This is a genomic window from Leptospiraceae bacterium (assembly GCA_025059995.1).
Lineage (GTDB): Bacteria > Spirochaetota > Leptospiria > Leptospirales > Leptonemataceae > SKYB61.
On sequence record JANXCF010000002.1, the window covers coordinates 1 to 57,671 of the forward strand.

51 protein-coding genes and 2 tRNA genes (1 of these 53 running past the window's edge) are annotated in these 57,671 nt (G+C 34.5%); 23 read left to right on the forward strand and 30 right to left on the reverse strand.

What is annotated here, in order from left to right:
- Positions 1-119 precede the first annotated feature (119 nt).
- Entirely contained in the window at positions 120-605 is a 486-nt protein-coding gene (locus NZ853_02265) for a cytochrome c (protein ID MCS7204502.1), read from the forward strand.
- 9 nt (positions 606-614) lie between these two features.
- Here the strand turns inward: NZ853_02265 and NZ853_02270 are convergent, their stop codons facing one another.
- From NZ853_02270 to ispG, 4 genes are all read right to left on the reverse strand, one after another.
- Entirely contained in the window at positions 615-2,597 is a 1,983-nt protein-coding gene (locus tag NZ853_02270) for a DHH family phosphoesterase (protein MCS7204503.1), read from the reverse strand.
- Between the two features lie 69 nt (positions 2,598-2,666).
- Positions 2,667-2,740 (reverse strand) — tRNA-Met (locus NZ853_02275).
- Between the two features lie 12 nt (positions 2,741-2,752).
- Positions 2,753-2,824: transfer RNA gene (locus tag NZ853_02280), tRNA-Met, on the reverse strand.
- Positions 2,825-2,915: 91 nt separating this feature from the next.
- Complete coding sequence (gene ispG / locus NZ853_02285) at positions 2,916-4,970, reverse strand: (E)-4-hydroxy-3-methylbut-2-enyl-diphosphate synthase (GenBank protein MCS7204504.1); 2,055 nt, start codon at positions 4,968-4,970, stop codon at positions 2,916-2,918.
- A 54-nt stretch (positions 4,971-5,024) separates the two neighbouring features.
- Here ispG and NZ853_02290 point away from each other — a divergent pair, with 54 nt between their 5' ends.
- The gene (locus NZ853_02290; GenBank protein ID MCS7204505.1) at positions 5,025-6,905 is read left to right on the forward strand and encodes an acyl-CoA dehydrogenase family protein; all 1,881 of its coding nucleotides are present in this window, start codon (positions 5,025-5,027) and stop codon (positions 6,903-6,905) included.
- On the opposite strand, the gene NZ853_02295 is transcribed toward NZ853_02290, so the two are convergent.
- From NZ853_02295 to NZ853_02305, 3 genes are read right to left on the reverse strand one after another with little or no spacing between them, the layout of a single operon-like run.
- Complete coding sequence (locus NZ853_02295) at positions 6,902-7,369, reverse strand: hypothetical protein (protein MCS7204506.1); 468 nt, start codon at positions 7,367-7,369, stop codon at positions 6,902-6,904. The genes NZ853_02290 and NZ853_02295 overlap by 4 nt on opposite strands.
- 8 nt (positions 7,370-7,377) lie before the next feature.
- Positions 7,378-7,998: a ribonuclease D gene (locus NZ853_02300; protein MCS7204507.1), complete on the reverse strand. Its 621-nt coding sequence runs from the start codon at positions 7,996-7,998 to the stop codon at positions 7,378-7,380.
- A gap of 17 nt (positions 7,999-8,015) precedes the next feature.
- Positions 8,016-9,494 (reverse strand): M14 family zinc carboxypeptidase, encoded by a 1,479-nt coding sequence (locus NZ853_02305; protein MCS7204508.1) that lies wholly within the window; start codon positions 9,492-9,494, stop codon positions 8,016-8,018.
- Between the two features lie 111 nt (positions 9,495-9,605).
- Between NZ853_02305 and NZ853_02310 the strand changes: the two genes are divergently transcribed.
- The 5 genes from NZ853_02310 to NZ853_02330 all read left to right on the forward strand — a co-directional run bounded on the left by NZ853_02310 (position 9,606) and on the right by NZ853_02330 (position 13,228).
- Entirely contained in the window at positions 9,606-10,496 is an 891-nt protein-coding gene (locus tag NZ853_02310) for an undecaprenyl-diphosphatase (protein MCS7204509.1), read from the forward strand.
- Between the two features lie 90 nt (positions 10,497-10,586).
- Positions 10,587-11,009, forward strand: a complete 423-nt coding sequence (gene fliS / locus NZ853_02315) for a flagellar export chaperone FliS (protein MCS7204510.1) — start codon at positions 10,587-10,589, stop codon at positions 11,007-11,009.
- Entirely contained in the window at positions 10,969-11,352 is a 384-nt protein-coding gene (locus NZ853_02320; protein MCS7204511.1) for a hypothetical protein, read from the forward strand. The genes fliS and NZ853_02320 overlap by 41 nt, the downstream gene beginning before the upstream one ends.
- A gap of 44 nt (positions 11,353-11,396) precedes the next feature.
- Positions 11,397-13,037 carry a caspase family protein gene (locus NZ853_02325; GenBank protein ID MCS7204512.1) on the forward strand — a complete coding sequence of 547 codons (1,641 nt, stop codon included), beginning with the start codon at positions 11,397-11,399 and terminating at the stop codon, positions 13,035-13,037.
- A 2-nt stretch (positions 13,038-13,039) separates the two neighbouring features.
- Positions 13,040-13,228: a hypothetical protein gene (locus NZ853_02330; GenBank protein ID MCS7204513.1), complete on the forward strand. Its 189-nt coding sequence runs from the start codon at positions 13,040-13,042 to the stop codon at positions 13,226-13,228.
- Here the strand turns inward: NZ853_02330 and NZ853_02335 are convergent.
- The 6 genes from NZ853_02335 to NZ853_02360 all read right to left on the reverse strand — a co-directional run bounded on the left by NZ853_02335 (position 13,225) and on the right by NZ853_02360 (position 18,527).
- Complete coding sequence (locus NZ853_02335) at positions 13,225-13,767, reverse strand: TIGR00730 family Rossman fold protein (protein MCS7204514.1); 543 nt, start codon at positions 13,765-13,767, stop codon at positions 13,225-13,227. The two genes, NZ853_02330 and NZ853_02335, sit on opposite strands and share 4 nt — an antisense overlap.
- 10 nt (positions 13,768-13,777) lie before the next feature.
- The gene (locus NZ853_02340) at positions 13,778-14,923 is read right to left on the reverse strand and encodes a hypothetical protein (GenBank protein MCS7204515.1); all 1,146 of its coding nucleotides are present in this window, start codon (positions 14,921-14,923) and stop codon (positions 13,778-13,780) included.
- Between the two features lie 9 nt (positions 14,924-14,932).
- Positions 14,933-15,496 carry an elongation factor P gene (gene efp / locus NZ853_02345; protein MCS7204516.1) on the reverse strand — a complete coding sequence of 188 codons (564 nt, stop codon included), beginning with the start codon at positions 15,494-15,496 and terminating at the stop codon, positions 14,933-14,935.
- Between the two features lie 61 nt (positions 15,497-15,557).
- Positions 15,558-16,172 carry a hypothetical protein gene (locus NZ853_02350; protein MCS7204517.1) on the reverse strand — a complete coding sequence of 205 codons (615 nt, stop codon included), beginning with the start codon at positions 16,170-16,172 and terminating at the stop codon, positions 15,558-15,560.
- Between the two features lie 9 nt (positions 16,173-16,181).
- Entirely contained in the window at positions 16,182-17,615 is a 1,434-nt protein-coding gene (gene argH, locus NZ853_02355) for an argininosuccinate lyase (protein ID MCS7204518.1), read from the reverse strand.
- A 72-nt stretch (positions 17,616-17,687) separates the two neighbouring features.
- Positions 17,688-18,527, reverse strand: a complete 840-nt coding sequence (locus NZ853_02360; protein ID MCS7204519.1) for a hypothetical protein — start codon at positions 18,525-18,527, stop codon at positions 17,688-17,690.
- Between the two features lie 101 nt (positions 18,528-18,628).
- Here NZ853_02360 and NZ853_02365 point away from each other — a divergent pair, with 101 nt between their 5' ends.
- From NZ853_02365 to trpD, 6 genes are all read left to right on the forward strand, one after another.
- Positions 18,629-21,529 (forward strand): DNA translocase FtsK, encoded by a 2,901-nt coding sequence (locus tag NZ853_02365; protein MCS7204520.1) that lies wholly within the window; start codon positions 18,629-18,631, stop codon positions 21,527-21,529.
- 82 nt (positions 21,530-21,611) lie between these two features.
- Positions 21,612-22,295, forward strand: a complete 684-nt coding sequence (locus tag NZ853_02370) for an outer membrane lipoprotein carrier protein LolA (protein MCS7204521.1) — start codon at positions 21,612-21,614, stop codon at positions 22,293-22,295.
- Positions 22,296-22,298: 3 nt separating this feature from the next.
- Complete coding sequence (locus NZ853_02375) at positions 22,299-23,375, forward strand: helix-turn-helix domain-containing protein (protein ID MCS7204522.1); 1,077 nt, start codon at positions 22,299-22,301, stop codon at positions 23,373-23,375.
- Between the two features lies 1 nt (position 23,376).
- The gene (locus NZ853_02380; protein MCS7204523.1) at positions 23,377-24,735 is read left to right on the forward strand and encodes a MiaB/RimO family radical SAM methylthiotransferase; all 1,359 of its coding nucleotides are present in this window, start codon (positions 23,377-23,379) and stop codon (positions 24,733-24,735) included.
- Positions 24,732-25,430 (forward strand): CDP-diacylglycerol--glycerol-3-phosphate 3-phosphatidyltransferase, encoded by a 699-nt coding sequence (pgsA, locus tag NZ853_02385; protein ID MCS7204524.1) that lies wholly within the window; start codon positions 24,732-24,734, stop codon positions 25,428-25,430. Before NZ853_02380 ends, pgsA begins: the two co-directional genes overlap by 4 nt.
- Positions 25,431-25,451: 21 nt before the next feature.
- A complete protein-coding gene (gene trpD / locus NZ853_02390) occupies positions 25,452-26,489 on the forward strand; it encodes an anthranilate phosphoribosyltransferase (GenBank protein ID MCS7204525.1) in 1,038 nt (345 codons plus the stop codon).
- On the opposite strand, the gene NZ853_02395 is transcribed toward trpD, so the two are convergent.
- Positions 26,475-27,470, reverse strand: coding sequence for a hypothetical protein (locus NZ853_02395; protein ID MCS7204526.1), 996 nt, complete (start codon positions 27,468-27,470; stop codon positions 26,475-26,477). The two genes, trpD and NZ853_02395, sit on opposite strands and share 15 nt — an antisense overlap.
- A gap of 84 nt (positions 27,471-27,554) precedes the next feature.
- On the opposite strand from NZ853_02395, the gene NZ853_02400 reads away from it, so the two are divergent.
- Positions 27,555-28,433 carry a hypothetical protein gene (locus NZ853_02400; GenBank protein MCS7204527.1) on the forward strand — a complete coding sequence of 293 codons (879 nt, stop codon included), beginning with the start codon at positions 27,555-27,557 and terminating at the stop codon, positions 28,431-28,433.
- A 53-nt stretch (positions 28,434-28,486) separates the two neighbouring features.
- On the opposite strand, the gene NZ853_02405 is transcribed toward NZ853_02400, so the two are convergent.
- Complete coding sequence (locus NZ853_02405) at positions 28,487-29,026, reverse strand: hypothetical protein (GenBank protein ID MCS7204528.1); 540 nt, start codon at positions 29,024-29,026, stop codon at positions 28,487-28,489.
- Between the two features lie 55 nt (positions 29,027-29,081).
- On the opposite strand from NZ853_02405, the gene NZ853_02410 reads away from it, so the two are divergent.
- Genes NZ853_02410 through rdgB form a run of 3 tightly spaced genes read left to right on the forward strand, consistent with a single transcriptional unit; the run spans position 29,082 to position 30,734 of the window.
- Entirely contained in the window at positions 29,082-29,792 is a 711-nt protein-coding gene (locus NZ853_02410) for a phosphoribosyltransferase family protein (GenBank protein ID MCS7204529.1), read from the forward strand.
- Positions 29,770-30,117: an STAS domain-containing protein gene (locus tag NZ853_02415; GenBank protein ID MCS7204530.1), complete on the forward strand. Its 348-nt coding sequence runs from the start codon at positions 29,770-29,772 to the stop codon at positions 30,115-30,117. Before NZ853_02410 ends, NZ853_02415 begins: the two co-directional genes overlap by 23 nt.
- Positions 30,117-30,734: an RdgB/HAM1 family non-canonical purine NTP pyrophosphatase gene (gene rdgB / locus NZ853_02420; protein MCS7204531.1), complete on the forward strand. Its 618-nt coding sequence runs from the start codon at positions 30,117-30,119 to the stop codon at positions 30,732-30,734. The genes NZ853_02415 and rdgB overlap by 1 nt, the downstream gene beginning before the upstream one ends.
- A gap of 95 nt (positions 30,735-30,829) precedes the next feature.
- On the opposite strand, the gene mutL is transcribed toward rdgB, so the two are convergent.
- The 5 genes from mutL to NZ853_02445 form a co-directional block, all read right to left on the reverse strand.
- Positions 30,830-32,554, reverse strand: a complete 1,725-nt coding sequence (mutL, locus tag NZ853_02425) for a DNA mismatch repair endonuclease MutL (protein ID MCS7204532.1) — start codon at positions 32,552-32,554, stop codon at positions 30,830-30,832.
- Between the two features lie 306 nt (positions 32,555-32,860).
- Positions 32,861-33,652 (reverse strand): peroxide stress protein YaaA, encoded by a 792-nt coding sequence (yaaA, locus tag NZ853_02430; protein ID MCS7204533.1) that lies wholly within the window; start codon positions 33,650-33,652, stop codon positions 32,861-32,863.
- Positions 33,653-34,285 (reverse strand): TetR/AcrR family transcriptional regulator, encoded by a 633-nt coding sequence (locus tag NZ853_02435; protein ID MCS7204534.1) that lies wholly within the window; start codon positions 34,283-34,285, stop codon positions 33,653-33,655.
- 194 nt (positions 34,286-34,479) lie between these two features.
- On the reverse strand, positions 34,480-36,447 hold the full coding sequence (locus NZ853_02440) for an AMP-binding protein (protein ID MCS7204535.1): 1,968 nt from the start codon (positions 36,445-36,447) through the stop codon (positions 34,480-34,482).
- A 76-nt stretch (positions 36,448-36,523) separates the two neighbouring features.
- A complete protein-coding gene (locus tag NZ853_02445) occupies positions 36,524-37,207 on the reverse strand; it encodes a lysophospholipid acyltransferase family protein (GenBank protein ID MCS7204536.1) in 684 nt (227 codons plus the stop codon).
- Positions 37,208-37,268: 61 nt separating this feature from the next.
- On the opposite strand from NZ853_02445, the gene NZ853_02450 reads away from it, so the two are divergent.
- Entirely contained in the window at positions 37,269-37,895 is a 627-nt protein-coding gene (locus tag NZ853_02450) for a MarC family protein (protein ID MCS7204537.1), read from the forward strand.
- On the opposite strand, the gene NZ853_02455 is transcribed toward NZ853_02450, so the two are convergent.
- Genes NZ853_02455 through NZ853_02465 form a run of 3 tightly spaced genes read right to left on the reverse strand, consistent with a single transcriptional unit; the run spans position 37,876 to position 42,090 of the window.
- The gene (locus NZ853_02455) at positions 37,876-39,945 is read right to left on the reverse strand and encodes a thioredoxin domain-containing protein (protein ID MCS7204538.1); all 2,070 of its coding nucleotides are present in this window, start codon (positions 39,943-39,945) and stop codon (positions 37,876-37,878) included. The genes NZ853_02450 and NZ853_02455 overlap by 20 nt on opposite strands.
- Before the next feature lie 32 nt (positions 39,946-39,977).
- Positions 39,978-40,373 (reverse strand): hypothetical protein, encoded by a 396-nt coding sequence (locus tag NZ853_02460; protein ID MCS7204539.1) that lies wholly within the window; start codon positions 40,371-40,373, stop codon positions 39,978-39,980.
- Between the two features lie 4 nt (positions 40,374-40,377).
- Complete coding sequence (locus NZ853_02465; protein MCS7204540.1) at positions 40,378-42,090, reverse strand: hypothetical protein; 1,713 nt, start codon at positions 42,088-42,090, stop codon at positions 40,378-40,380.
- Positions 42,091-42,191: 101 nt separating this feature from the next.
- On the opposite strand from NZ853_02465, the gene mfd reads away from it, so the two are divergent.
- From mfd to NZ853_02485, 4 genes are read left to right on the forward strand one after another with little or no spacing between them, the layout of a single operon-like run.
- Complete coding sequence (gene mfd, locus NZ853_02470; GenBank protein ID MCS7204541.1) at positions 42,192-45,764, forward strand: transcription-repair coupling factor; 3,573 nt, start codon at positions 42,192-42,194, stop codon at positions 45,762-45,764.
- Between the two features lie 35 nt (positions 45,765-45,799).
- A complete protein-coding gene (locus NZ853_02475) occupies positions 45,800-46,504 on the forward strand; it encodes a hypothetical protein (protein ID MCS7204542.1) in 705 nt (234 codons plus the stop codon).
- 22 nt (positions 46,505-46,526) lie between these two features.
- The gene (locus NZ853_02480) at positions 46,527-47,513 is read left to right on the forward strand and encodes an RluA family pseudouridine synthase (GenBank protein MCS7204543.1); all 987 of its coding nucleotides are present in this window, start codon (positions 46,527-46,529) and stop codon (positions 47,511-47,513) included.
- Positions 47,498-48,310 carry a prepilin peptidase gene (locus tag NZ853_02485; GenBank protein ID MCS7204544.1) on the forward strand — a complete coding sequence of 271 codons (813 nt, stop codon included), beginning with the start codon at positions 47,498-47,500 and terminating at the stop codon, positions 48,308-48,310. The genes NZ853_02480 and NZ853_02485 overlap by 16 nt, the downstream gene beginning before the upstream one ends.
- Positions 48,311-48,324: 14 nt before the next feature.
- On the opposite strand, the gene hisS is transcribed toward NZ853_02485, so the two are convergent.
- Genes hisS through truD form a run of 6 tightly spaced genes read right to left on the reverse strand, consistent with a single transcriptional unit; the run spans position 48,325 to position 56,369 of the window.
- Positions 48,325-49,638 (reverse strand): histidine--tRNA ligase, encoded by a 1,314-nt coding sequence (gene hisS / locus NZ853_02490; protein MCS7204545.1) that lies wholly within the window; start codon positions 49,636-49,638, stop codon positions 48,325-48,327.
- 2 nt (positions 49,639-49,640) lie between these two features.
- On the reverse strand, positions 49,641-50,711 hold the full coding sequence (locus NZ853_02495; GenBank protein ID MCS7204546.1) for a DUF1577 domain-containing protein: 1,071 nt from the start codon (positions 50,709-50,711) through the stop codon (positions 49,641-49,643).
- Between the two features lie 21 nt (positions 50,712-50,732).
- Positions 50,733-52,709 carry an OmpA family protein gene (locus tag NZ853_02500; protein MCS7204547.1) on the reverse strand — a complete coding sequence of 659 codons (1,977 nt, stop codon included), beginning with the start codon at positions 52,707-52,709 and terminating at the stop codon, positions 50,733-50,735.
- The gene (locus NZ853_02505) at positions 52,678-53,805 is read right to left on the reverse strand and encodes a radical SAM protein (GenBank protein ID MCS7204548.1); all 1,128 of its coding nucleotides are present in this window, start codon (positions 53,803-53,805) and stop codon (positions 52,678-52,680) included. Before NZ853_02505 ends, NZ853_02500 begins: the two co-directional genes overlap by 32 nt.
- 42 nt (positions 53,806-53,847) lie before the next feature.
- Positions 53,848-55,164, reverse strand: a complete 1,317-nt coding sequence (locus NZ853_02510; protein MCS7204549.1) for an adenylate/guanylate cyclase domain-containing protein — start codon at positions 55,162-55,164, stop codon at positions 53,848-53,850.
- Positions 55,161-56,369 carry a tRNA pseudouridine(13) synthase TruD gene (gene truD / locus NZ853_02515; GenBank protein ID MCS7204550.1) on the reverse strand — a complete coding sequence of 403 codons (1,209 nt, stop codon included), beginning with the start codon at positions 56,367-56,369 and terminating at the stop codon, positions 55,161-55,163. The genes NZ853_02510 and truD overlap by 4 nt, the downstream gene beginning before the upstream one ends.
- A gap of 29 nt (positions 56,370-56,398) precedes the next feature.
- On the opposite strand from truD, the gene nth reads away from it, so the two are divergent.
- Complete coding sequence (nth, locus tag NZ853_02520; protein ID MCS7204551.1) at positions 56,399-57,139, forward strand: endonuclease III; 741 nt, start codon at positions 56,399-56,401, stop codon at positions 57,137-57,139.
- Here the strand turns inward: nth and NZ853_02525 are convergent.
- A protein-coding gene (locus NZ853_02525; protein MCS7204552.1) for an alpha/beta fold hydrolase crosses the window boundary here: on the reverse strand, positions 57,108-57,671 show its 3' portion. Its footprint extends 216 nt past the window's final position; 564 of the gene's 780 nt are visible here — the last part of the coding sequence; its start codon lies off the right edge, out of view; it ends in the stop codon at positions 57,108-57,110. The genes nth and NZ853_02525 overlap by 32 nt on opposite strands.

The window sequence follows — 57,671 nt, forward strand, 5'->3', positions numbered from 1 at the left end:
GAGCGAACGAAAGGAGAGGCTTTGGTTGAGTTTTTATCTTATCTTGGTAAGAGAAAAATGGATTTCGAAGGAAAATTTTATCGCTAAAATATATATAAAATATATATAGGAGATAATCAATGAAAGATAACAAAACTTTTTCCATTCCAGAATGGATCATTTATCCTGCTGTGGGTATTTTTGTTTTCGGTTTGATCGTAGGTGCATTTGGCACACTTTTTTCAAGCAAAGATGTATCTTTGAAATATAAAGAGGAAGCTGGTGTTTATATCGTGAAAGCCAAGTTTGATATGGTTGTTCCTCAACGAACGGAAGCTGTCATTGCGCAAGGGAAAATTCTCTATGAGCAAGCCTGCGCTGCATGTCATTTGGCAGACATGAAAGGAGCTGTCGGACCTAATTTGATTGATAATGAATGGAGAAATCCACCTGCTAAAGAAACCCATCTATTCAAATTAGTCTGGAATGGTATACCCAATGGAAATCCCCCCATGCCTGCAAAAGGAGGACGATTGGATTTTACATCAGAACAAATTTGGAGTATTCTGTATTACATTTCTTCTAAAAATCCAAAGATTGAAAGAGATGCAGTCCCCACTCAATAAGGGGACCTTTTATTTTAATATAGCATCCAAAACACTATCAACACTTTCTTTTTTTATCAACGATTTAACGTAAAAACGAAAAGCACAATTGGAATAAGTAGGGAAATAGATGTTTCTTTCAAACATTCCTGTAATATCCCAGCGAAATTTAGAAAACTCATCTAAGTTATTTTCAAAGATGATAGGGAAGGCATTCCATAAAATAAACTCAATCGAATCAGATGCATTAAATACTTTGAACTTCAAGTGTTTATGACTAAAAATTTCAGGATTATTGATTCGAACGCTTTTCAAAACAAAATAAAGCTCAGGATTACCATTACCAAAAGGTTCTAAAAGACGAATATCGTTTAATAGTTCCTCTCCTAATTGGTCTGGTCTGATACTAAGTTCAAAGTAGTTTTTATAACCTTGCTTTTTTTCTAAATGAAGTCCAGGATAATAATTTTGAGTTAACGTTTTTAGCCGTTCTTTTAACTTTGGGATGTTTTCATAGGTGATGGTAAAACCCACGGCATCGGCATGACCACCAATGTCAACAAACAAATTCTTAAGGGGTAGAAGCATTTCTAAAACATTCACACCATTCCATGATCGAACTGAACCTTTTGCGAATTCTCCATCAGGATTGATCCAAATCGCTGGTTTTTTATATTTTTCTGCCAGTCGAGTCGCCAAGATACCCGAGACACCTGGTTCTAATTCGTGATGATAGAATAAAACAAAACCGACTTCTTCTTGGAGTTCATTATGAGAATTCTCTAAAATCTCTAAATTTTTCTTCGTTCTTTCTTTTCTTTGTTGATTGAATTGAATGAGAACTTGTGTTTTTTCTAATGCCGACAATATATTTTTTTCTAAAAGAATTTCAACGGCTTTTTCGGTTTCTCCTATTCTTCCTGCTGCGTTGAGAACCGGCACAATACTCCAATTCATATCTTTTGATGACAGTGCTTCTAGGTTGATTCCTAATCCTTGAGCTAATCCTACGAGTCCTTCTAAAAAGGTTGGTTTGTAATCAAGTAATCCCAAGCCGGCTTTTACGATGGTTCGGTTTTCTCCGATGAGGGGAACTTGATCGGCAATCATCCCAATCGCTGCTAAAGTTGAATATTTCAAAAAGACATTTAAGATTTCTTTTCGTAGCTCGATGGATAAACAAGTGAGGTATTTTCCGAACTCAAGGGGTTTATCGAAAAATAGGTCTTCTAAGTCATCACGAAGAACTTCGGGAAAATATTGAGAAATCTCAGAAATTCTATATTTAGTGTATTTTTTGATGGGTTGATGATGAAAATCTTTGATTTCATTTAGGCTTGAGAACTTCCCTAAAAAGAATCCATTTTGATAGGCATGAAAGAAGTTTTTATACTGGAAAACAAGAATCCTTTCGAGAGCTGATGCCTTGTATAACTCAAAAAATAAAATGAACTTTAAGCTTAGACCAGAAGTGGAAATCTTATTTTCGTTTTCTAAAACTACTTTTGAAAGATGGGGATTAATAAAAGCAATCTGTTCTAAGACCTTATCAGGAACTGTGATTTGTGGAATATGATGATCAATAATGATTACATCAATATGATTTTCGATCAGCTTTTGGACTACATGTAAGTGAGAACTCCCCATGTCCAAAAAAATCACCAAATCAGGTTTGAATTCTTCAATCAGAGAAATCGTTTTTACGGAGATGCCATAAACATCACTATCTTTTGAATTCTTATAGACAATATCTAAATGTGGATACTGTGATTTAAGATAGTCATAAATCATGGCTGTCGAAGTCACGCCGTCAACGTCCCGATCCCCAAAAATGAAAATTTTTTTATTATGCGAAATTGCGTGATTTAGCTTTATGAATCCTTTTTCGATGTCTGGTAAGTACAAAGGACTATATATCAAAAGTCTTTGGGAAAAAAAATCATGGCTATGTAGGTGCTGATACTCAGGAATCAGAAATAAATCTTTTAGTATCTTGAGTTTTGCAAAGGACATATTCCTTAATAAATTTCTGAAGAGATGTTGAAAAGAAAAAATCTATGAAAATAAGAATTTTTGTATTTTTAGCGGCGCAGGGATTCGAACCCCGGACACGCGGATTATGATTCCGCTGCTCTAACCAACTGAGCTACGCCGCCCAGTAAAAAAAATGGCGCGGGTAGGAATTGAACCTACGACCTTCGGGTTATGAGCCCGACGAGCTACCACTGCTCTACCGCGCGATCTTAGTTAAGACATAAAATCGATCATTCGAATCCTGTCAACTCAAAATTTCATTTATTCACATTCAGAATTAAAGATTAATTTATAAATTCATGAAGGATCAATCCACTTGCCTGATTCTTGAATCAATCTTACTAATTCGAGTGGAGCTTCTTCTTCTGGGACGTTTCTTTTGATCAGCTCTTTTCCCCGGTATAAATTTACTTTTCCCGGAGATGCTCCAACATAACCGAAATCAGCGTCTGCCATTTCTCCCAAACCATTGACGATACAGCCCATGATCGCAATCTTAACTCCTTTGAGATGTTGTGTGAGTTCCTTGATGCGTTGGGTCGTGATTTGTAAATCAAACAAAGTTCTGCCACAAGACGGACAACTAATGAAATCAGCTCTTGATAAACGTAATCGTGTAATTTGAAGAACATCCGTACCAAAAACAAAGCTATCCTCCATACGATCACTTTCTACCCAAAGAATATCCCCTATGCTTGAGTAAATTGAACCTGCACCTAAAATCCCTATGTATGCAATCAAATCATCTTCACTGAGGTTTCTGTATTTCGTAATATTCAGCTTGAGTAGGACGGGAGGTGGTTCACGAAGTTCAGTTCGTAAAAAACGATACCAACGAATCAAATCGATTTCAAAAGAAGACTCAAACGAAATCACAACAGAATATCTTTCGGATATAGATTGAACGTGCATGAAGGTCCTTCTTATGACATCAAGAGATGGAAAATCTCTAAATAAAACATTCAAAATCAAAATGTGTTTTTTCTCAAAAAGAGAGAAAATCTCGAAATGATCATCAAACGAAAAATCCTTGAGGTAAAAACCACATTCCTCGAACTCAGCTATAATTTTTTTGATGTAATCTTTGTCGTGAACTGAAACTTCAAAAATGGGAGTAATTTTGAGATTAAAGTTGAAATTATTTATAAAATTTTTATAATTCTCGAATTCTTCTTTCTTCAAGATAAAATAATCTGGGGGATTCAAAGTGAGGTTTTTGATGAATTCTTCATTTAGTTCAGTGGAATGGAAGTTGATAGCCCATTTCACTTGGTATTGAGAACCAATCTGTGGGATTTCGTAGTTTTTGCTCGTCCTCTTGATTTCGTAAGGTTGGTGAATACTGAGGTTAGGATAATCTTTCAAAGTTTCATATAAAAGTTGATTCTGTTTTTTTATGTTTTCTACGCTTTGAATGATAGCTTTAGCAACAGGGATTTCTTCGATGGGGTCTTCTGTTAAAGAAACTCTGATGGTATCTCCAATTCCTTCTAAAAGTAAAAGCCCGATGCCTGCTGCGGATTTGAGCCTTCCGTCTTTGCCATCTCCTGCTTCTGTTACTCCCAGATGAATGGGATAATTCATGGACTCTTTGAGAAATCTTTCTATCAGCATTTTATAGGCTTGAATCATGATAAAGGGATTAGAAGCCTTCATAGAAACCACAATCTCATGGAAATCATAGTATTCTGCGATCTTGATATATTCGATCACAGACTCTACCATACCTTCAGGAGTATCTCCAAAACGGTTCATGATTCGATCCGACAATGAACCATGATTACATCCTATTCTTAGGGATTTTCCTTGTTCTTTAAGTTTGAGGATCAACGGTTTGAAGGCATGATGGATTTTTTCTATTTCTTTTTCGTATTCCTCGTCAGTATATTCTTTTTTTTCGAAGGTTTTTGTATCGACAAAGTTGCCTGGATTGATTCTTACTTTGTCGGCGTAATCTGCGGCTATCAACGCCGTTTGAGGAGAAAAATGAACATCAGCAACAATAGGACCATCATAACCATCTTGTAGAAGTTTTTCTTTTATTTCTTTCAAAGCCTTTGCTTCTTTGGGGTTTTTAGTGGTGATTCGAACAATTTCACATCCAGCTTCAAATAACTTCTTGGTTTGAAAAACCGTAGCTTCAATATCCAAAGTGGGAGTAGTAGTCATAGATTGCACACGTATAGGTTCATCACCTCCAAGATAGACTTTCCCGACTCGAACTTTTCTTGTGGGAAATCTTTGATACACAAATGGATGATCGAAGTATTTCCCTTGGTAATTTATGTTTTTTGAGGAAAGAACAATCTCTTTGATGTGGCTATTGATATCAATTAGAGAAGTATTTTTCATAAAGTCAAAAAAGAAAACCTTTTGACAATGAAAACATTTTTTACAATATGATGCATGTTTAGTCTCTATAACAACAATCCTGGCTTGGAGCCATTTGACTTAACGACTTATCAAGGAATAAAAAACCGAAACTACCTTTTAGAAGATAGAATCTTAAAGCGTATCCTTTTAAGGTTTTTCATAGAAAATCAGTATTCTCCGGACTATATAATTGCAGTTTGGAAGCATATTTATGGATTTGGAGAAATCGCAGGCTCGGAGTTACAACATTTAGTTGAAATAGCCCACAGAGAAGAAAACATTGGAAAGATTAATGCATTCAACAGAAGCGGTGATGTAATTAACGAAATTGAATATTCATACGAACAAAATCTGATACGTAAAATCACTTTCGATTGGGGATTACTCAATCTAGATCAACACGATGATTGGAAACATCCTTTTCGTTTATTTCATAAAATGTCGTTGGCGTATATATCCAATATGAATGGTGAAGCTGGGGTCAACTGTCCCATAGCAATGACAGATGGAATGATTCAAGCCCTTAAATCGTTGGGAACCCCATCCCAGAAAAAACGATATTTATCCATGATAACTTCTCCAAATACAAAAAGTTATTTTATGTGTGGGCAATACATCACGGAGCGAGTTGGGGGATCAAATGTTGGAGCGAATCGAACCATTGCTAAAAAAATTGAAGAAGCAACAACAGAGGAACCTGCCAAATATATTTTGGTTGGGGAGAAGTGGTTCTGTTCAAACCCTGGTGATTTGTGGGTCACTACCGCAAAAATCGAAGGAACAAATATCATTGGATTATTTTTGATCCCAAAAATCAAGCCTGATGGTTACTACAATAATTTCTTCTATACAAGAAAAAAAGAAATCATGGGAACAAAAGGAAAATTAACCGTAGAAACGATCTATCAGGAAACATACGCAGAAGAATTAGGAAAACCAAAGTATGGTTTATATCATTTAATCAAGTATATCATCAATGTATCTCGTTTGCATGTGGCAATCGCAGCAAGTGGTATGAGTCAGCGAGCCCTGATGGAAACATACAGCTATATCACACACAGAAGAGCTTATGGAAAAAGGATAATTGATTTTTCTCAATCAAAAGGGGAGTATCTAAAAATGCTCTTAAAACACATCACAGTTACTTTGGCAAACTTTTATAATTTTGAGTTCATAGAAAAAGAAGAAAATGATAGCTTGTCAGAACTCCTAACACCTTTATTAAAATATATTTCAACGATTACCTCAACAGCTATCATCAGGCAAGCAATTTTATTTCATGGTGGTAATGGAATTCTTTTGGATTTTAGTTGCCTTCCGCGATTATTAATGGACTCAATCGTGAATGAAACTTGGGAGGGAACTCATCCCGTCATACAAGAGCATGTCATAAGAGCTCTGAAAAAACGAAAAATACAAGAAAGATTAGAAGATGAATTTTTGAAAGTTTCATGGTGGAAATTTCCTCTCAAGAGCGATGAATATGAAAACTACAAAAAGACTTTTTTTACTCTATGGGAAGGCTTCAAACAAGAATGGAATCAAATAGAAAAAGATGAAGAATTACTACAAGCAAATAAACCTGTAATTGTTGCAAACTTGTTTTACATCATTGGTTTTTATTTGCTTTTAAGAGAATGCAACTTTATGATACCTGAAAATTTATATTTTGATGGTTTACATGCGTTTTTCGGTGAATCTAAAAATTCTATAGAAAATTTAAATAAAAACCTTTTTTCTGATTTTAGAGAAAAGATAGAAAATGAAAACTTAAAATTTTTTTATCTTTTGAAATTTTATAATGAACTACGATTTTTATTTCAGCAAGAATATGTTTTCATGAATTTTAAAGACTCAGACTGGGGGTTGCTATCAGAGGTAATATCATACTTTAGTATGCGCAATAAAAACTAAAATGAAAAAAGTATCTTTCCGATTATTTCTTCTCTTGTGATTTTCCCCATCAGGAAAGAATCAAGGGTAATCTCGCTTTGAAGATAGAATTCATTTTCGTTTAATTGAATGGTTTGGTTTTTCATGATCACCTTTGGTAAAGGATTTTTAAAAAACTGGACCTGGTTATTATAGAGGATTCGATCGTTTTTGATTTCTATGATAGCGGGTCCTTTGATAAGAATCTTTCCAGCGATGACGATACCATTTTTTTTAGCAATCACTTCATCGTCTTCTTCAAAATCGCGGGAAAAAATATTAATGATATAAAAGATTGTTTTTTCTTCCCTAAGAGGATTTTCTATTTCGTAGATGCGAAAAAGATTAATATTAACAAGAAGCATAACCAAAAAAGAAAACACAAAACTCAAAAAAACAAAATTCCATGGAAAAGTTTGTTTCGGAATATAAATATCTCTTTTCATGAGGTTTTTTAGTGAGAATAAATATCTTCTACGAAACCTTGCATATCCAACGCTAAGCGAGTGGGTAAAAAGTCAATGGCTTTTAAAAAAAGCTCATATCGGTTTTCTCTTTTAAGCATTTCGTTCAAAATCCTTTTGATTTCGAAAAGATAAATCACGTCATTCTGGGCATATAGAAGTTGCTCGTCAGTTAAATTTGGATTTCCCCAATCGGTTGAGGTGATGGTTTTGTCTAAGGTTTCTCCAAAAAATTCCTTTACAATTTCTTTGAGTCCATGTTTGTCAGTATAGGTTCTTGCTAGGCGGGAGGCTATTTTCGTGCAATAAATGTTTTTCACTTGGATATCTAAACGCATCTTTAAAAAAAGAATATCCGAACGAGCAAAGTGAAAGATTTTTTCAATCTTCTCGTTTTCTAAGATGGATTTGACATTTTGAGGAGGCTTTTCTTCATCGATTTGAACAATAGCGCATGTCCCATTTTCAGAAGCAATCTGAATCAAGCATAATCTATCCCTATAGGGATTTAGACCCATCATTTCGCAGTCAACTGCTAACTGTTGTTGTTGTTCGAATTCTTTTTTGACTTCTTCGGGGATGTCATATTTGAAGACAATAGCTCTGTTCATAAAATTTATTTATTTTATTATTTATTAGTCCTTATAGTCAAATTCATTTTTTCTCTACAAATTTTCGAACACTCGATTTCTATTTCTTTATGGAAGGTTTTACCAAAACTCAGCATTAAGTTGAGTTTTTTTGCATTTCCTAAGTAGAAAATCCAGCGGTTTTTGTAATAATTCGAGATTTCTTCATTCTCGAAGAAATAAAAGTTTTTTACTTGGATCTTTGGTTTTATGATTTTATAGTTGGAATCAAAAAATTCTATCTCTACTCTTGGTTCATCAATGGCAATTCGAAAAAGATTATACCAAATCCTTCTACTACCAACAATGCTCCATTTTGCCACCTCAAAAGGAGGTGTATTCATAGAACCTTCTACGATGTAGGCAATGCATCCAGTTTGATTGAAAATCCAATCTTGATCTGTGCCCGAAACTGAATAGAGCTTACGAGTCAAAGTATAGGGTCTTTTTCGAAATGATACTACTTGGTGTAGCAATTTCTTCCCAAAATAGAGGGCTCGATCGGGAATGGGATTCCATAAGGTGTCAATTGTATAAGGAAATAAGATTTTATTAGCATAAGTATGATAACTCAAGCCAAAACTACAGGGATTTTGTTTCAGAAAGTTCATAATGAGCTGTACCTCTTGTTCTGATGCGGGAGCCACTCCTCGATACATATAGGAATTGGGAACAACATCACTCGCTTTTACCACTGAAGTATGCCAATGAAAAGGATAATTTCGATTCAGGTCTACATTTCTTCCGTTCTTTCGCCCATTGTGAAGGGACTCATACCAAAACCTTTCTAAGCCATCTGGATTAACAACAGGGATAAGATAAATGTCTAATTTTTCTAAAAATTCCTTTCTTTCCTCTAACGAAAGCTTTTGTATTACCTGAGAGGGTGGATTCACAAGGTGAACTGATTCTTCGTCAAGTAAAAGAAACACAAGATCCAAAACGTATTCCACACTCAGTATTTCATTACCGTGATGAAGGGAATTTACGTAAATGGGTATTTTGTAGGGAAAATCAGAATTATGATTAGTAATATGAAGTAAATAAATTGGTCTTTGCTGGTGGGATTTCCCTAAGACAGAGATTCGCACAGAAGAAGGATATTTTTTTTCTAAATATCGAAAAATCGTTTCTAAGCTTTCAAAGTCTTTGTAGCCGTTTTTGATCCACGTGATGTCCTTTGATTTTTTTCTCTTTATTAATTCCGTATCCCACCACAAAAACGGAAAATCATTGATTTCTTCGATTCTGTTAATAGTACGAAAAATTTTCTCAAACTGAGTGGGAACTTTAATCACAATATGCTGATCTAATTCTGTTGATATAGTGTAAAAAATTCGGTTCTCCTTGACGAAATCCAAAAACCAATCATAATCTTTCTTCGGAACTTTAAAAAGTTTAAAGTATTGATACCAATGAATATTTTCTGTATAAAAGAGTTCACTTTTTTGATTTTGATCAGGAATTAATGTAAACATTCTGCAAGAAAAAAGAAAAAACACTAAAAACAGCAAAATTCCAAAAGATTTCATTATTAACGTAAAATTAAGTAGATTGATGAAAAAACAAATCAATTTCTTGTTTCGGAAGTGGATACAAAAAAATTGAACTTCATGCAAGAGCTTGATTTGACTATTTCTTTTTTATTGGGAATGGTGCAGGGAATTGCGGAGTTTCTTCCCATCTCGAGCACAGCCCATATCCGAATTTTACCTGCTTTTATTCAATTACCTGATGTGGGTGCGGCTTACACGGCGGTGATTCAATTAGGTAGTCTGGTAGCTTTATTTGTTTATTTTCGAAATGACCTCAAAGAATTCTTTTTTGCTTCTTATGAAGAATTACAAAACGAATGGAAAAAAAATGACGTCAAAAACTTTTTGCTTACAATTCCAAAGTGGTCACCCAAAGCAAAAATGCTTTTCTATTTGCTCATGGGGACAATCCCCATATCCATTTTGGGTGTTTTGTTGAAGGACTGGATCAAAGGACCTTTTCGTTCTCTTTACGTAGTTGGTGGGAGTTTGATTTTTTTTGCTATTTTACTTTGGATTTCTGATGTTTTTAGCAAACGAAAAAAAACCATAGAAAATATCAATCTTTGGGATTCTCTTTTGATTGGGTTCGCTCAGGCTTTGGCGCTAATTCCTGGAGCTTCTCGTTCGGGTGTGACTCTGATGGCAGGACTTTTTTTACAATATACTCGTGAATCAGCCATGAGGTTTTCTTTTTTGCTGTCCATTCCTGCGATTGCATTGTCAGGATTTTATGAATTGATCAAAGATTGGCAGGAAATCCGAGCTCTTGGATTGGACTCAGTGTTTGTGGGATTCACATCCGCAATTTTTTTTAGTTATATTGCTATTGCGGGATTGTTGAAGTATTTAAGAACTCATAATACCTTTGTGTTTGTTGTATATCGAATTTTTTTAGGGATTTTGATTTATCTTTTGTTGGGCTTAGGAGTGATTCAGCCATAAACCAAAAAAAATTTAAAGTAATCTCTTTGAAAACCGAAAATCAAAATAACTTAATACTGGGGGTATATGATGAAAGCAACTCAACGAAATATGTATGACTCCTACAAAGATACAGAGATTCTAACCGCAGATCAAGGGAAGTTAATTCTAATGCTCTATGATGGTGCTATACGTTTCCTTAATGTGGCTATCGATAATATGGATTTTCGTAAATACGATATTGTTAACAACAACATCATAAAGGCTCAAGATATCATAACAGAATTAATGTTATCTTTGAATTTAGAAGAAGGTGGTGAGATTGCAAGAAACTTGTTTAATATTTATGCCTATTTAAAAAAGCGACTATTGGAAGGAAACATCAAAAAAGATATAGAAATACTTAAAGAAGTAATTTATCATTTAACTACCTTACGTTCAGCTTGGGAAGAAGCGGCAAAAAAAACTTCAACTAAAACTAACCCCGTTACGAGTGAAAGAAAAATTTCAGCAAGTTTTTCTATCACAGGATAATTTAAAAAAACACCATCTTGAATTAGTAAAAAACTTTTATAAATATCGTGAATTACTTATTGTTTTCTATGTGAGCATCAGGTCAAAAAATATAGAAGCTGCATTATCATTAGAAAAGCTAATTAGTGAATACTCTTATTTGTTTCATGAATTGTTAAAAAATTTTCTTCCTCAAACTGAAAATGAAGAAAAATTCATCCATTCCTTGATTATCCGTATTTATCGAATCCAAAAGAAAATCCTTCAAATTTGGGAGCAAAATCAACAAATTTTCCAAGACGCTCATTTTCAGAAACAAGTTGATTTGGTTATAAAAAAATACTTGCAAGAAAAAGGTTTGTGAATTAAAAAAAAAATAAAAATCAATTTTGCAATTTAAGGTAAAAGATGTTTCGTAAATACTTTCTTCTTTTTTTACTCTTTTCCATATCTTTGTATGCCACGGAAGGGCGTCGTATTGCAGTGATTTTTGGAACAAATTACAAAGGCAACGAAATAGGAACCCTGCCTCTTGATTTATGTGAAGCCGATGCTAAGCTGATGGAACAATCTTTACGTCAGTATGGACAATATGATGTAGCCAAAGTCTATTTAGGCTCAATGGTAACTGCTTCTAATGTAAAAAGTGCATTGGAAGAGTTAGCAAAAATATCCAATAAAGAAGACGTGATTTTTCTCTATTTCTCTGGTCATGGAACCTACCAGCGGGATCAAACAGCTCCGAATGGTATCAGGAACTTTTTAATTATGTATCATCGCCCTCATATCTCTGACAAGGAACTTAATGAATGGATGAAGGGTATCAGAGGCAAGGTAGTTTGGGTGTTTGATTGTTGTTTTTCTGGGGGTATTGTAAAAAAAGGAGGTCAAACTCGTGGTGTGGGGGATATACCCATTCCTGAGAATTCGCCTGGCATAGTCATACAAAATGCAGATCAAGACTTTTATTTTCGAGATGCGGTTCTGATTGGTTCAAGTGATTCCAATGAAACTTCGATTGAAATCAGGGGAGAAATCAATCATGGAATTTTTACATATTATTTTGCGAATGCTCTAAATCCTGCCAATGGTGATTTGAATCAAGATAAAACTGTCACTCTTTACGAAGCTTTCACTTGGGCGGCACCCAAAGTCACCGAACATGCAAAAAAGTATCGTCATAAGCAGACACCACAATTACGAGGGAATGCATCAGGGTACTTGGTATCAGGGAATTTAAAACCTATTCTTCCACCTCCACCACCCAAGCCAACTGTTGTAAGTCCTCAACCAGAAGTAACTCTCAACCTTCCATCGAGTGTCATAGTTGAACCGATAACAGAAGAAGAACCACCTGTCATTGATCAAGGCAACTATGGAACAATCGAGATAGCAACAACGATTTTGAAGAGTCGTCAAGCTGGACAAAACACGATGGATCCTACGGAAATCTTAAAAAAAAATCGCATAGGTGATGTTGAAAGAAAAATCCGTGTCTTAGTTTCAGGTAATGAGTTACCTTATCAAGTTCAGTGGCTAGACGAAAAAGAATTACAAAAAAAATTAGACGATGAAATACCATTAGGAGTGTATTCATATCAAGGTAAAGTCTATAAAAATCAAGTGGCATATATCATCATAAAAAAAGTTCCTGTAGGAGTTCATGAGATTCAAATTGAAGCAGATGATTATCCCGTGATAAAAAAAGTCATTGGAGTAGAAAAGAACAAAACTTCAAAAGAAATGGTGGTGGTAAGCTTAGCAAATTATGGTTCTATCAAAGGAAAAGTGTTTTACAAGAATTTTGAACAACCCTTAGCAGGATATGAAGTTTGGATGCCAACCATCACTGGAACAAACTTGATTTACAAAATGAAAACTACAAAAAATGGTTCTTTCTGGTTTTTGAATTTACCTCCCAGTGATTTTTATCAATTAAAACTTTCTTTCTTGGAGAACGTGGATTTGGAAAATCGCTTTATCAAAGTGAGAGCCGGAGAAGTTGTAGAAGTTGACGTAGTTTTAAACAAAAAAAATGTTAGAGAATAATTATGCTAAGATGGATACTTTACATCGTTATTGCTTACTTGGTTTATAGAGTCATCAGATACTTATTGAAGCCTAAAGAAAAAAAATATTATTACGTAGTTGACGAAAAGGAAGGTCTGAGAAAAGAAAGAGACATTACCTCCGAAGTGAAAGTCATTGAAGAAAAAAGAGGAACATCAAATACCAATTAACTATAAAACTCAACAAACTTGTCTAATATGTAAGGGATTGATGCACTAATGATCAGGGACTCAAAATCTTCTAAGTTTAAGAATCCTTCTTTCACCATTTCGACGAGAAACTTTTTGAAGGTTTGGTAATAATCGCTTGTATTCAAAATAGCGATCGGTTTATCAATCAATCGTAATTGTTTGTAAGTAAAAACTTCGAAAAATTCATCCATTGTTCCAATTCCACCGGGGAGAACCAAAAAAGCATCCGACATGGCGATCATTTTTTCTTTCCTTTCTGACATGGAATTGACAAAGATAGTTTGATTGAGGTTCTGATGGGCTAATTCTTTTTCAGCTAAAAACGAAGGAATCACACCATAAATGGGAATACCGTAATGAATAGCAGTATCAGCGAGCAAGCCCATCAATCCAATGCTACCACCACCATAAACAATCTCAAATTTTCGTTTCGAAATTTCTTCGCATAGTTCTCCTACCTTTTTCCCAAAAATAGGATTCATCCCTGTTTTAGAACCTAAAAAAACGCAAATTTTCATTATTAAAAATTTATAAAATTTCTTTAACTTCTTTGGGATTAGACATCGTAAGAACAGGTATGTTTGATTGAAAATGTTCCAGATTTTCTGTGGTTAACCTTTGACTGGTTTTCCCTGGTCCAAAATCAATAATGTATCCTACTTGATGATTGACAGCTGGAAGGATAGCTTTATCCCAATGTAATGTGTTAATCAATAAATCTTTCCCCATGATTTTCAGAAGATCACTATGATTTCGATAATCTTCACCTGTTGCAAAAGTATATATGGGGATTTTAAAGTCTTTGGTGTCATAAGAGAAATTAAGTTTTCTTACATCTTCTAATGATTTTATATATGCTTCTTCCATGTAAGGACTATGAAATGGGCAAGTTGTTTTTAAGAAGATGTATCGAATCTTATGTTCTGCAAAAAAAGTTTGGTTTTCTTTATAAAATAATAAAAGTGATTTTCTATGCGAAGAAAGAATTCGATTTGTTGGCGAGTTGTATAAACTAACATAGATTCTTGGCTCATCTGGGTATTTTTGATTGAAAGCATCGACTAAATGTTTGATGGTAGAATGATCGGATCCCAAAACTGCTACCATAGGGGAAGGATCACTTAGCTTGAGTTCATGGGCTAACTTTAAGTCTTCTTCAGAAGGCTCTAAATAAGGGAAAACTTCCTGTGATCTCAACGCCAAATAAGTAATGTATTTCATATAAAAACGCAAAGCTTCGTAGTAATCATTTCCATCTAGACCCAGAGCAACTAATGTGATGGAGATCAAACCTTGACTATGTCCCGTAGCTCCGGCTACAATTTCTAATATTTTTTCTAAAGGATATCTAGTTCGAAGCTGCTCAAAATATGCTAATTGTGTTACTTGAATCATAATCAAAGAAATACCCGCAGTAGAAAGATAATCTTCTTCAGGTAGGGTTGACTCATCTTTAAGCCAGAGCTCAGGATGAATACCTTTTGGAGTTGCAATTGCATTCGATGTAAGTGATTTTAACTCATTTAAAGAATCAAAGCAATGAAAGAAAAATTCTTTATACTCTTGGGTATCATATATTTTTTTTAGTTCTCGATACCAGGGACTTCCTTGTCCCCCCATTTGGAAAAAAACTTTTTTCTCTTTAGTTTTTAAAAGATTTTCGATGATAGACATAAAAAACCTCTATTTGTTTACTCGTTCAACAAAGGATAAATCTCGTAAGTCTATTTTGATAATATCACCCTGTCGAATATGAATGGGGACTAGGATTTCGCCTCCAGTTTCCACTTGAACCTTTTTCCATGCAGTTCCAACGGTGTCTCCTTTGACACCTTCTTCTGCATAAGTTACTTCTAATTCCACGAAGGTTGGAGGAGAAACACTCACCGGCTGATTTTCATAAAAATAAATATCAAACGTCATTTGTTCTTTGATGAACTGTAAAATATCTTCTAATAGTGAAACAGGGATGTTGAATTGTTCATAATCATTTTGATCCATCATGACTAAATTATCACCTTCTCTATAAAGATAAGTCATAGTTCGTTTGTCTAATTCCACATCTTCAATTTTTTCTGAAGATTTAAACGTTCTTTCTACAATGTTCCCTTTTTTGATATGTTTGATCTTAGTTCGGACAAACGCACTGCCTTTCCCAGGATTAACAAACTGAGAAAAAGTAACAGTATACAATTCTCCATCAACTTTGATTACCATTCCTTTTCTTAAATCAATTGGGTTTATCATATAATATGCAATTTTTTGTTATAAGATTGAATGTCTATATTTTTTTTTGAATTTTGATGATTTACAGTTTTTCTTTGCGTAGAACTCTTTGGATAAGTCGAAGCAAACCACTTTGTAGTTTTCTTTCATCAATCATGGATAAAAAAAGATTTATCAAGTTTTCGTAATGGGGATAGATAATAGAATAATTTTCTTCATTGATTTTGAAAAGAAAATATGCATTCGTTCTCATTTCTTTGGGGGATAAGAACTTCTTTTGTTTTTTAGACTCGTTTGCTATGATGAATAAAAGTTCTTTAATCGCTTTTTCTGATTTACTTTTGATTTCATCTAATCTATATAGGGTTTCGCTAATTTCGTTGAGTAGTTCTTTTTCTTCTTCGGTAATGAGTTCTAACTCTTTTTTTCGTAAGCTTTGATAAACTTGGAAGTAATAATTATAATTCTTAAGGAGATCATTTTTGATAAGAATGGTCTGCTTGGTGATTCTTAATAATGATAAAAAATACAGAGGCATCAAATATGGTTTATGAAGACCTTCAATAAATTGAATTATTGACTCGGAAATTTTTTCTGGAAGGTTTTCTATGTCATTTAAGATGAGATCTATGTCTTCTTTTTTAGTGATGTTTGTAAGTTTATTATATATTTCTTTGTAGATTTCAATTTGTTCCATTTAGTCTAATTAGTCCAGATCCAAATTGGGTTTTTCTGGAAGTTGACTTTTGATTTCTGTGAGTCTTTTTTTGGCTAGCTGTATTTGTTCTTTTACTCTCGATAGTGACGTTCCACCTCGACTTTTCTTTTTTTCTGTGCTTAGTTTGAGGTCAATGGCTCGAAAATAAAATTCATCATTTCCCAGTAAAGGGTGGATTTGACTTCTGATTTCCTTTGGGATATTTCCTAAGTGATAAGACTTTTCAACACAAATTCTTACCAACATTCCAACGATGTGATGGGCTTCTCGAAAGGGAAGATTACCTTCAACGACTAAAGCATCTGCTAAATCCGTTGCCGTGGCAAATCCTTGATGTAAGGAATTCTCTAAATTTTTTTCTTTTACTTTGAAGTGGGATATCAAGAGTATTGTAGCTTCAATCAGATCGATCACTTCTTCGGACTCAAGCAGTGGTTTTCTGTCTTCTTGTAGGTCTCGATTGTACGTTAATGGCAGGGCTTTCATAACAATCATGAGGGTATTTAGATTTGAAATCAACCTTCCACTTTTTGCTCGAATGAGCTCTGCCAAATCCAGATTTTTCTTTTGTGGCATGAGGGAACTTCCTGTTGTGAGTTCATCTGGAAATTCCAAAAAATTAAATTCAACACTGCTATATAAAATCAATTCTTCACACAAACGTGATAAATGAAGAGAAATCATGGCAACAGCATACAAAAGATTGAAAATATGATCTCTACTTGATACAGCATCCATGGAATTTTCATAAAAATCAGAAAAACCTAATTCCTTTCTGAGAAACTCTCGATCGTTTTCGTAGTTTACTCCTGCAACTGCTCCCACTCCCAAAGGGAGTCGATCTGCTTGTTGGTAGGCAAACATCATTCTTTCTATGTCTCGTAAAAACATCCAGAAATACGACATCAAATAATGAGACATACGAACTGGTTGTGCCACCTGCAAATGTGTGTATGAAGGCATGATCACATCCATCAACTCTTCTGAGCGAGAGACTATGACTTCGCACAATCGATATAAAGAATTTAAAATTTCAAAAGAAACCTTTTTTACAAATAAGTGGGTATCTACGGCGATTTGGTCATTTCGTGATCGAGCAGTATGAAGTTTTCCTGCAATTGGACCAATCAGTTCTTTTAACCGATTTTCGACATGGGTGTGGATGTCTTCTAACTCAGGAAAAAGCGGAAACTCTTGATTTTCGATTTCTTTTTGAATTTTCTTTAAACCATCGAGGATTTGATGAGCTTCTTCATCACTAAGTAGTCCTATGTTTTTTAGCATTTTTGCATGAGCATACGAACCTTTTAAATCTTCTCGATAAAGTTTTATATCTAAAGAGATTGACTCTCCAATCTTAATTAAAAGAGGATGGAGTTTTCCCTCACTTCTTCCTTTCCATAAAGTTTCTTTTGTTGACATTCTTTGAATTTCGATACTTAAAAACCAATGTCAAATCAAAATTAATGATACGACATCGAAAATCAAACAGAACTAAACCTTGAGCTTTAATAACACTTCTCTAACAGAATCATTAGGTGATGATAACTCTTCGATAAATAACTCATAATCTAAAACCAAGTGAGAGACATGGGATACTTCGATAAATAGATTTTTAAATCGTTGATAAATAACGTCTTTCCTTGCATTAACGGAAACGACGAGGTAGGAATCATATGACAACGCTATTCCAATATCTCGTTTTTTGAATTTTGAACGGATTACTTTGTCGATTTCGAGAACCAATTCATGTAGTCCAAAAATCCGAATGTTTTGAGTATACTTTTGAAGTTGCTCAAACTTGAAGTGAGAAATACAGACAGGAATATTTTTTTGCAAATATGGTTTAATGATGTTATCAATATAATCGATGGCTATTTCAATGTAATCAAAGTAGTTGGATGATAAAAAAATCGGATTTCGAACCATGATCCTTTTGATGGTGGGGTAAAATTCTTTCTTTAGGAGCTGGGGTAGGATTTCATCACTTCTTTGTGGAAAGATAAGAACGATTTGAATTTTCCCAAAAGTAAACTCTTTTTGTTTGATGAAGAAATTTTCTTTAGAAGAAAACATGACCCCAAATTCTTTGAATGAAATATCCCTATACTTCAGGTTCATATAAAAACAACCTGAATGTAAAAAGTAGAAAAACAAAATAAATTCAGTTATATTTCTGGGTTGAAATTGTTCTAAAAACTGCAGATAAGCTTTTTGATCCTCAGCATCTAAATTCAAAAGAGCTTCGTTCCAAAAAAGCTCAAGTTGATCTTTTACTTCAAGAAGTAGTGGAAAACGTTGGTATAATTCTTGATAAAATTCTTCCCATTCCATTGTTTCTATAAATAAGAACTCAAAAAATATGTAAATTCATTTTTTTGATTAAGCTAAGATTTCCATTTTACGTTATTATCAAAAAATATCGAAAATAAAGTATGATTCTTTGGGAAAAATTTCTTTCTGAGATCGCCTCCAAAACAAAATCAGGAGATATAACTTCTCGTGTATTTCAATTTTTGTTTTTTTTTGTGGGGCTGCTTCTTTTGATTGGAAATTTTTTTTTAAATAATGATTTATCCTTACAAGAGCATTCAGGTATTGTTGGATATTTTATCAATCGCATTCTTTATGATTTGTTTGGAACATTGAGCTTCCTCATCGGACCTTTTTTTATTCTTATTTCTATTAGAAGTTATCTTCTATCGCAACTTGAGGTTTTAAAGAATGGATTTGTGGGAACGCTTTTATTTTTGATTTTTGGTAGTGCTTTGATGAAGGTTTTTGGTTGGGAAAATCATGGTTTTATAGGATTGCATTTATATAATTTGGGTTCTTTTCTTTTCGGGAAGTTAGGATTTGTGTTTTTCGCATTTTTCTTTTTTGGTTTAGGGGTGAGTTATCTTTTCTTCCGTAGTTTGCCAAGCTTGAATTGGAAAAGTTTTTGGAAGTTAATTGCTCAAAAATTCGAAAATAAGGATTTTGTCTGGTTAAAAAATCTTTTGTTTCGTCCACAAGATTTTAAATTTCAGACTTTACGAGATACCAATAAAAATCTCCCTGAAAACCAAGAAAACCAAGTTAGAAAAGAAAAGAAAACTTTTTTTGATTGGGAAATTAAATCAGAACAAACAGAAAGTAGAAGTGAAAATATCCTTCAAGATTTGATACCTTTAGAGGAGCTGAATCAAGAAGAAGAAATAGAAATAACAAGAGAAATCGATAATGAAAACAAAAGCCAAGATTCAAAAACGACAAAAACGAAAAACGAAATCCAAGAATTCAATCAAAATGTTGTTCAAGCACTTTCTACCAATGCCACAAACAAAAACGAGATGAATAAAAACTCAAAAGAAAATTTAAACTATAGTGCGATGGTATCAAAAAACACAACAGATAATATTAATGATGACGAAAAACATCCTATGAAAAGTTTTTATGTCATTTTTGATCCCGAAAAAGATCGCTTTGTCTTTACCACAAAGAAATTAAGTTTTCATTATGACGAAAACTCAATCACGAAATTCTTCGATGATATTGATTTTGATTCTGAACTCAATTTTATGATTACAACACTACCCAAGCATAGAGATTTAAAACAAGAATTCACAAATCAAAAAATCGAAACTAAACCCGTATCAACTCAAATTGTCGCTAAAGAAAAGGTGCAGGACAAAAACGTTCAAAACGATCAAACGAATAAATCGTATGAAACACAAAAAGAAGTAATTTCTCTATCATCGGAGCTCGAACCAGCCAATGCGAAAAATATATTTTTGGAGGAATCAAATCAAACTGAAGCAATCATAGAAGTTCCAGTTCCTATAGAAATTAAATCAGAAAAAGAATTAGCCAAGCCAAATCAATTAGAGAATATACAACAAAAAATCAAGGAGCTACAAAGTCGAATTTTGTCTAGTGAAAAATTAAATTCTATTTATAAACTTTCTTTACAAAGCTTGAAAAAGATGGAAACATCTTCTTTGTTTTCTTTGGAGTTCCAGCATGAGGTTCAAGAAAACTGGAAGAAATTGGAGCAGGTTTTAATGGATTATGGTATCAAAGGACAGGTGGTGGGAGCTACGCGTGGTCCTATGATTACCATGTATGAGGTTCGATTGGAACCAGGAGTTCGAGTGAGTCGGATTTTGGGGATTCAGGATGAAATCCGAATGAACTTGGCAGCACATTCTGTGAGGATTGTGGCTCCTATTCCCGGAAAAAGCACGATAGGAATAGAAATTCCAAATCGCACAAGAGAATTTGTTAGTTTATCAGAACTCATCCAAAAAGACTCGGAATTTTTCTCGAAGAAAAGAGACATCAATATCCCTTTGGGCAAGGATGTTTTAGGAAAGACTCGTTATATTGATTTAACAAGGCTTCCTCATCTTTTGATTGCTGGAGCTACTGGCTCAGGGAAATCGGTTTTTCTTAACTCCATTATAGCTTCTTTGTTGTTTCAATATTCTCCGGAGTATATTCGTTTTTTGATGATTGATCCCAAGATGGTGGAACTCAAGCTTTACGAGGGAATCCCCCATCTTTTATATCCCGTAATCATTGACGTGAAGTTGGCGGAAAAAGCTCTCCATTGGGCAGTCGAAGAAATGGAGAATCGATACAAGTTATTTTCTTTGATGAAGTGTCGAGACATTCGCTCATACAATGAAAAAATCCAGAAAGGCACGATAAAGGGTAGGATTATTCCCTATATTGTTATCATCATTGATGAGTTGTCGGATTTGATGATGGTGGCACCTAAAGAAGTTGAAGAATCCATGATTCGTTTGACTCAAAAAGCACGAGCTGTGGGTATCCACATGATTTTGGCTACCCAACGCCCATCAGTGGATGTAATCACAGCATTAATCAAAGCGAACTGTCCTGCGAGGATAAGTTTTCAGGTGGCTCAAAAAGTAGACTCAAGGATTATCTTGGATGCAAATGGAGCTGAAACCCTTTTAGGAAAAGGGGATATGCTATATCGATCTCCAGCATCCACTACACCCATCCGCGTTCAAGCACCCAACATCACAGAAGAAGAAATTGATTCAATCGTAAAAGAAACCCAAAAGTACGATGCGGGAGAGTTCATAGAACTGCCCGATACAAATCCCGAGGAAGTGATAGATGACATTCAAAGCATCGATGAAGAGTTGATTGACAAAGCATGGAAAATCATCACAGAAACAGGCAAAACTTCCATATCCTACATTCAAAGACGATTACGCATTGGGTATAATCGAGCTGCCAACATCATTGAACACTTAGAAAAAATAGGTTATTTGAGTCCTCCTGTTGGAAACAAACCAAGAGAAATCCTAAAAAGAGATTAAAAGAAAAAGATTTACGAAAGAAAAAAAGAAAAAAAATTGATTTAGTTTACAGTGAATACAGTGATTTCTTGTCATGGTTTCTATGAAAAAGAAAGTGCTATTTTTTGTTTTTCTCTTTGGTTTTTCCCTCTATTCGAACCCACCACACAATTGGATGTCCCATTCAATGGTGGTGAAGGAAATCATCAAAACATATGAGTCCTTTGAAAATTATCGAGCTGATTTTAAAATCATCACAAAAAACAGAGTTTCTTCGGGGGTGGCTTACTACAAAAAAGGAGGACGTGTTCGTTTTGAATTCCATCAACCAGCTGGGGATCTTTTGATATCTGATGGAAAAATCCTCTGGATAGTGGTTGGAAAACAAAACCTCGTGGGGAAACAGGATTTGCAACTTCAAGTAAAGAACGAGGACAACAAACCCATTTTTGCGGTGATGCCAGGAAGGGGGGTGTCTCATTTATTTCAAAAATATCACTATAAATTTGATGATATACAACAACCCAAAGAAATTGATGGAAAAAAATACTACGTATTGGATTTGGAACAAAAGGTCAAAATTGGTGGCTACGAGAAAATGAAATTATTTGTGAATCCCAAAACATTTTTTATCGAGAAAGCCATTGCAGAAGGAAGTTTTGGAACCAAAGTGACAATAGAATTTTCCAATATCCAAACACAGCTTGAGATTGAAGGCAAATTGTTTCAATATCAACCACCAGAGAATGCAAGGGTAGTATTAAACCCTTTAGTGTCGGAGGAATAACCAATGGCAAGTATTGGTAAATTAGGTGATAAATTACGAAAAGCTCGGGAAGCAAAAGGGTATACCTTAAGAGATGTAAATGCTCATATCTTCGTTTCGCCAAAATTTATAGAAGCTTTAGAGAAAGAAGACTATAGCGTATTTCCTTCGGAGACCTATGTCCTTGGATTTTTGCGAAATTATTCGGAATTTTTGGGTCTCAATCCTGATGAAATTATCAATGAATATAAAAACCTCCGAGTTCAGACGAATGATACACCTATTAAAGAACTTACACAGATAACAAAACCATCATTTTTCGAAAATTCAAGTTTAATTCTAAAGATTGCCATTTTCATATCTGCTATGGTTTTATTGGTCTTGTTGGTTTATCATTTTATTGATTTTTTCCAAGAGAATAGTAAAATCTTCGAAACAACATCGAAGCAGATTCCTTGTGATCAAAGAGAGTTGCGAACAGTTGAGCTTGTTGCAGATAAGCCATATTTTTCCAATGTGGATTTCGAATATAACTATCAAATCAATGTGGCTGGATTGGATAAGATATCACTTTGTTTGAACCAAATCCAGTTAGATAAAGAAAATAAAAACGTATGGTTTGAGGTTCAATACAAAAACCAAAAATATAATCTTCAAGGAAACGAGGGAGAGACCATAGTTTTGAGCAACCTCATACCCGAAATTCAACAGAATCAGAATCAAATCGAAATTACTGTAAAAGAAATTCTTGATGAAGTTGTGCAAGTAGAGTTAACTGCTCAGTCAAAAGAATTTGTAACTCAAAAAGCCATTGTGGTAGTTTTAGAAATCATTCAAGATACGTATATGGAATGGGTTTCTGATGGGAAAAACTTTCGTGGGATGTTTTTAAAACAGGGAGATTTGCGCATTTTAGAAGCCGATACACGTTTGGACATCAAAATAGGCAACGGAGCGGGAGTCCGTTATCGAAGGGATGATTTGCCTCAAAAAATTGCAGGACCTCCTGGCAAAATAGTAAAGCTATCCTTTGTTAAAATTCAAGACCCCATAGATCCAACAAAATACAAAATTGATGAAAAAGTAGAAATTGCTCAGTAAAATGAAATATTACCTAACCACTTTAGGTTGTCCAAAAAATGAAGCTGATAGCAGAGACATTGAAACTTCCCTCTTGATGGAAGGATTTTCTAAAGCAAAGCACGTTGATGATGCGGATTTTCATATCATCAATACTTGTGCGTTTATCGAAGAGGCAAAAAAGGAAACCATACAAGAAATTTTCCGAGCCATATCAATAAAAGAAAAACTCAAAGAGAAAAACAAAGATCAAAAAGTAATTGTAGTAGGTTGTTTTTCTGAAAGATACTCAAAAGAAATCAAAGAAGAAATCCCGGAGATAGACCTATTTTTTGGAACCAATCAATATCGAAAAACTGGGGAAATCCTAAAGACCCATTTCCATTTGGAGATACAAAAACCTTCTGATTATGTTGAGCTCTGGGAAACCCTCAAAGCCAAGAAGAAGTTTTACGCACCAGTGAAGATTTCTGAAGGTTGTAATCGCAATTGTGCTTTCTGTGCTATTCCTTTGTTTCGGGGGAAATTTCAATCATTTGAAAAAGAATCAATTTTAGAGCAAGTTCGATTTTTAGCTCAAACGGGTATCAAAGAAATCTGCATAGTCAGTCAAGATACAAATTCTTATGGAAGCCACTATAATGAGTTAGTTGATCTTCTCGAGTTGATTCAAGAAATCGAAGGGATTCAATGGATACGACTACTCTATATGTATCCAGATCAGAAAACTATGAGGATCTTAAAGGAAATCCATAAAAGAAAAATTTATAAAATAGTTCCTTATTTAGAAAGTCCAATTCAACATGTATCAGAGAAGGTTCTAAAGAAAATGAATCGTTATGGGAGCTATGAGTTTTTTAAAGATTTATTTCAAATGGCAAGGGATTTATTTTCGGATCTGGAAATCAGAACTACATTTTTGATTGGCTTTCCAGAAGAAGATGCTCATGACATCGCACTTATCCAAAGGTTCATCGAAGAAACCAAAATTGAACATCTAACTTTCTTTGCTTATTCGCCAGAAGAAGGAACTCAAGCGTATGAATTTTCTAGTAAAATCAACAGGAAAGAGATAAAGAATAAAATCAATGAAATTCAAAACTTCTATAACGAAATTCTAAGAGACATAATGTCAAATCATGTTGGAAAAATATATTATTCCCTTTTGGAAGGAATCAAGCCCAATGAATTATACTTTCGAAGACCTCAATCAGCACCAGAAATAGATGATATCGTTGTGGTTTCCTTCGATTACAAGCAATGGAAACAGGAAAAAAAGGAACCACCTAAATTAGGAGAATTCTATCCTATTGAAATCACGGGATTCGTATCTTATGATTATACTGGAAGGATACTTTCGGAAGTGGGTGCGCTATTATGAAGTTCCGTAATAAAGAAAAATTTACTATACCGAATATACTGACTTACTTTCGATTTTTATCGGTTCCTATTTTTATCTATTTGATCGTTTCACCTGAGGAAACTCATCGGACATGGGGGTTTATTATTTTTGTTGGGGCATCTTTGAGTGATTTGATTGATGGCTATATTGCGAGAAAATGGAATCAACAAACGGAACTGGGAAAATTCCTAGACCCATTAGCAGATAAATTTTTAGTTGTAGGAGCATTAATTACTTTTTTGTTCATGACTCAACAAGTTGAGCTCTGGATGGTGTTATTCATCATTGCAAGGGATTTACTAATAACCCTTCTAAGGACATTAGCAATTAGAAAAGGAACTCCTTTGAAAACTTCCGTGTTCGGAAAAGTCAAAACAGCCTTTCAGATGTTCAGTATCATTGTGGTTTTGTTAAGCTTTTTAGTAATTACCTACAAACAACGAGATACCATCAATCAAATTTACTTACAAAAAAAAGAAGCAGGATACTTCACTTTTGAAATTGCAAACGAATTCTTTCTTGCTTTTATCAGGGGGGAATATACGGATTTATTTTGGATTTTGTCATCATTTGTACCATATTACTTGATGTTTATTACAACTATTATAACTATTATTTCTGGTTTACGGTATTTAATTACAAACTACAAGCTATTATTGCCACCTTATAAATAAAACTTACACAAAGGAGAGATTATGGTTGAGTATCTTAAAAAAGTAATGAATCATCAACACTTAACTCTAGAAGAAGCGTATCATGTTATGAACTTAATCATGACGGGTGAGGCAGGAGAAATTCGAACTGCAGGATTACTCGTAGCTTTGGCAATGAAAAAAGAAACAGGTGAAGAAATTGAAGGTTTTGCCAAAGCAATGCGAAAAGCGGCGGTCCGCTGGCCCATCCGAGAAAAACAAGAAATATTAGATACTTGCGGAACTGGTGGTGACAATGCCAACTTGTTGAATATATCTACAATTTCTGCTGTTGTAATGGCTACTATGGGTTATAAAGTAGCAAAGCATGGAAATCGAGCTGTCTCGAGTGCTACGGGCTCTGCGGATGTTTTAGAAGACTCAGGCATTAATTTAGAAATATCTCCAGATGAAGCGGCAGAGTGCCTAGAAAAAATTGGAATAACTTTTTTGTTTGCTCCCAAATGGCATCCTGCCATGAAGTATGCAGCACCCGTTCGTAGAACCTTAGGAGTTAGAACGATTTTTAATATTTTAGGACCCATCACAAATCCAGCACCGATAACACACCAAATCATGGGGGTATTTAGTAAAGAGTATATGCAACCTATCGCTGAAGCTTTGTGTGGATTGGGAAGAAAAAATGCTTATGTAATTCATTCCCACGACGGTTTGGATGAAGTTTCTGTGGCTTCTCCAACGGATTATGTTCAGATTGAAGAAGGAAAAATCACGCGCTATGGAACCTTTAATGTAGAAGATTTTGGAATAAAACCCGAGAGTTTAGACTCACTACGAGTGAAGGATCGAGAAGAATCAAAACAAAGATTCCTAAGAATCATCCAAGGTGAAGGAACAGAAGTGGAAAATAAGATTGTGGCAATAAATACAGCGATTGCATTGATTCTTTTCGAAAACTTAAGCCTTAAAGAAGCAACGGAGAAGGTATGGGAAGTTTTGAAATCCGGAAAGGTATATCAAAAATTCGAAGAATGGCGGAATTTCCGACCTGTGAATGCTGTGACTTCACTCGGAGGATGATGGTAAAGCTTGAGTTTGCAATTTCATTTTGTTTAAAAAATCCAAGACAAAAAGACTATGGGGAAATCCTCGGTTTGTGATTTCTCGTATCCAAACAACAATAATAATTTCGTTTAGTGGGATAAGATAATAACCAAATTGAACATAATCCGCAAAAAAGTTATCATAAAAAACAAAAAATTGATTCTTTACATCTTGATAACCAAGAGATTCTAAAAACGGAATTTGTTGAGAACGGTAGCCATCGATGCGATTTTGTTTTTTCAGCTCACTCAAAATCGATTGGATTCGTAAATCAAAAAGAAAAGAAGGATAATTTTTTTCAATAGGAAAAACAAAGATGATTGGTAGCTCTGATTGTTCTTTTTGAATTCCTAAAATAATCGGAAAGAGAAAATCATTGTGAGAAGTTAACAATTTTGATTGTGTTGGAATTTCAAAGGTGAGCGAATACTTTTCATCTGAAATTTTTAGTTCTTTTGGGTTCTTTTCGATGGAAAGAGATTTGATTAGGTTTTCTTTTTGCTTTTTGATTTGGAATTCTTCCCACTTCGAAAGAACTATTTCTTGTTGTAGAAAGAACAATTGATGAACAAGAATTAAAGCAAAAAAAAATAACAAAGAGAGAAAGTAAACACTGAAAAATGAACTGAAAAAGAAAAAAAGGCTGAAGATCATCAAGCTAATCATCAAACCCAAAGGGGTTTCATAAAAAAAGGGAAGCAAAGATAAAAGCAAAATTAACAAAACTAAGACAAAAAACTTCAGCAAAAATCTCTGTTGTAGAAAATTTTCTATCTTCTCTAATGGGGAATGAATAAAAACCCACACCAACAACATAATAATGGTTGAGGGCAAAAGAGAAAATAAAAGACTCAAAGAAAAGTTCCAATGGGAAGATAAATAAAAATAAAATCCAAAGCTAAAAAGAAATACAAAAAGAAAAAATAAATTGGATTTTTGTTTAAAGTTTATTTTCATAGAATAGTATAATTTTTAAATGATTCCTTAAATCATTAATTTTTTATGTAAAAGAAAAGACATTTTTTTTGAAGATTGGATTTAATGAAAATCAAAACGAAGAAGTTTGTGATCATTTTTTTACTTGCTTCTTATTATTTTGTATATTGTAAATCAAGCGAACCTTATTGGTTTGCTAATGAAAAAAACCTTTATTTAGTTAGGGTTGTTCGTCAACAAGTGCAATTTTATTTTCACATCGAACCAGAAACAAATACTGCAAGAATCCAAGAACTTTCAAAATCTATTGAACATTTCATGCAATTATTAGAGACTTATCCTTATATAAAGATCGTGCCTAAAAAATACGACATAATCATCTACAAAAACTATAAATCCTATAAAAATTATAGACCTTTTGATGTTGACTCATTGGCTCATTTTGATCGAAAAACAAAATACATCCACATCCCACTCCTTTATACTTTTGATAAAGAGGATCCTAATTTTCAGATCGATGTTCCAGATTATGTAGTGTTTCATGAGATCATTCATTCTATATTAGAGGATTGTTGTTCTCATTATCCCATATGGTTAAATGAAGGATTGTCGTTACTTTTGCAAAATGTTCGCTCTCCTTTTGTTTGTGGTAAAACTCAAATTGAAATGAACCTGAATTTGGATCGTGTGAATCAAATCATAAACCAAATAATTTTTCATTTGCCATATTATCCTGAGTTTTGGAGTATTTATGATTTATACGAACAAACTCTTTTATCGGGACTATACGTCTATTTTCTTTGGAATCAAAACAGGCTTTTAAAGTTCATTGAATTTATCAATAGTGATGAGGTAAAAAATAGCAAAAAGAATTTGTTTATTCTAATCACAAAAGGGAATTTAGAGATTTACGAAAATGAAAAAAAAGAGTTCCTACTGTGGCTAATCCAACTTCAACCAAGATCTCTTCTAAGAGGATGTTAGTTTTTTGGATTATTATTGATTTAAACATTTCTTTTATAAAAATTCCAATAACTTTATAAACTTTTCAAAATAAAATTTTTCTTTTTTAGCTCGAATTTCTTACAAGAAAAAACGTTTCTGTATGCATAGGGATGGATGGTAAAACCCAGAATCTCATATAAAAATTCTAAATTATATGTATTCTTTCTAAGAGTATCAATCAATTTTTCTTCTGAGACTTTTAAAAGGTATTCATCGAAAGTATGGTCTTTCAAATGGTTAGGAAAGAAGGGGACAAGCACAATGCGATTAGAAATCTTTAAGCTCAGAAATAAACGAAAATCGCCCTCCATCACCATGCATCTACCTGTAAGCAAAAATACTTCATTTCGAAAAGCAAGTGGTTGAGGAAATAACAATTCCAGCTTTTCCCAACCTAGATAGACAATAAAATAATCTTCTTCTTGCTGAAAAATATTTGTGAATATATATCCTTTGTTGTTTCGAGCGGAAAATTTTAATTCATCAGGAAAAACAAGCATCTCTGCTTTGATTTTCAAAAACGAAAAACATATCCAGAAACAAACTTGAAGTAAAAACAAAATTTTTTTCACGTTATACTAAAAAACTTCGAAATTGTTATTTTGTGGAGAGATATTTCATAATTGTATGGATTTTTTCAATTTCTTTTTTCCGAATTATTGTGTTGAATGTGGAAAAGAAAGTAAAGAAGCATTATGTTTTGATTGTTGGAAGGAATTCAAAAAGAGTAGCTTAAAAAAGTCAACAAATAATAGATGTGAAATTTGCTATCATAAAAAGCACAATGGGAAATGTAAATTTTGTTCCAGTAGATTTCTGTATTTTGACTCCCTCTATGCTTTATATGAATATAATTCAAACACAAGAAAGGTTCTACTCGATTGGAAGTATCAGAATTACAAAGCTGTATATCGCTTATTTGTAAGCGAAGTTGTAAAATACGTTAAAAAAATACAACCTAATCGAATCGGATTCATAGGTTCACAAAAATTCAAAAAGAATACTCGTTCTTATGAAGTTTTAGAATTGCTCGTAAGGCAGGTATCAAAAAAGACAAATGTTCCATGGGGGAAAGATATAGTTAAAATTAAAACCACAAAACAAAGTAAGAATAAACAATTAGAACGATTTTTAGCCATCTCAACATCTTTCGAATTGACAAAAGAAATTAAATATGTAGATAAATACTTATTAGTAGAAGACACAGTTACAACTGGAGCAACAATAAATGAAGTATCAAGGTTGTTAAAAGAGATAGGGATCAAAGAAGTTCATGTGCTTTCCATTTTTTTGGAAGATTTTGATGAGGAATATTATGGAGTCCATAACGAAAAGTAAAGACGGTGACGTTATCATACTAAAAGTAAAGGGAAATATACAACACATAGATACACCGAATTTCGAAAAACAGTTAGAAGAAGTGCTGAAAGAAAATAACTTCAAAATCGTAATTGATTTGAGTAATATTAAGCACGTTTCATCTTCTGCTTTGGGAATTCTGATTGCTATGGAAAGAAAAGTGAAAAGGAAAAATGGAGATATACGTTTAGTAATTACTGAACCAGAAGTTCAAAGAGTTCTTCAAATTACTTTATTGAATCGAATATTTCAGATCTATTCTAATGTTAGTGATGCTGTTGAGTCATTTAAAATGATGAAGTGATGCCCATACTGAAGTTAAGAAAATCAGGAATCTTAGTAGCAAGTAATAATGAGCACAAAATTAAAGAAATTGTAGATTTGTTATCACCCTATGCCATACCAGTTTTTAGTCCAAAAGAAATGGGAATCGAGCTCGTTGTGGAAGAAACGGGGACAACGTTTTTCGAAAATGCAAAACTAAAAGCAGAAGCATATTATCACATTGCAAGGATTCCCACAATCGCAGATGACTCAGGACTTGAAGTTGATGCTTTAAACCACGAACCTGGAGTTTATAGCTCAATTTATGGTGGCGTGTCATTGAATCAAAATCAGAGGAATCAATATCTTTTAGAAAAAATGAAAAATGTTGCTCATTATCTTCGAACAGCTCGATTTGTTTGTGTGATAGCTTTTAAGTGGAGTGAACATGAACCTGTTCAGTTTTACGAAGGTATAACTGAAGGAAGAATTATCTATCAACCTCGAGGGAGTCATGGTTTTGGATATGATCCAATCTTTGAGGAATACACTACAAAAAAGACATTTGCCGAAATGACATTAGAAGAAAAAAATCAAATCAGTCATCGAGCCAAAGCATTAAGAAATTTTTTAAATCACCTATTACGAACTTCGTGAAAAAAATACACTTGTTTAATTTAAATTCAAAAGATAAAGTTCTCAAAAAATCAAATGAACTTCGCAGAAGTCATTAAATCATTAATAAAGATTGTTTAGTAGGTTTCTTTTCGGTAGAACCAGCGATCGATTTCGGATTTGTCAATTCGAATGATGGTTGGTCTTCCATGAGGGCACCTCGAAGGAACCTCACATTGATACAACTTCATCAACATCTCCGAAATGGCTTCTAAAGAAATAGGATCGTTTTTTCTAATAGAAGCTTTGCAAGCTTTATTAGCAATGAAACTATCATAGAGTTCTATTTTATTATATCCTAAACTCAGGTTTTTGATGATTTGTATAAATTGTTCTTTTTCTTCCTCCAATTCTAAGAAATCTGGGATTTCTCGTAAAACAAGGGTATTATCAGAAAAAAATTCCCACGAAAAGCCAAGTTGTTGTAATTCTTCTTCGAATTCTTTCATCAATTCTTTTTCTTCATTTGTCAAACGAAAATGAATAGGATATAACAGGATTTGTTTTTGGTGGATGTTCTTTAGGATTTGTTTTCTCTTTTTTTCGTAATTGATCCGTTCATGTGCTGTGTGTTGATCGATGAAAAATAACTCATTCTGGCTTGCTGCTAAGATGTATGTTCCAAAAATCACACCCAAGATTCTTTCGGGGAATTCTGGTTGATGTTGCTTCGGGATCTCGAGGTTTTTGGTTTTTTCCATATAAAAGGTTTTAGCTTCGGAAAATATCATCGGTTGGATCTGAGAACTGTGGCTTGTCCCAAAGTTTTTTTCCGTGAATTTTGGAGAGCTATCTAAATTTAAAGGCACATTGGGTAAAAGGGTTCTTTTGATGGCATCGATGGTAAAAGTGTAAAATTCTTGTTCATTTTGTATTCTTATTTCTTTTTTTGTGGGATGAACATTTACATCAATCAAAAAAGGAGGGATTTCAAAAAACAAAAAGTATATTGGTTTTGATTCTGTAGGTAGTAAAGGTCCGTAAGCTTTTTTGATGATGGAACTAAGATTTTTGATTTCTACGGCCCTTTGATTGACAAAAACAAATTGATATTCAGAAAGAGAATTTTGAAGGTTGGCTTTTCCAATCCAGCCTTGAACCTTGATTTTTTCTTTTTCATAAAAAACTGGTAGTAACTTATCTGCAAACCCCTTACCTAAAAGAAGTTCGATTCTTTTTGTCAAATCATAAAAATTCATTGAAGGTAGGCTCATAATAGGCTTGTCATCACGAAAATACTGAAATTCTACGTGGGGGTGGGATAAAGTAAACTTCATGATTTCTCTAAAAATCTTTTGATCTTCAAAAGCAGGTTTCTTTAGAAACTTTTTTCTTGCGGGAGTAGAAAAAAATAAATCTATCACACTTATACTCGTTCCTGTCAAACAGGATACTGGTTTTAGAGAGAGTATGTTTCCTTCTCTTGCTATCATGTGAGTTCCAATTGTTTCTGAAATATGCTTTGTTTGGATTTCTAACAGAGATACAGCTGAGATAGAATGCAAAGCTTCACCGCGAAAACCAAAAGAAGTGAGACTTTCTAAGTCTGAAAGGCTATAGATTTTCGATGTGGTATGTTTTTCGATGGTGAGGGGTAAATCTTCTTTGAGGATTCCTTCTCCATTATCTTTTACAATGATTTTGTCTATTCCTCCGTTGTAGGTATAGACTTCGATTTTTGTGGCTTTTGCGTCTAAACTGTTTTCAACCAACTCTTTTACCACAGAGGCAGGGCGTTCAATCACTTCTCCTGCTGCGATTTTGTGAATCACAACAGGATCTAATCTTCTAATCAGTCCCATAGGAGTTTTTCTTTACAAGACAATCGATAAGTTTTTTGAGTTTCTAAAATGAATGAAAAAATTGCCTTTTTAGTTGGGGTATCACTCCACATTATTTTTTTATTTACGAGAATTGATTTGTTCTCATTTGAGTGCATCACAGATTGCAGTGGAATTGTCATTGCAAATATGCCCATTAGCATTATATATTTGGCATTCCCAGATGAATTTTTAATCATTTTTTCTTTCTTTTTGGGATCCTTTTTGTGGGGTATTTATTTTTGGCTGATTTACAAGTTTTTTTCGTGGATTTTTGATAGGTAAATTTTAATTTTTTAAGAAATAGAAATTACTATCATCAGACTTTTCTTCAGAAAAATGGTATCCGTTCAGCTGAAAGTTTTTTAAATCATTTGGATTTTGGATTCTGTTTTTTACTATCCAGTTCGTCATTATCCCTCTTGCTCTTTTTGAATTCAAAGCTATCGTTACATATCTTCCATTTCGTTTTTCTTGGAAATGTATGTTCAAAATGGGATATTTTAGGTTTTTTGTGTCAATCACTTGAAAGTATTCATGAGAGGCTAAATTCACTAAGTGCTTATTCTTTTGTTTGGATAGTTCCTCGTTGAGGGCATGGGTGATTTTATCTCCCCAAAACTCATACAAACTTTGAAAATTGAATTTTTGAGAAAATGTTTTAAACTCCGTTCCCATTTCCAAACGATAAGGGTATATCAAATCAAAAGGCTTCAAAATCCCATAGAGACCAGATAAAATACGAACATTATCTTGAAGAAAAAGCAAATCTTCATATGTATATTTGTCCCATTCAAAGCCTTTATATACGTCACCAAAGAATAAAAAAATCGAGGGATAGGATTCATCAAATTCAAAATTAGAAGGAAAGTTTTGATACCTTTCAAAATTTGTTTTTGCGATGGCAGAGCTGACATCTAATAGTTTCTGTAATTCTTTTTCATTCAGTTTTTGGATTTTTTTGACTAATTCTTTTGCCTCTTCCAAAAATTTAGGCTTTGTAAAGTACTTTTGAATTAGCTGAACATGTGGGATGGTGAGCCTTTTTAAGGTTTTAGCCGGTGATAAAACAATCATCATTTAATGAAATAGCATGTTTTTTAATGTCGATTTGAATAGTTTTTTCCCATTTTGCAAAGGGGCAATGTTTTTTAATAAAGGAACTAATGTGCTCAAAATAATGTCATAAGTATTGTCTATAGGGAATTTTAATTTTTTTTCTTTCTCAAACTTTTGGAGGATTTTTCTTTTGAGTTCTAACATTCTGTCATAGAGAGGCAATAAATTATATGGTTTTTTTTCTAAGATTTTTTGTGCTAAAAGGAGAGCTAGCTCATAATTTTCCCAAAGATGGATGTAAAAGTCACTTAGCTCATCAAAGATTTCACCCGTGCTTAATTTATCTAAGTCTTTGATGATCATTTCGTATTTTTGTATGATTTCTTCTAAGACGGGTTTTATGATTTCATAAATGATTTCATCTTTGGAGGCAAAATGGCTATATAGGGTAGCTCTTGATATGTCAGCTTCATCAGCAATTCCTTCTAATTTTACATTATCAGGACCTTCTATGGCAAATCTTTTTGTTGCAATTTCGAGAATCTTATTTCTTACTCTTTGACGACGTTTAGCTACTCGATGAAGCACTCTTTTTGTAGAACTTTCGTTGTTATCTAATTGGTTTTCTTTCTTGTCATTCATTATCTTTTCCATTATTTTCTTCCACACTTAATTATCATTGATTTTTATTTTTAATTCAATTAGAACAAATAAATAAAAAAATCTCTATTGTCTACTATTTTACATTACTACTTATTATTTTCATGTGAAATAAAATTTGCACCAAAATTATTTACAAAAAATAAAAATAAAACACTTATCAAAGTAAATTATTTGTATTGATGATTTCAATTTCGAAACATTTCTTCGATTTGGGTTTTGTATTTTTCTAATACTTTGTTTCTTTTGATCTTCATTGTCTCGGTGAGTTCTTCCCCTTTCTTTAATTCTTTGGGAAGAATGTATATGTGAGTTATTCTTTCAAAGGATTTGAAACCATTTTTAGCAGAAACTTCTTCTTTTAGGATATCTAAGAAAAACTGTTGGACCTCTTTGACACGATTCCATTCTTCTGTATTATCACTCAGAGTAGCCTTGTTTTTTAATTCTTCTTTTACTCTTTCTACGTTGGGGTAGATCAGAACTCCCAGAGACTTTTGATCCTGTCCTACTACTACAGCTTGTTGTATGAAAGGATTTGTGGTTAGGCGAACTTCAATGGGTTCAGGTTCAACGTTTTCACCTCCGAGTAAAACAATCGTGTCTTTTGCTCTACCTGCGAATTGAATTTCCCCCGTTGTGGTCCATACGAATACATCACCTGAGTTTAACCATCCATCTTGTAAAACTTCTGCGGTTTTTTCGGGCATTTTGTAGTATCCTTTCATTACATGAGGACCTTTGTGCCATGCAATTCCTTTTACACCAGGTTTAGTTATGATTCTTCCGTATTCATCTCTGAGTTGGATGTGAACTCCAGGAAGACTAGGTCCTACACAAAATCGTTTGGGCATCGGCAGTCTTCCCATTGCACACACAGCTGTGGTTTCTGTCATTCCATAAGCGTCAATAATCGGAATTCCACAGTATCGAAAAAAATCAGCAATATGAACCGGAAGTGCTCCAGCTCCCGACAATGCAAACTTCAACTTCCCACCAAAAATATCTCGTACTTTTGAGAGAATTTTTCTTGCAATCCAGATAAATGGCAACGTTATGATAAAACCCAAAAGAGCTAAGATTTTTCGAATGACTTTGTCGGTGAGGGTTTCTTCTTCTGTAAAAGCAATCCGATCAAGTAAGTGATCCAAAGAATCAGTATATAAACCTGCAATTTGCAAAGCGAGCTGAAAGATTCTTTGATTTCTCTGGGGTTGTTTTCTTAGGTTTTCGAAAATTCTTTTGTAGAGTTGTTCCCAAACTCTTGGAACCGAAACTAAAAAAGTAGGTTTGATGGTTTGTAAATCCGCAGCTAATGTCATGATCGAGGAATTTGCCATACTCGCACCACAAGCAATAAGAGTAAACTCCAATACCCGTTCGGCTATGTGCCATGGTGGAAGAAAGATTACCACTCGATCTTGTTCTGTTATAGGAGAAATAAGCTGTATTTGAGCAATTTCCCAACAAAAATTACGATGTGTCAACATCACACCTTTGGGGGTTCCCGTTGTTCCACTCGTGTAAATGATGGTTGCTAAATCGTCTGGTTGTATGGATTCTCCTCTTCTTCTGAGTTCTTCTTCTCCTTTGAGTCGAAGTAACTCATAACCACGATTAATGATATCAATCAAGAAGTAAAAATTTACATTCGTAAGTTTTTGAATTTTTCCGATACGTAATCGATTTTCTTCTAATTCTTGGAGTAGTTTGTCGAAGTTTTTGTATTTCTCTCTGCCTTCGATTGAGATAATAGTTTGCACAGAAGGTATCTCTCCAATACAATTCACTAACTTTTGTAAGGTTTTTTCGTTTTCTATTATGACGATGGAAGTTTCTGCATGATTTAATATATATAAAATATCCTGCTCGGTTGCATCAGTTCCTCTGGGAACGTCAACACATCCTATTGTATCGATAGCAAAACAAAGCAAGGTCCATTCATATCGATTATCACAAAGGAGAGCAATTTTGTCACCTTTTTTAACTCCCAACTCATAAACGAGAAAAGCTTGGATACTTTTCATATCAGCTCGCCAATTGGCATAAGAAACTGCGCCAAAGTCTTGTTTCTCCAAACGAACCCAGAAGGCTGGTCGTTCTGCGTGAGTGGAAACCGTATCTTTTAACAAATGATACAAAGACAGCTTTTCCATTCTATCTCTCCCAATTCCTATCCAATATCAAAAAGAAAAAAACTTTTTTATCAAGGCATAGTCAATGACATAAAATTTATCGGGTTTTTAAATTCGAAATGTATTGATCCCTTGCTTCTTGTGTAAGCACCATATTTTCCATCATTTTGCTTTCGAGTAAAACTGAGTAATGACTCAACTCTTCATCTGTTATAGCATTAGGAACGTAAAAGGGCTCACCATAACGAACAAAAATGGTATTAAACCAAAAGGGGATTCTGTGATAATCCCAAGAATTTGCTAACCTTTGTTTGGTGGATTCATAATGAAATGGTATGATGGGTATTCCTGTTTTTGAAGCCAACGTAATGATGCCTGATTGAACTTTAAAGGCAGGTCCTGTGGGTCCATCAGGAGTAATAACAAGGCGTTTTCCTTCTTTTCCCAACTGAATGAGTTGCCTTAAGGCTTGGATACCTCCCCGATGAGAACTTCCTCGAACACTATGGTTTTTGAATTTTTTTACGACTTTGTCTATTAATTCTCCATCTCGTGATTGAGAAATCATGATTGTTAGATCCATGTCTTGCACCAACACACTACCTCCAAAAGCATTACAATGCCACGCCGATAAAATAAAGGGTTGATTGTTTTTAAGAAAAGACTCAATATTATGTTTTTCTAATATGATTACATTCGATGTTTTCACTAAAACTTTAAGATAACCTACAATAAGAGAAACCAACAAATCCTCTAGGATAGAACGAAGGATTTTTTTCATTACCTAACGTTTTTTTTCGTTTGCCATATATACAACCAAATTTGAATTTAATGTTGAAAAGATGCATTGGGAAGATTTTACCTCTGCTTTTTTGATTTTGTTTTTTGTGATGGATCCGATTGGAAACATCCCGTTGTTTTTGATTGTTTTAGAAAAGATCCCAATAAAAAAAAGAAAATGGATCATCGCAAGAGAAGTGCTCTTTGCCATGTTGATTTTGATTCTCTTTTTGTATTTTGGAAACGAAATTTTACATTATTTAGGTATTTCTCAGTTTTCTTTGAAAATCTCAGGAAGTATCATCCTATTTCTGATTTCTATTCGCATGATTTTCCCACCCACTTCTCAGAAGGGTTCTTATATTTTTGGGGAGCTTCCCAGAGGTGAGCCTTTTTTATTCCCGTTGGCAATGCCTTCGTTGGCGGGTCCTTCAGCAATCATGACGGTGATTTTACTTTCAAATCAAAATCCCGAAAAAACCTGGATTTGGTTATTCGCCATTCTGTTTAGCTGCTTTTTTGCTTTGATGATTCTTCTGTCTTCGAATTGGATTGCAAAGTATGCGGGGGAAAAAGGAATCTTTGCTTTGGAGAAACTGATGGGAATGATTTTGACGGCAATTTCCATCGAAATGTTTTTAAAAGGAATCCAAGAATTTTTAATCACCTCTATCGAATCGAAGCTCTGATGGAATCCCAGTCATTTGTCGGTAAATTACAAACGAAGTTTTCGCATAGATAAAAAGTAGTTAGATCATTCAAACGGGTATGATTTTCTAACAGAGGGATTTTTTGGGTTTGTTCTTTTGATTCGTCAACATATCCTAATACGGTTTCACTACTTATACTATTTCCAATTAGTTCCCAGATTTCTGTTAGTTTATTTTGTTTTTCGTGATAGACAACCACCAATTGTTGAGAAAGAAAATAAAACTTCAAAACATTCATCAAAAAGAATGAATACGCAAAAGGGTTTTGCGCAGCAGTTGGGTAGTAATTCAAAATCAGTTTGTTAATCACGCTTTCATAAAGTTCACTTTCAAAACCAAAATTCCAAAGTTGGACAAGAAGTCGCATGGTAGCAGAAAATCCTGAGGGAATTACTCCATCATAAAAATCAGAACTACGAACAATCAAGTATTTTTCGTCATCTCGAGTTTCAAAGAGCTTTCCAGAAGGATCGAAATGGTATTTTAGTATGTACTTTAAAATCCTATTCGCATAGTAGAGGTATTCTCTTTGACCTGTTGCTTTATAGACATCCACCAATGCAGAACCCATCAACGCATGATCGGATAATGTTCCTACATAAGGTGCTGTCTTCTTTTGATGGTTACTATAACTTCGATAAAAATAGCCCGTTTGAGCATCGTGATCAAAATCAGAAGTGATTGTTAAATGAGAAAAGATAAACTTTAAAGTCTGTTGCAATGCTTGATTATATACGGGATTTTGTGTAGTAATCAACATTTGAGATAAAACGGTCAACATGAGGGCATTCCAAGATGTGAGAATTTTTTCATCTCTATGAGGTCTTATTCGTTTGTTTCGCTCCAAAAGAAGGATTTGTCTTGTTTTGTTTAAGAGCTCTTTGGAGATTTCTTTTCCCACTACTGAAAGAATGGTTTTTCCTTCGAAGTTTCCTTTTGGACGAATTCCCCAGTAATCACAAACTTGTTGGATTTCTTCTGGAGAGTACTGATAGGATTTTAAGATCGATTCTATTTCTTCCTTGGTCCAAAGATAGAATTTTCCTTCTTCTCCTTCACTATCAGCGTCTTCAGCACTATAAAAACCTCCTTCTGGATGCTTCATGTCTCGTAATAGGTATTCTAACACATCTTTGGCAATCTCTAAGAATACTTCTTTTTGAAAGGTTCGATATGCTTCTAAACATATCCAAGCAAACAAAGCGTTGTCATAAAGCATTTTTTCAAAATGAGGAACAAGCCAATCATGGTCTGTAGCATATCGTGATATGCCGCCGCCAATCTGATCGTAAATCCCACCATTTCGCATTTTTACGATGGTGGTTTGAATCATTTCCAAAATTTTTTGATTGGGTGTCTTTCTATACAGTTGGTTTAGAAATAATAAATTCAAAGATGGTGGGAATTTGTTTTTCCCATTCACCAAAAAGCCACCTTTCTCTGCATCAAAATAAAGATAAAAATAATCGATTATGGACTCAAAATGAGAAAAAGAAACTTTGATGTTTTGAATGTCAACATCACGATTTTGGAGTGCATGTGTGATGTTTTCAGCTACTTCGTTTACTTGACTTCGATGATTTTTCCACAAATCAATGATTTTCCACAGAACCTCTTTAAAAGAAGGCATTCCCCACTTCCTTATGGGGGGAAAGTAAGTTCCACCTGTGATGGGTTTTAGGTCTGGAGTCAAAAACACATTCAAGGGCCATCCCGCAGAGATTCCCATCATTTGGACTGCCGTGATGTAAATATGATCCACGTCTGGAAGTTCTTCTCTATCAACTTTGATGGGAACAAAATAAGTATTGAGAATGTTTGCTATTTCTTCATCTTCGAAGGATTCTCTTTCCATCACATGGCACCAATGACATGTAGAATACCCAATCGAAAGAAATATGGGTTTGTCTTGACTTTTGGCTTTTTGGAAGGCTTCCTCCCCCCATACATGCCAATCAACAGGATTATAAGCATGTTGGAGTAGATAAGGACTGGTTGCATGGATAAGACGATTGGGAGCTCGTTTCATAAGTGATTAATTAAACTTTTTTTCATCAAACGTCATTGATATTTTGACTCATATCCTTGATAGCCCTCTGGATAGCACTTTCTGCAGCCTTTTATGATCAGCTTTTTGGGATTGTCAAAATAGGAAACCGCTAAGATGGTGTTTTCTTTTTCTAATTGGGATTTACAAACAGGACAGATTCGTTTTCGACTATCAAAAACTCCTAAGCAATAGGGACATCCCTTGATAAAGGTGCGAATTTCGAACTTTGGGATTTCTACCTGGTTAGAACGTAGTCGCTCCCCTTTTTTTAAGGGATGACCACAAATAGGACAAAACCCTCTTTGATCTTTCTCTTTTTTTTCGTGCTTGAGTTTTACGTCAAAGATGAGCCAAATCAAAAAAGAAAGGAGCCCTAAAGAAGCTCCAAGAAGAATAAAAACTTCCACTAATTTATCTAGCAGTAATCAATTTCGGATTGATTTCTTTGATTAACTTCAAATCATTTTTGTTGTAGACCTGAATAGGAATATTAGGAGCATTCCCAGAACCAGTTAAGTAAATTTTATCTCTGAAAAACGTAACCTCGGAGTGAGGGTGAATAGGAGCAGAACTCCTTCCTTGGTGATTTAATTCAAAATCAAAACGTGCTAAGTAGTGTTTACCTTGATACTCTTCAATAACGTAAATGAAGTTATCGCGAACCTCCATGAAGGTGTTGAAACTTACCAGCTCTTTGGATTTCTTTTTGACTTTGAGGGTTTCTGCATCAAGTAAATACAAGAAATGAACAGAATGATCGGGGATTTCTTCTTCATAACCCACGACAAAAATGCCTACTTTATCTACAGCCAAAAATTCCCTACTACAAATATTCGTAAAAGGACCTCGAAACAAGGCATCGTCTTTATTTGGATCAATCATCCATAACTCATTATTGTAGTGTCCATCTTTATAACGAATTACTTTTAAAAACACAATCTTTTCGTTGATGACATTATCACTTAGTTCTTTTTCTTTTTGGAGTTCCTTTTTGAGTTCTTCTACCTGTTTTTGAAGAGCTTCGAGTTTTTCATCGGGTTTAGTTTCTTGTTTGGCTGCTTGTTGGAGGTTTTCTTTTTGTTCTTCTTCTTTACGGGTTGTTTGAGGTTGATTGAGTTCTTGTTTTTGTTCTGCTAATTCTTTTTTTTCTTGTTGGATTTGTTCTTTTTGTTGTTGGAGCTGCTCTTGTTGTTTTTGGATTTCTTGTTGCTGTTGTTCAAGTTGTTGTAATTTTTGTTCTTCTTGTTTGATTTGAGGTTCATTCTTTACGGGGTCCTTTCGTAATTCTTGAAGGACTCGGTTGGTATCTTCTTTTTGTTTTTGTATGTTTTGTTGTTGTTGCTGGATTTGCTGCTCTTGTCGTTGGATTTGTTCTTCTTTTTTGATGAGTTCTTGTTCTTTCTGTTCGATTCTTTGTAAGTCTTCTTGTTTTCGTTGTTCATCAATTTTGCGTAGTTCTTCTTTTTTTTCTTGAGGGATGGATTTTTCTTGTTCAATCACGATTTTGATCTCTTCTCGATCCAAATCCGACTGATCAGGACGAACAACATTCTTTCGTAAAGGAATGAGAAGTTGAGTTTTCCCAGCCCAATTTCGATATGAACGATCAATCCCAATTTTTTGCTGCTCTAATTGGTTCAAAACATTCACCGAATAGCTCGCTTGCACGAGCTCAGGCTTCAAACGAAGACTGGCATTGTAGAATACCACTAATTCTGATAAAACACGTGATTGTTCAGGTTTGTATTCGAAGGCTTTTTCCAAATATCCTTGAACCACCCTCATGATACTTCGCACATGACCATAATCCGCTGCGGGAAGAATGATCATCACATCAGCTCCGTATTTTTCTACATCGGGATCGAAAATGCGAATCACTTGGACCTGATTGGTGCTTGCTTGGTTGTTTTGTAAAATTTGTTCACCCAAAGAAGATCCGGTGTTGATCTCTGCATTTCGTGCAAAATCAGAAGCACGTCGATTGGTTCGGTTAATGAATTCGACAGGAGCTCCCTGAATGGCTTCTTCCGCAACTTGGGGTCGGGCTTGTCCTTGTAAGTTTTGATTTGCGATGAATAACGTTATTGTGATTACAAAAAAATGTAGTTGTTTTAATCTTGTCATAATCTTATCCTTAAATTTTTTTTGTCAATGTCCAAAAACTAAAATACTTCTAATCAAATATCGAAGGTAAGCAAGAAAAATCTAAATGTCAAGGAGAAAAAATGCTTCCTGAAATTTTCAAAAAATTTTTTGAATACTTACAAAATGAGATAACAGCAAAAAAGACGAATAAAGTATATGCTCTTCCTCAAAGCGGGTGGTCCTTGCTTGTTGCCTCGTATTATCAAAATTTGGTCCTTGGGAAAAAAAACAATATTGACTTTATTGTTTTTGTTTTACCAGAAAGTTTACTTGCAAAACAACTCTATTACGAAACCCAGTTATTTTTACCTCAAGATGATTTGTATTTACTTCCAGAGTTTGATGGTTTGCCGTATGAATGGACTGTTCATAATTTGGAAATCGAAAGCCACCGCATACGAACACTGCATGCCATAAGAAATCGAAAACAAGGAATCATTTTCACTACTCTAAAAGCACTGATCCAAAAGATAGCTCCAAAATCCTTATGGAAAAACTATGGATTAGAACTCAAGCTTCAACAAGAAATAGATGTTTCTCAATTCCTTCAAACCCTTATCGGTTTTGGTTATCACAGGGAAGAAAAAGTAGAAAATCCTGGAGAATTTACCATCAAAGGAGAGATCATCGATGTCTTTCCTATTCAGCTTCCCAATCCTGTGAGGATCGATCTTTTTGATAATGAAATCGAGTCCCTACGTTTTTTTGATTCGGACACCCAACGAAGTATTTATTCTGTAGAAAGAGTAGAAATCTTACCGGCAAGTGAAGTTTTACTGAATGAACAAGAATTCAATCAACTCAAAGAGAAGATTTTGAGCTTTCCGGAAGATTTACGAAAACCCGATTGGGTTCTTGTAGAGGAATCTCGAACACTTTATAATTCCCGGGATCTCCCCGGTTTATTGAACTTGGTGGGAGTTTCTTTCCCACTGCAAAATTTTTGGGAGGATTTGGAAACTCATTTTTTTTGGATCTTCGCCGAGGAAGAAAAATTCAACCAACAATACGAAAGGATTTTGCGAGAATACGAGGTCTTTTACGAAAAATACAAAACCGAAAAAGTGGTTTTGGAAGTAGAACAAATACTTAACACCAACTTTAATATAGATCAATTTGAACATACATTGAAGATTTATTCATTGCACAATATAGATCAAAAAAATCACCCTTTCATTACGCAGACTTTTTTGCAAGAGGCGAACCGCTTTTATGGAAGGATTACAGAATTCAAACATAAGCTCGAAGAACTGCGAAAGAAACAAGCAAAAATTTATATCAGCTATGCAACCTCGATTCAAGGGGATCGGATTTCTTTCATTTTGAAAAACGAACAAATCCCTCATAAAAAAGTCAATGGAATTGAAAATACCGAAGAGATTGGCTTATTGGAGTCACCTTTGAGCCATGGGTTTTTTCTTCCTTCGTTGGATTTTTATTTGTTCACGGACTCAGATATTTTCGGGAAATCCTATGCAAAAAAATATAAGATTTCTTCAAAAAATCTCTCTCCTATTGAGTCTTTTTTGGATCTTAAAGAAGGAGATTATGTGGTTCACGTAACTCATGGTATTGGGAGGTTTTTACGATTAGAGCGCATCAAAGCTGCTGGAAGAGAGCGAGATTGTTTGGTAATTGAATATGCCGACGAGGATCTTTTGTATGTTCCGTTGGATCAAATTTCTTTAGTTCAAAGGTATTTATCTCCCGAAGAACATCCCAAATTGGATCACTTAGGGAAAGCATCCTTCAAAAAAGTCAAAGAAAAAGTGGAAAAAAACATAGAAGAATTCGCAAGAGAACTTCTTGAACTTTATGCTACTCGCATGCAACTAAAAGGTCATGCCTTTCCGCCAGACACAGAACTCCAAGAAATCTTCGAGTCGGAATTTCCTTACGAAGAAACCCCTGACCAGATTCGTGCCATCGAAGAAGTCAAACGAGATATGGAATCAGAAAGACCTATGGATCGATTGATTTGTGGAGATGTGGGTTATGGAAAAACAGAAGTTGCTATCCGAGCTGTGTTTAAGTGCGTAGAGGGGGGGAAACAGGCTGCCATTATATGTCCAACAACGATCTTAGCAAGACAACACTTTGTAAACTTCAGAGAAAGATTCAAAAACTATCCTATAAACATTGATTGGATTTCGAGTTTAAGAAGCAACAAAGAAAATCAACACGTCAAAAAAGCTTTAAAAGAAGGAAAAATTGATGTGATCATTGGCACTCATGCTCTTTTATCTAATGACGTGGTAATCCCCAATTTAGGGCTTTTGGTGATTGACGAAGAACAACGATTTGGAGTGATGCACAAAGAAAAACTAAAAAAAATCAAAAAAACTGTAGATGTATTGACCTTAACAGCTACACCCATTCCGAGAACCCTTCATATGTCTTTGATTGGAATACGAGATTTGTCGATTATCAATACTCCACCAAAAGAACGAAAACCTGTGATTACATATGTTTTGGAATATTCTGATGAAATTTTGAAAGAAGCAATTTTACGAGAGCTTGATCGTGGAGGACAAATATTTTACCTTCATAATCGAATTCAAACTTTGCCTTTTATCGCAGAGAAAATCCACCAACTGGTTCCCAATATCCGTATTGCCTTGCTACATAGCAAAATGGATGAAAAAGACAAAGACGTAATTTTAAGTGAATTCATTGATGGAAAATATGACTTACTTTTAACCACTACTATCATTGAAAACGGAATCGACATTCCGAACGTAAACACCCTGATTGTGGATGAGGCAGATCGTTTTGGTCTTTCTCAGCTCTATCAGATTCGAGGAAGGGTGGGGAGGTCCCATCGTCAGGCATATGCTTATTTTTTTCATAAAGGAAAGCAAACTCTAACCGAAGAAGCCCAAAAACGTCTCAATACTTTATTAGAATACCAAGAATTAGGTAGTGGATTCAAAATTGCCATGAGGGATTTAGAAATCCGAGGAGCTGGAAACATTCTTGGAAAAGAACAATCAGGAGACATCATCCAAGTGGGATACGAAATGTATTTGAAACTTTTAGAAAATGCCATCAGGAAACTCAAAGGAGAAACCATCAAGCCAGAATTTCGTTGTATAGTGTCTTTTCCTTTTGACTTTTTTATTTCTGAAAAATACGTCCCCAATACTCGAGAAAGAATCGAGTTCTATAAGAAATTCGAGACTTGCACGAGCCTACAGCAATTTCATGATGTGGTGGCGGAACTCAAAGATCGTTTTGGTGAGCCTGATGAAGTCTCAAAGATTTTCATTACCTTAGAAGAAATTCGAACCATAGGAACGGAATTGGGAATAGAATCCATCTCCGAACACAAAGGAGAAATCGAAATCAAGCCTTCATCGTATTTCCAAGTTCCGTTAGAAAAAATGCTAAAAGTGATACAAAGCAAAGACTCTTTCTACCTCAAGCCTGGAAATACCCAATACATCTATATTGACACCCTTCGACTCAGATATCTGAAAGAAAAAAAATTCAATTACAAAGATGTCAAAATTGTTATGACACAAGAAGATTTGAAGTATTTAATCGAGAAGTTGCAAATGCTTTTGAAAATCAAAAACGGAGAGGACGTTGACTCTTTGGTTTCTCAAGGGAAAAAGACGTATAAAAAACAAAAAACAATTGCTCAATTATGAAAAAAAAATTTTTAGACAAATTTGAGGAGCTTTGAATGAAGACAAAAATTCACTTAATCATTTTTATTTTTATTTTCATTGTTTTAGCGTTTTGTAAAGAAAAGGGAGTAAATATCGAAACTATAGGGAAGGATTCCATCACCACTCAAGATTTCGAAACTTACTATGAAACCTATATTGAAAAAGCGTCAAGACTAGCCAATGCCGAGAAAAAAACCCTCTACGAATTGATGTGCAATCCTGAGAGGATTCCTCAGGATCCAGCCATTCAAGAATTGATTATGGGATTATATCCCGAAAATGCCTACCAAAAGTTCAGAGAAATGAAGATTGTAGAGCAAGCGGCAAAACTCGAAAAGTTTGATCAAAAACCCGTCATCAAAAACATCATAGAGCAAGTTCGATTAGAAACCCTTGTGAATTTATACATCCAAGAAAAAATGCAAGAAAAGATCAAAATTTCCCAAGAACAAGTAGAAAGAAAATGTGAAGAACTCCGCAAAAAGGACCCAAGAATTTTGAACTTATCGATTGATGATTGCTTGAAGATTTCTGAAGCCTATTTGAAAAACGAAATCATTCGTGCAGAATACCCACGACTCATCAATGAAATCAAAGAATCCGTGCAAGTAAAGAAAAACAACGAATTTAATCGAGAACAATACTTACGAAACGAAATCAAACTTTTCAAAGAAGCACAAGAAATAGGAAAATGCCCTAAGCCAGAAAAACAAGGCTAGTGCTTAATTCCATAGTTTTGGAATGGGCAGTTCAAATCAAGAATATGAATGGGTAGTTGATTCAAACGGCGAACGTTTAGATGTATGGCTTCAACAAAAATTTCAAACTCAATATAGTCGAAACACCATACAAAATTTCATCAAAAACAAAAAAGTAACTATCATTGACTCGCAGGGAAAAGTTTTACCAGAAAAAAAGATCAAACCTTCATTTCGTTTGGAAAAGGGCATGAAGGTTCTATGTGATTTTCATGAAGTTTCATCTTCAGTTAATATAAACCCCATTCCGATGAATTTAAATATTCTTTACGAAGATCAATACTTAGCCATCATTCATAAACCTCCCAATATAAGCGTTCATCCCGGGCAAAGCGAAACCAATGAACCAACCATCTTGAATGGTATTTTATTCCATTGGAAGGAATTACAAAACCAACCCATCGTCATACAAAACAAAACTATCATCCAAAGACCCGGAATAGTTCATCGACTGGATAAAATGACAGAAGGTTTGTTATTAGTTGCGAAGAATCCTTCTACCCAATGGAAATTGAGTCGGATGTTTCAAACCCGAGAGATCAAAAAGACCTACATTGCATGGTTATTGGGAACTCCCAAAGAAGAAAAAGGAAGGATAGAACTACCTCTAAAAAGAAATCCCAAAAACCGAAACAAAATGATGGTAGATCCTCAAGGAAGAATGGCTATCACAGAATACGAAACTATAAAAGCCATCACAAGCACACACCACAGAAAATACACCAAAGTTCGTATCCACTTAATCACGGGAAGAACCCATCAAATCCGTGCCCACTTCCATCACTTGAAGTGCCCTGTTGTTGGAGATGATTTGTATTATCACGTTGATGAAAAGATCAAAAAATATGGACTCTTACTTTTAGCAAAAGCATTATCCTTCGTTCATCCAGAGACTCAAGAACTCGTCCATGTCGAGATTGATGAACCTAAGAGATTCTTGGAATTCGAAAAGAAATGTCACCATTATTAGAAACCACTTTTTCTTATGTTTATCTTTTCTTTTTGGGGGCATCGCTGGGAAGTTTCTACAAAACCCTTCTTGAAAGAATCCTTTATTTTTTTTATAGTCAACATCGTAAGCATTTCTCAAAAAAAGAAAGATACTACCGCTTGTTTTTTCAACCCTCTTTTTGTTATCACTGCCATCAACGTATAAAAAGGATTTATCTTTTGCCAGTAATTGGATACTGGCTTTCTCGAGGGAGGTGTTCCCACTGCAAAACTCCTATTTCCAAGAGTTATCTTGTTTGGGAATGGGGTGGAGGATTTCTTTTGATGTTTTTTTATAAATTTTTTGGTGTTGCTTCGTTTCTTTTGCTTTTTTTGGTTTTTCAGTTTCTTGTTATTGCTCAAATTGATTATCAAAAGTTCTTGATTGATTTCGAAAACCTGATCATTCTTTGGGTTTTGTCGATAGTCTATCTTTTTTTGTTTGATGCTTGGGATTCATGGGAGTTCTGGAGGTTTTTATTTTTGAAAATCCTTCTTTTCGTAGGAACTTTTCTAATTTTGTTTTTGATTACTCGGGGGAAAAAACTAGGCTTTGGTGATGTTTTGTTAATGATTCCCATCAGTATGATTTTTGATATTTCGGAAATCATTGTGATTATGTTTGGGGCTTCGTTCCTTAGCATTTTGTTTATATTATTTTATAAAAAAAACCAACGTTCTTTTGCTCCTTTAGGCTCGTTTTTAGGATATGTTAGCGTGATGATGCTGATCTTGAAACCCCTGATTTCTTTTGAGGAACTTTTAGCTCAAATTTAGGTGAATATGAGTTCCTACAAAAAAGGTTCTATTTCTTCTTTTTTGGGTGATACTTGATATTGCTTTCCTGTTTCTAAGTTTTTGATGGTGATTTTTTTCTGCTGGATTTCGTCTTCTCCCACAATCACGACATATTTGTATTTTTTCTTCTCGGCGATTTCCAATTCTTTTCCGAATTTCTTTGGTCTTTGAAGTGAGAGCTCTACGGGGATGTTGAAACTTCGAAGTTCCTGAACAATCTTTAAGTATTCAGGATAAAGCTTTTCATCGAATAGAGCGAAATAAAATCCTTTTCGATGAGAAAAATGCGGAATTAAATTGTGGTTTCTTAAAAAAGACTCCAACGTAACATCCCCTAAACCAAATCCAATCGCAGGTAATGATTGCTTAGCAAATTGACCAATCAATTGATCATACCTACCTCCCCCAAAGATAGCTCTTTGATTTTCAGGATGAGTGTCGTAAATTTCAAAAATCAGACCCGTATAGTAATCAAACCCACGCACAATCGAAGGATCGAAAATCAGATTTTGGGTGTCGTGAACTTCACTTAGATAGCGAATAAGAAGCTGCATGCGAGATAAAATGTTTTTGATTGCTTCTAAGTTTTCTTTGTTTTGGAATGAAAAATTGTTCAAATCCGAAATTTTGTTTAAATCCAGCTTGATGTTTAGAAATTCGTAGACTTTTTGTATTTCTTTGTCATTGCATAGTTTTTGGAGTTCTTGATGGAATTCTTCATGAGTGATTTTTTCTTTTTTGTCAATTAGCCTTCCAATTTTTCGGAGCCTTTCTTTGTCGGAGATTTCTAACCACAAGTTCAAAAGGTTTCTATCACTAAAGCGAATCAAAAAATCCTCTTCTTTTGCTCCATAACTTTTGAGTATATCCATTGCAACCGAAAGAATCTCCACATCAGCATAAACAGTATCAGACCCGATCAAATCCACGTTGAGCTGATAGAACTCTCGTAGCCTTCCTTTTCCCGGACGTTCGTAACGCATGAAGTTCGCAATACTGAACCATCGCACAGGTAATATTAAATCCTGCATTTTCTCTGCTACCATCCGTGCCAAAGTGGGGGTCATTTCTGGTCGGATAGAAACTTCTCGATTCCCGCGATCGAAAAACGTATAGAGCTGTTCGTTCACAATCTCTTCAGAAGATTTGGAACGATATAAATCTGTAAATTCTAAAATAGGAGCGTGGTATTCTTCATAGCCATATTGAATACATACTTCTCGTTGTTTTTCGAAAAACCAATTGCGGATTTGCATTTCTTCGGGATAAAAATCCCGTGTTCCAGGATAAGAAGAAAACTTCTTCATACTTAAATAGGAGTAAGCTTTTTCAGTAAATTCCTCAAAATTTCAATATTGCTTTTACGAAATTCTGTATATCCCAATCCTGTAAACTCAATTCCCATAATTAATGTGGGGTCTCCTTCTTTTTTGATTTTATGAATATATTTGACTTCTCCCTGCATGCGCAACGGAGCTACTAGCTTGAAGATCAAATCAAAGGTTATGCTTTCTTGATAGGGAATTAATTTTATCAACTCAGGATCCGTGATTTCAATGGCTAACCCCCCTTCGGATATATTAAGTATGCGTTGTTTGGTTTTTATCAATGTTGTATTGACTTCTAAAATCTTTTCGAAGGTTTCATTCGCTATTCTTTCGAGCTCAATCATGATTCTACTTTTTTCTTCTTCATTGGGAAGTTTTTGCAAAGGATATAAGATATATGCGAGCGGTATAAATTTGTTTTTGGCATACGTTACAATTGGGAATACGAAAAGATGTTGGGAATTTGTTTGGATAATTTCTGGTTGGTTAATCTCTTTTTGCTTTATCACATCTGGCAATTCTTCTGAGTTGGAAATCAAAATGCGAATGTCTCCCATCGTTTTTTTGGCGGCTTCTTCGATTTGAGGGAAGATGATGCGAGAAGTAATTTGAAATTGGATGTTGTTTGCAGTGATGCGGTTTTTGCTCACTCGGAAGTTCGATGCTACAACCTCATCACCTTTAACAGAAAAACGAGGTTCTTTTCTTTCTACTTTACTCACATGTAAAATTGTAGGTCTTAGAATCGCACAACCAGGAGATAAAAGTTCTTGGAATTCAAAATGAAATTCCAATTGCTTTTTCATGAAAAGATAAAGTATCATTTTATTAGATAACTCTAAAGAAGGATTGAAGTAAAACTCTAATCCATCGTTTTTTTCATTAGCTGGGGTAAACTCCGCAGGAGGATAAGTATATTTCAAATACAAAGGATGTTTACCTAATTTTAACAAGATCAAGTTTTTTATCACTTTTGGATCACTCACAACATCCCAGGCTCTTTTTGTTTCTTTGATGGGATCAAATTTATAAAACCCTAACATATACTTCATACTTTAAATATTTGACGGAATTTATTGAATTTCTTTAAATTCTACTCTTCGATTTACAGCACCTCGTATGGCATCAGGAACCGGCACAAGAGGTCTAGTAAAACTATATCCTCGTATTTCTAAGCGATTTTCTGGAATTCCAAGTTCAATTAACTTATCTCGAACATTTTTTGCTCTCTGGATTGATAGTTGCAAGTTGTATTCATAGGACCTTTCTTTGGGACCCCGATAAGAAAGATCTGTATGACCTTGAATTTCTACCCGTATATTTGGATATAGCTTTAATATCTCAGCTATCATTTGTAACTTCTTGAGTTCTTCGGGTTTAATTTCGGCACTGTCTAAATCGAAAAAAATCCGTGTGTTCCAGATGCATTCAGGAAGTTTTGCTTCGCAAGGTTCTTGGATTTTCTTGAGCTTGATGATGATTCTTTCAAGTTCTTTTGATTCTTGAAACTTAATTCGTTTACTTTCATAACCCGGTGATGAGACATCCAACTCAAAGACTTCGTTTCTTCGGACTGGTACTTGAAACTGAGCAAGTTCATCCAAAACGAGCTCAGTGATTTTCCCCTCAGAATCAATCTTAAGAACCTTCGAACCGGGCAAAGATAAATTCGTGTCTTCATCCACAACAATGCCAGGGATATAACGAACAATGGGGGGTATAGGTTTGATGGGCTGTAAAAAGAAGACTCGTTCTTCGACTTTGGGTTCCGCATAAATTTCTTTTAGGTCCAAAAAAGTTTCCAATGGGAAGTATCCAGGAGCTGTGATTTCAATTCTATATAATCTTCCCGAGAAAAGATCAACCTCGAATGTATTTTGTATCGTTGTGCCATCATTCTTAAATCTACGATCTGATTTTAAAACTAAGGTCTGGACACCAAAATCAATTTTTATGGTGGACTCAACTGCTACGGGTTCTTGAGTTTCTGCATCTAAGATTTTTCCTTTCAGCTTGATTTTATAAAACTCAATCAGTTCTTGAGGAAGAAAAAAGCGATAAATATCATACCCACCTTTTGCATCGTTTCGGATTCGATCAGAAGCAATGTAGGTCCACAAGCTATTATCTGAGATTTTTAATGCTTCGTCGTTTTGCTTTGAATTGAAGGGTTCCCCCAAATTGAGAGGAAAGTCATACCCTAAACCATTGTAATTTGCTACGTATAAGTCAAATCCTCCAATCCCATTAGGACGATTACTGGCAAAAACCAACTTCTGCTGTTGTTTCGTCAAGAAAGGTGTGATTTCGTCAAACCTTGTATTAATGGAAACTCCCAGATTGACGGGCTTACTCCATATTCCTGTGGAGAGGTCTCTTTCTGCATACCAAATGTCAAATCCACCATAACCACCGGGTCGGTTGGAAACAAAAAAAAGCTTTTTTCCATCAGAAGAAATAAAAGGCATCAGATCATCGAAGTGAGAATTGATTTCGTTTAGATGTTGGATGTTTCCCCACCTTCCGTTTTCGAATCGAACTGTGTAGATATTCAAATTATCATAACCATTGAGGGTTTTATTTCGATGGGAAGTAAAATAAATTTCTTTAATTACACCATTTTGAATAAGAACGCTTATATGCCCAACAAAAGCATCAGAATTAATCGTAAATTGGGTTTGCTGGATTGCCCTTTGGGTGTTCGTCAAAAATTTTTCCTCCAACGGAAGAACGAAAGGCAAAGGATCGGACCAAAGTGGTTCCAACATGGGATTCTCATGATTTTTGTTGTAAGAATACCAAAGGGAATGTTCTTCGAAAAAACCAGGTCTTTGGGACTGAAAAATTAAATATTTCTCTCCAAAAATGGGTAAAGGCGAATATTCATCCCATTGGGTATTGAGTTTTTCTTGATTTTGCAGATTTCGATCTTTTAAAACATTTTCGAAATAAAAAATCTTACTCGTGATTTGGGGATAAAGGGGAAAGATAACAAACAAAAAAATTACAGCTGACAAATTATACTTTTTGTTGATAGACTTGATCCACATATTTTCTTCTTTCTTCAAAAAGAAGATCCAATGATTTGGACGAAGAAGGAATAAAACCAAAGACTTTATCCCACATAAATTGGGTTTCCATACAAAGATAGAGAAAGAGTTTTGGATCTTTCTTTTGGATATAACTTCGGATTTTGGAATACACTTCATAACGTATTTCTTTATAATAACGGAACTTGTGGTCCTTGCCTTGAACCATCTCCTGCTTTGTCAAAAAATCTTCGGGATAACGCTTCTGCATGATCTCTTTTTGGTTAGGAGAATAACGAAAGGTCCCCAGAGATATCCAAGCAATTCGATTGGGATTAACAACATCAAAAATGTGATCAATCAACTCATAATAATCCTTTTCCCAGTTTTCATAATAAATGATTGGATCGAAGTGAAAAGCAAGTTTATACCCTGCTTTTTGAGCCTTGAGCGCAGCTTCTAATCTTTCTTGTATGGTGGATGTTCCATGCTCAATTGTGTTGACAATGAACTCAGGATTAACCGACCATGAAATAACCGTTCTTTGGTTGTGAGGTAAATCCAAAAGATGATCTACGTTTGATGATTTTGTTTTTAATTCTAAAGTCGCGTTAGTTTGTTTTGCGAAAAATTCAATCAAGATGGGGGATAGTTTTATCAAAGGATCAAGGGCTAAAGAATCCGTATATTCTCCAGTTCCTATTCGAAAGTGAAAAGCTTTATTCTGGATTTTTCGAGAAACCTCATCCAGAAGATCATCAACATTGCCAAAAAGGGTAATCAAAGGCTGGTTCATAAAAGTTTGCAAATAACAATAATGACAGTCATAAACACATCCTACACCAAAATTAATCACAAAGTATTGGCAACAAACGACCCCATCGGAACCAGGACACGAAGATAAGAATTTCCCAAGATGTCGTTGAACCAAAAGGATGTCTTTATAAAAAAGTTGGTTTTTTTGAGAATAAAGCTTCATCACTTCTTTGGGGTTTTCTACCCACTCAATTTCTATTGATAGTCCTTTTGTGTTTTCTATGATGTTTTTTACGATGATTGAGTTTTTTAGGGAATTTTCAATATAGATTTTTTTTATTGGGAAAGAAGCAGGATTCATATTCCCAAGGAATTGAATTGCTAAGTTTTGACAACTAAGGAATCAAGCTTTGCCTAATACTTTGTAATAAGGAACCAATTCCAGTTTTCCTTTGAATTTTCTTGGGGGTTTGGCTTCAAAACGAAAAAGCTCACGAGTTAAAAGATAGGTAGTTTCATCACATACAATACCATCGGAAACCTGCATCAGTCTTGCTGCAAAATTCACACTTGTGCCATGCATGGTGTACTCACTTCGGATTTCATTCCCAACAGTTCCACAGAAAACTTTTCCTGTAGCAATTCCCATTTTGCTTTCATATCCAATTGCATTTAGCTTTTCTTGAATTAAAAGAGATGCCAGGATGGCACGTTCAGGATCATTTGGATGTATCAGAGGAGGAAGTCCAAATGCCGTCAAGAGAATGACTCCTTTATCATCCACTCCAAAGCGATTAATACTTCCTTCTTGATCGTAGATACAGTATTGAATGGTTTTCATGATTTCTTGCACTTTGTCGATTTTCGAAAGAACCTTCATTCGATTGCTACCAACCCGAATAAACAAGATCGTTACATTCAAAAAATCGGTATGCCATGAATCAAAACCATCTTCAATTCTCGTTATGATAGCTCTTGGAACATAGTTTCGCATGATGGGAAGAGCTTTATCTGAAAGGTTATATTCGTGAAAAGGATTCTGACTGAGAATTTTTAACCTTTTTTCTAAAATAGGAACATTGAGCTTAAATTTGTTTTCAACTCTGAAGCCATATTGATATTCTTCAAGTAACTTCCATGCTCTTTTTGATAAAACTACCTCTCCTGGTTTTGCCAGTTTTTGGGCTTTTGCGGCTGATGCTAAAGCTTCACCTGTAATAACAAATTCCCATCGATCAAAAGCTCCTCCAACGTGCATTGCATTGATTTTTCCCGCGGAAATTCCTACTCTAACAGAAAGAAAGATTCCCTCTTCAACAGGAAAATGAAACAACCTTTTTTGAATTTCGATTCCACACAAAGTAGCCGTATAAACTGCTTCAGCAAGTTTTTTGGGATCGCCATTTTCTACTTTCCAAACAACGAATAAAGAATCACCTGCAAATTTGACAATATCGCCATCTGCATTTATGACCACTCGAATCAACTGTTCAAAATACCTTGATAAAATATTCGCAATCAATTCCAACCCTTTTTCGTAATGAGAAACTACTTTTTCGGTAAGGGTGCTGAATTCTACGATATCTAAAAACATGAAAGCACATTGATAGCTTTCTGAGAATGAATTTTTTATTGGGTTTGTATCTTTTTCTAAGCGTTCTAAGATCAAACGAGGAATGTATTTTATAAGTTCCTGGACAATTCTTGCAGAGTCTTTCATTGTTTCGTTCTCAATAGTAACCTTTTCAAAACCATCGTAGCATATACCCCTGAATCTAAGAAAAACTTCAATACCAACTTCTTTTTATTTTTATAAATTTCGTCATTTTGGATAGATAAAATTTCCCAGTTTTGGGGTTTTATATAAATTTTTCTTTTTTTTAGTGCAAAATATTGGTCGTTGAGTTTTCTTTTCCAATCCCACTTTACGAAATGAGAATTGAAGTATCTATGTTCCATTTCGTTCAGCACTAAGTCAAAATGATTTTTATATGTTTTATCTTCTAAATAATGAGGGTGTATCAGAGGAAAATGAGTGAACTCAAGAGAGGGTAGTTTTGGAACGAAGAGGAGATCCCCCATTTTCGTTTTCATATATACTTGTTCGTTTTTTGGTAGTTTTTCTTTCAATAATAAGCTGATGGTTTGATTCCAAACATAAGCTTGAAAAATCGAATATTGAAGCTCTAATTCTTTCTTGGGTAGAAAAGAAAAACACCTTTCGAATTTGGAAGGATGTTTTGATAGAAATTCAAAGACATTTTTTTCGGTTGTAGTTTTGGAAATGGCTTTGCATTTTCCCCAATCCCCCCAGTGTTTTCGTATTTGGTATTTCCTGTCTTTTGCTTCTTTTGACTCGTGATATAATGTGTTAGTTAAATAGTAATAAAAGAATTTTTCGTCATCTCCTGTTAGAGCGTAAAGTAAGGGTAATCCAAAATCCTTATGAAAGCTATGGAATCTTTGGTTGTCATAGTAATTAATAACGCCTTGTTCTTGGATGGCTTGGGCATTTTTTTCTATAATAGGTAGTTCTTTTTCTTGTATATTTCGGATTGTAATCAGAAATTCATTGTATAAAATGTCTTTTGCATTGATAGGATTGGGAACCTTGCCGATGAGTTCTAATTCAATCTTTTTTTGGCTTTCTTTGTTCCATTGCAATGGGGTTTTGGATGTGATGTGTTGATATGTAATTCCATATCGATCCTTTATCCCTGCATATTGGATTTCTTTTAGTTTGAGTTGATTTTGTTTTGCAATTTTGATGATGGCATCCAAAGTATTCCATTGAGACTTTTTCAAAACATACAAAAAATAGGGGTTTTGAGAGTTTTTCGTAGGTTGAAACCGAAGGTGTTCTTTTACAAGAAAATCCTCAGGAAGCACCTTGATCTTTCCTGAAAGGAATCCTACGTATTTCATCAAAAAAGTAAAAAAACTTTTTGAAGTTTATGACAAGAATTTTTGAGAAATGTTGTGGTTGTAATTTTTCGAAAATCCCGTTTTATGAAATTATGCCCAACAAGATCATTCTATCAGAAAAAGACTACATAAAGAAAATATACCAAAAACTAAAAAAGCATTTTGGAGATGTTCGAAGTCCTCTAAAATACAAAGAACCCTATCAGTTTTGTATTGCTGTGATTTTATCTGCTCAATGCACTGATGAACAAGTTAACAAAGTCACAGCCGTTCTTTTTGAGAAATTTCCCACTATTGATAGTCTCGCTCATGCTCAACTTGAAGAAATCGAAAGAATAATTTATCCTACGGGTTATTACAAAAACAAAGCAAAAAACATCAGAGCTTTTTGCAAGACGTTGATTGAAAAATACAATCGACAGGTCCCAACAACAATGGAAGAACTTTTAGCCTTGCCAGGTGTAGGAAGAAAAACCGCCAATGTGATTTTGCAAGAACTCTATCAAATTCCTTCAGGAATCGTAGTAGATACCCATGTAAAACGGCTCTCAAGAATCTTAGGACTCACCACCAAGGATCATCCCGAAAAGATTGAAAAAGACTTAATGAACAAACTCCCAAAGAGCTATTGGATTTCTTTTTCGCTGTATTTGATTTTTTTAGGAAGATCAACTTGCACCTCTCGAAAAAGAAAATGCAGTGAATGTGTTTTGAAAACTATATGCATTTCTTCGGAGTTTACGAAAGTTTCGATAAAAAGTCCTTCGTGACTTTTAAGAACTCATCGGGATTTGTATAATGAACCCAATGATTTCCTTTGATTTCAATAATTTTTGCTTTGGGGAAAACTTTACGAATAGTAGGATAGTCTTCGTATTGAATGTAAAAAGAATCGGTGGCTTTGATAAAGAGACACTCTTTTTCGAAGCGGTGTTCCAATAGCTCTTGGATGCCCTTTAAATACTGAGCTTTTTCTAAGGGCGGAACATGGATTTTCCATTGGTAGCCAGTGTTTGTTTTTTCTAAGTTCATCATCAAGAACTGCCGGATTGCGGAGTTAGGTTGGATATTTGCTAAGAATGCATCGATTTCTTGCCTACTTGAAAATTGAGAAATATCAGTTTTTAAAACTTCAAACTCTTTTTGATGAAGGGGAGGATAAACCTTTGGAGCTATGTCTACGACAATGATACTTCTTATGAGTTCAGGGTAAACCAAAGAAAATCCCATTGCAACGAGTCCCCCCATAGAATGCCCAAGAAGAACTGGCATAGAAATACGATGATTTTCGATAAATTCTTT

Excerpts from the sequence above, each read along its gene's own strand:
- NZ853_02300 (MCS7204507.1), bottom strand. The coding sequence starts at position 7,998 with ATGAACAGAGCTATTGTCTTCAAATATGACATCCCCGAAGAAGTCAAA.
- NZ853_02395 (MCS7204526.1), bottom strand. The coding sequence starts at position 27,470 with ATGAAAATAAACTTTAAACAAAAATCCAATTTATTTTTTCTTTTTGTA.
- ispG (MCS7204504.1), bottom strand. The coding sequence starts at position 4,970 with ATGAAAAATACTTCTCTAATTGATATCAATAGCCACATCAAAGAGATT.
- NZ853_02330 (MCS7204513.1), top strand. The coding sequence starts at position 13,040 with ATGCTAAGATGGATACTTTACATCGTTATTGCTTACTTGGTTTATAGA.
- NZ853_02335 (MCS7204514.1), bottom strand. The coding sequence starts at position 13,767 with ATGAAAATTTGCGTTTTTTTAGGTTCTAAAACAGGGATGAATCCTATT.
- NZ853_02295 (MCS7204506.1), bottom strand. The coding sequence starts at position 7,369 with ATGAAAAGAGATATTTATATTCCGAAACAAACTTTTCCATGGAATTTT.
- NZ853_02360 (MCS7204519.1), bottom strand. The coding sequence starts at position 18,527 with ATGGAATGGGAAGAATTTTATCAAGAATTATACCAACGTTTTCCACTA.
- NZ853_02325 (MCS7204512.1), top strand. The coding sequence starts at position 11,397 with ATGTTTCGTAAATACTTTCTTCTTTTTTTACTCTTTTCCATATCTTTG.
- NZ853_02440 (MCS7204535.1), bottom strand. The coding sequence starts at position 36,447 with ATGGAAAAGCTGTCTTTGTATCATTTGTTAAAAGATACGGTTTCCACT.
- NZ853_02375 (MCS7204522.1), top strand. The coding sequence starts at position 22,299 with ATGGCAAGTATTGGTAAATTAGGTGATAAATTACGAAAAGCTCGGGAA.
- NZ853_02340 (MCS7204515.1), bottom strand. The coding sequence starts at position 14,923 with ATGTCTATCATCGAAAATCTTTTAAAAACTAAAGAGAAAAAAGTTTTT.
- NZ853_02270 (MCS7204503.1), bottom strand. The coding sequence starts at position 2,597 with ATGTCCTTTGCAAAACTCAAGATACTAAAAGATTTATTTCTGATTCCT.
- fliS (MCS7204510.1), top strand. The coding sequence starts at position 10,587 with ATGTATGACTCCTACAAAGATACAGAGATTCTAACCGCAGATCAAGGG.
- NZ853_02505 (MCS7204548.1), bottom strand. The coding sequence starts at position 53,805 with ATGAATCCTGCTTCTTTCCCAATAAAAAAAATCTATATTGAAAATTCC.
- NZ853_02475 (MCS7204542.1), top strand. The coding sequence starts at position 45,800 with ATGAAGACAAAAATTCACTTAATCATTTTTATTTTTATTTTCATTGTT.
- NZ853_02370 (MCS7204521.1), top strand. The coding sequence starts at position 21,612 with ATGAAAAAGAAAGTGCTATTTTTTGTTTTTCTCTTTGGTTTTTCCCTC.
- NZ853_02265 (MCS7204502.1), top strand. The coding sequence starts at position 120 with ATGAAAGATAACAAAACTTTTTCCATTCCAGAATGGATCATTTATCCT.
- nth (MCS7204551.1), top strand. The coding sequence starts at position 56,399 with ATGACAAGAATTTTTGAGAAATGTTGTGGTTGTAATTTTTCGAAAATC.
- efp (MCS7204516.1), bottom strand. The coding sequence starts at position 15,496 with ATGATAAACCCAATTGATTTAAGAAAAGGAATGGTAATCAAAGTTGAT.
- pgsA (MCS7204524.1), top strand. The coding sequence starts at position 24,732 with ATGAAGTTCCGTAATAAAGAAAAATTTACTATACCGAATATACTGACT.
- NZ853_02290 (MCS7204505.1), top strand. The coding sequence starts at position 5,025 with ATGTTTAGTCTCTATAACAACAATCCTGGCTTGGAGCCATTTGACTTA.
- NZ853_02305 (MCS7204508.1), bottom strand. The coding sequence starts at position 9,494 with ATGTTTACATTAATTCCTGATCAAAATCAAAAAAGTGAACTCTTTTAT.
- NZ853_02445 (MCS7204536.1), bottom strand. The coding sequence starts at position 37,207 with ATGAAAAAAATCCTTCGTTCTATCCTAGAGGATTTGTTGGTTTCTCTT.
- NZ853_02450 (MCS7204537.1), top strand. The coding sequence starts at position 37,269 with ATGCATTGGGAAGATTTTACCTCTGCTTTTTTGATTTTGTTTTTTGTG.
- hisS (MCS7204545.1), bottom strand. The coding sequence starts at position 49,638 with ATGAAGAAGTTTTCTTCTTATCCTGGAACACGGGATTTTTATCCCGAA.
- NZ853_02485 (MCS7204544.1), top strand. The coding sequence starts at position 47,498 with ATGTCACCATTATTAGAAACCACTTTTTCTTATGTTTATCTTTTCTTT.
- NZ853_02350 (MCS7204517.1), bottom strand. The coding sequence starts at position 16,172 with ATGGAACAAATTGAAATCTACAAAGAAATATATAATAAACTTACAAAC.
- trpD (MCS7204525.1), top strand. The coding sequence starts at position 25,452 with ATGGTTGAGTATCTTAAAAAAGTAATGAATCATCAACACTTAACTCTA.
- NZ853_02480 (MCS7204543.1), top strand. The coding sequence starts at position 46,527 with ATGGGCAGTTCAAATCAAGAATATGAATGGGTAGTTGATTCAAACGGC.
- NZ853_02500 (MCS7204547.1), bottom strand. The coding sequence starts at position 52,709 with ATGTGGATCAAGTCTATCAACAAAAAGTATAATTTGTCAGCTGTAATT.
- NZ853_02510 (MCS7204549.1), bottom strand. The coding sequence starts at position 55,164 with ATGAAAGACTCTGCAAGAATTGTCCAGGAACTTATAAAATACATTCCT.
- mutL (MCS7204532.1), bottom strand. The coding sequence starts at position 32,554 with ATGGGACTGATTAGAAGATTAGATCCTGTTGTGATTCACAAAATCGCA.
- NZ853_02455 (MCS7204538.1), bottom strand. The coding sequence starts at position 39,945 with ATGAAACGAGCTCCCAATCGTCTTATCCATGCAACCAGTCCTTATCTA.
- rdgB (MCS7204531.1), top strand. The coding sequence starts at position 30,117 with ATGCCCATACTGAAGTTAAGAAAATCAGGAATCTTAGTAGCAAGTAAT.
- NZ853_02365 (MCS7204520.1), top strand. The coding sequence starts at position 18,629 with ATGATTCTTTGGGAAAAATTTCTTTCTGAGATCGCCTCCAAAACAAAA.
- NZ853_02400 (MCS7204527.1), top strand. The coding sequence starts at position 27,555 with ATGAAAATCAAAACGAAGAAGTTTGTGATCATTTTTTTACTTGCTTCT.
- NZ853_02410 (MCS7204529.1), top strand. The coding sequence starts at position 29,082 with ATGGATTTTTTCAATTTCTTTTTTCCGAATTATTGTGTTGAATGTGGA.
- NZ853_02435 (MCS7204534.1), bottom strand. The coding sequence starts at position 34,285 with ATGGAAAAGATAATGAATGACAAGAAAGAAAACCAATTAGATAACAAC.
- truD (MCS7204550.1), bottom strand. The coding sequence starts at position 56,369 with ATGAAATACGTAGGATTCCTTTCAGGAAAGATCAAGGTGCTTCCTGAG.
- NZ853_02415 (MCS7204530.1), top strand. The coding sequence starts at position 29,770 with ATGGAGTCCATAACGAAAAGTAAAGACGGTGACGTTATCATACTAAAA.
- yaaA (MCS7204533.1), bottom strand. The coding sequence starts at position 33,652 with ATGATGATTGTTTTATCACCGGCTAAAACCTTAAAAAGGCTCACCATC.
- mfd (MCS7204541.1), top strand. The coding sequence starts at position 42,192 with ATGCTTCCTGAAATTTTCAAAAAATTTTTTGAATACTTACAAAATGAG.
- NZ853_02380 (MCS7204523.1), top strand. The coding sequence starts at position 23,377 with ATGAAATATTACCTAACCACTTTAGGTTGTCCAAAAAATGAAGCTGAT.
- argH (MCS7204518.1), bottom strand. The coding sequence starts at position 17,615 with ATGTCAACAAAAGAAACTTTATGGAAAGGAAGAAGTGAGGGAAAACTC.
- NZ853_02495 (MCS7204546.1), bottom strand. The coding sequence starts at position 50,711 with ATGAAGTATATGTTAGGGTTTTATAAATTTGATCCCATCAAAGAAACA.
- NZ853_02465 (MCS7204540.1), bottom strand. The coding sequence starts at position 42,090 with ATGACAAGATTAAAACAACTACATTTTTTTGTAATCACAATAACGTTA.